This is a genomic window from Saccharothrix longispora, assembly GCF_030852425.1.
GTDB lineage: Bacteria > Actinomycetota > Actinomycetes > Mycobacteriales > Pseudonocardiaceae > Actinosynnema > Actinosynnema longispora.
Genome location: NZ_NSDM01000007.1, coordinates 224,906 through 278,982 on the forward strand (window position 1 = coordinate 224,906; position 54,077 = coordinate 278,982).

Below are 54,077 nucleotides of genomic sequence, written 5' to 3' on the forward strand. Positions count from 1 at the left end.
CCGCCCGCTCGGCCAGTGGCTCGGCCACCACTACCCGCTGACCCACCACGAGGTCGACGACGAGGCGGTCACCGCCTACACCGGGCGCGCGCTGAAGATCGTCGCCGACGTCGAGCGGATCATCGAGGACGTGCACGACCGCGGCGTGGTGTTCTGCGACCTGCACCCCCTCAACGTCCTGGTGGACGACGACGACCGGGTGTCCCTGATCGACTTCGAGCTGGCGTTCGGCGTCGAGGAGGACGGCAAGCCCACGCTCGGCTCGCCCGGCTTCCAGGCGCCGCCGGACCGCAGCGGCTTCGAGATCGACGAGCACGCCCTGGCCGCGCTGCGCCTGTACCTGTTCCTGCCGCTCAACGCCGTCATCGAGCTCGCGCCGGTGAAGCTGCGCTCCCACGTCGACTTCATCCGGCGGCGGTTCGGCCTGCCCGACGAGTACTGCGCGAAGGTCCTCGCCGGCCTGGAGCGCCGCGTCGACCCGCCGACCGGGCCGACCACGACCGTGCTGGACGGGCCGGGGCCGGACCTGCCGGTGGTGCTCAAGACGGTGGCCGAGGCGATCCTGGCCAGCGCCACCCCCCGGCGCACCGACCGGTTGTTCCCCGGCGACGTGGAGCAGTTCGAGACCGGCGGCGCGACCTTCGGCCACGGCGCGGCGGGCGTGCTGCACGCGCTGGACGTCGCCGGTCAGGGCAGGTTCCCCGACCACGAGCGGTGGCTGCTGGACGCCGTGCGCCGCGACCCGCCGAAGGAACCCGGCTTCCTCACCGGCGCCCACGGCATCGCGCACGTGCTGGAGAACTTCGGCCACCACGACCTGGCGGGCGAGCTGGTCCACTCCTACGCCGCGATGGTGCCCGGCACCGAGGACCACGGCTTCGGCGCGGGCCTCGCGGGCATCGGGCTCAACCTGCTGCACTTCGCCGCCACGCGCGGCGACGAGACGTACGCCGGGCAGGCGGTGGAGCTGGGCGAGCGGCTGGGCACGGCGCTCGCGAACGCCGCGCCGCCCGGTGACAAGGCCCGCGCGGGCTTGGAGCACGGTTGGTCCGGGCCCGCGCTGCTCTTCCTGCGCCTGTTCGAGCGCACCGGCGACCGGCGCTGGCTGGACGCGGGCGTCACGGCGCTGGAGCGCGACCTCGACGAGACGATGATCGCGCTGGACGGCTCCACGCAGGTCCGGGACGGCAACTTCCGCACCCTGCCCTACGTCGGCGTCGGCAGCGCGGGCATCGCCCTGGTGCTCAACGAGTTCCGCCTGGTCGAACCGGACCTGCCGGTGGTGGCGAAGCTGCCCGAGCTGGTCGGCGGCACGACCGGCGAGTTCGTCGTCCAGCCCGCGCTGATGCTGGGCCGGGCCGGTCTGCTCGCCACCCTCGTCCACACCGGCGGACCGCGGCACGCGATCGAGCGGCACGTGGCCGGGCTCGCCTGGCACGCCGTGCCCTACCAGGGCGGGCTGGCGTTCCCCGGCATCCAGCTCCGGCGGCTGTCGATGGACCTCGGCACCGGCGGCGCGGGCGTGCTCCTGGCGCTCGCCACCCTCGCGAACGGCACACCCGTGCTGCCGTTCCTCACAGCCCCGACCCTCCCGGGTCGGTAGCAGTAACCCTTTCCGAATCCCCCGAAAGAGGAGTCACGATGGACTTCATCCTCGACCTGCAGGACATGGAGACCCCCGAGGCCCAGTCCAACGCGATGGCGTCGGGCGGCAGCAGCGGCGGCGGCGGCAGCACGACCGCGTCCAACCTGTCCCTGCTGGGCGTCTGCAGCCACTCGACCCTGAGCGTCCTGGCCTGCTGACCAGGTCACACGACCGGAGCCGGTGAGCGGCGCAGGCGAAGTGCGCCGCTCACCGGGTCCTGCTCCTCCCGCGGGGGTCCGACGGTTCGCGCCGTCGGGCCCCCGCACACATGATGCGCCCCCGCTAGGAGACCGGATGCTGCTGTCCTCGGTCGTGCGCCGCGACCCCCGCTGGCTGCTGCTGGCGCTCAACGCGCTGCTGGCCACCACGGCGGGGCTGCTGCTGCCGACCGCCCTGGCCGCCGCGGTGGACGCGGCGCTGGGCGGCCGGCTCGACGCCGGCACCGTGCTGTGGCTGGTCGGGCTCGCGGGCGTGGAGCTGGTGGGCGACGCGATCGGCGTGGTGCTGGCGGCCTCGATCACCGCGCGCGGCGCGGCGTGGCTGCGCCGCCGGCTGACCGCGCACCTGCTGGCGATCGGGCACCCCGCGCGGTTCGAGGCCGGTGACGCGGTGAGCCGGGTGACCGGTGACAGCGCCATCGCGGGCGGGGTCGCGGTGCTCGCGGTGAACCTCGGCGTCTCCGTGCTCACGGCGGGCGGCGCGGTCGTCGCGCTGGCCCTGCTGGACTGGCGGCTGGCCGCGGTGTTCCTGCTGAGCGTGCCGCTGGCGGCGCTGCTGGTGCGCTCGCACCTGCGGCTGACCGCGGAGGACGTGGCGACCTACCAGGAGGTGTCCGGCGAGCTGTCCGCGCGGCTCGTGGACGCGGTGGGCGGGCTGCGCACGATCGCCGCCTCCGGTCGGGCCGACCAGGAGACCGAGCGGGTGCTGCGACCGCTGCCGAGGCTCTCGGGCGCCGGGGCCGGCATGTGGCGCACCCAGGCGCGGATGATCTGGCGGGCCGGGCTGCTGCTGCCCGCCGTGGAGCTGACCGTGCTGGTCGCCGCCGGGTTCGGCGTGGTCGCGGGCCGGTTGAGCGTCGGTGACGTGCTGGCCGCGCTGGGGTACGCGGCGCTGGGGATGGCGGTGGTCGGTCAGGCCACCGTGCTGACCGCGCTGCAACGCGCGCGGGCGTCGGCGGCGCGCCTGGCGGAGGTGCTCGACGCGCCGGTGCCGACCACCACGCCGCCGGGAGCCGCCCCGCCCGGTGAGGTGTCGCTGCGCGGGGTGTGCGTGCCGGACGCGCTGCACGACGTGGACCTGACCGTGCCGGCGGGCGCGTTCGTGGCCGTGGTGGGCAGGTCGGGCGCGGGCAAGTCGGCGCTGGCGGCGGTGATCGGCGGGTTGGCCGAGCCGTCCGCGGGCGAGGTGCGGCGCGGCGGGTCGGTCGGCTACGCGTTCGAGCGGCCCGCGCTGGTCGGCACGACGGTCGCCGACGCGGTCCGCTACGGCACGGACGCCGGCGACGGGGCGGTGGAGGCCGCGTGCCGCGCCGCCCAGGTGCACGACGTCGTGGTGCGGCTGCCGTCCGGTTACGCGACGCCGGTGCCGGACGCGCCGATGTCCGGTGGCGAGGCGCAGCGGCTGGGCCTGGCGCGCGCCTTCGTGCGCGACCCGGCGGTGCTCGTGCTCGACGACGCGACGGCGAGCCTGGACGTGGTGACGGAGAACGCGGTGGAGACGGCGGTGGAGACGGCCCTGCCCGGCCGGACGAGGGTCGTGGTGACGCACCGCGCGGCGACCGCGCGGCGCGCCGACCTGGTCGTGTGGCTCGACGAGGGCCGGGTGCGCGCGACGGGGGCCCACCACGAGCTGTGGGGCGACGACGGGTACCGGGCGGTGTTCGGGTGAGGCGCGCCGCCGTTCCGCGCACCGCCGCGCACCGGGCCCGGGACGAGACCACGAGGTGATCCGATGACCTACCTGCGGGCGTTGCGCGAACAGCGGCGCGGCATCGCGGTGCTGCTCGGCTGGTCGGTGCTGGAGGGCGTGCCGGCGCTGCTGTCCGGCCGGCTCGTCGGGCTCGCCGTGGACCGCGGGTTCGCGGCCGGGCGGCCGTGGGTCGGCGTGGCGTGGCTGCTGGCGTTCGCGGCGTGCGCGGTGCTCGGCGGGTTCGGGCTGCGGCAGGTGTTCGCGCGCCTGGGCGCGGTGGTGGAGCCGCTGCGGGACGCGCTGGTGCGGCAGGTCGTGCGCGGCGTCCTGCACGGCGGCACGCACGCGCGGCAACCCGACGCGAGTGCCGTCGCCCGGATCACCCGGCACGTCGAGGTGGTGCGCGACGCCACCGCCGGCGTGCTGGTGCAGGCCCGCGCGCTGCTGGTCACCACGGCGGCGGCGCTGGTCGGGCTGGCCGCGACGGTGTCGTCGCTGGCCTGGCTCGTGGTCCTGCCGGTGGTGGCGGCGCTGGTGCTGTTCGGCCTGCTGCTGCCGTCGCTGGCACGCGGGCAGCGGCGGCTGGTGATGGCCGACGAGGGCACGGCCACCGCGGCCGGCGCGGTGTTCCTGGGCGTGCGGGACGTGGTCGCGGTCGACGGCGCGGGGCACGCGCTGGCCGACGTGGTGGCGCAGGTGGACCGGCAGGCGGCGGCGACCGTGCGGATGGCGTGGTCCACGGCGCTGCGCGGCGTGGTGATCGCGCTGGGCGGGTTCGCGCCGCTGGTGCTGCTGCTGGTCGTCGCGCCCGGCATGGTGCGCTCGGGCGAGCTGACCGCGGGCGGCGTGCTGGGCGCGGTCGTGTACCTGAGCACGAGCGTGCAGCCCGCGCTGCGGCGGCTGGCGGACACGACGAGCACGGTGGTGCTGCGGCTGGTGGTGGCGCTGCGGCGGCTGGCCGAGGCCGCCCCGGAACCCGTCGTGGTGGGCGGTGGTGCCGAACCGGCCGGGCACGCCGTGGAGCTGCGCGGGGTGACGTTCGGCTGGAGCCCCACCGCGGAACCCGTCGTGCGCTCGCTGGACCTGGTGCTGCCGGAGGGCTCCCACCTGGCGGTCGTCGGCCCGAGCGGCATCGGCAAGTCGACGTTGGCGGGCCTGGTCACCGGGCTCGTCGAACCGCAGGGGGGCGAGGTCCTCTTCGGCGGCGCGCCCGTGCGGTCGGTGGTCGCGGAGGTGCGGCACCGGAGGATCGCCCTGGTGCCGCAGGAGACGTACCTGTTCACCGGGACGGTGCGGGAGAACCTCGCGCTGCTCGCCCCGGACGCGTCGGACGCCGCGCTGCTGGAGGCGGTGGCGGCGGTCGGCGCGGCCGACGTGCTGGCCCGCCTGGGCGGGCTGGCCGGGCAGGTGGGGCACGCGGGCGGCGGGCTGTCGACCGGCGAGGCGCAGCTGCTGGCCGCCGCGCGGGTCTACGCCTCGGCGGCCGACGTGGTGATCCTGGACGAGGCGACGTCGTCGCTGGACCCGGCGGCCGAGGCCGTGGTGGAGCGGGCCTTCGCGGCGCGCGGCGGCACGCTGGTGGTGATCGCGCACCGGTTGTCCTCGGCGCTGCGGGCGGAGCGGGTGCTGGTGATGGACGGCGGACCGCCGCTGCTGGGCGGCCACGACGAGCTGATGGCCGGCTCGGTCCTGTACCGGGACCTCATGGCGGCCTGGCAACCCGCGCCCGCGGCGGGCTGACCCGGGCGCGTTCCGTCCACACAGGACGAAGGGGTGCGCCGGCCGGAGCAGCCGATCACCCTCCCGGGTGAACCGGGCGGACCGGCCGGCCCCGCGGCACCGGACGTGCGGTGCCGCGGACCGGCGGATCAACCGACGCGGTGCAGCCAGGTCACCGGTGCGCCGTCGCCGGCACGCCGGAAGGGCTCCAGCGCGTCGTCCCACGCGGCGCCGAGGATCTCGTCCACGCCGTGCGCGAACGACTCCCCGCCGCGGCTGCGCGCGGCCAGGGCGCGCAGCTGGTCCTCGGACACGACGATGTCGCCGTTGGCGCTCGTGCGGGCGTGCCACAGGCCCAGCACGGGCACGAAGCAGTACCGCACGCCGTCCACACCCGGACTCGGGTCCTCCGTCACCTCGAACCTGAGCATCGGCCACGCCCTGAGCGCGGACACGAGTCTGGCCCCGGTGCCGGCGTCGCCGGACCAGTTGCATTCGGCGCGCAACTGCCCTGGCGCCGCGGGCTGCGCCGCCCACTTGAGGTCCGCTCGCTCACCGAGGGTGCCCGAGATAGCCCACTCGACGTGCGGACAGACCGCAGACGGCGACGAGTGGACGTAGACCACGCCACTGGTGCTGCCACGGGTGCTCACAGCTGACCTCCGCTACTCGACGAGGGACGTCTTCCCCTACGACCTCTCGAGAACAGTGGACGATCTTGTGAATTCCCGACCCGGCCATTCTGCCCGGTGCGGCGGCGGTCCGCCAGAAGAACCAGCCCGTTCCTCGCCGGGGCGGTGCGGATACAGGACTTTCGACCCTAAATCGCGGACTTCCCGCCCCTCGCGCGCACCGGGACGTCACCTTCCGGGGTCGTTCCGACACGCCGACGTGATCAGCGCGGGACCGGTGACGGCTGTCACGGATGGCCGACACCCGGCACGGGCGCCGCCGGCGGGCCCCCGGCGGCGCTACCGTGTCCGCCCGTGAGGAACGGTGGGGTCTTGTGCGGCTGATCCGGCTCGGGAGCGAACCCTCGACGATCGGCGCGGACGTGCGCGCCGCCCTCAGCACGTGGGGCGCGGGCGACGCGGTGCTCGGCGGCGTCGCGCTGCTCGGCGTTCGCCCGCCGGACTGCCCGCGCGAGCTGGACGCCGTCATCGTGCTGCCGCGCGGGGTGCTCGTGGTGGTCGGGGTCGACCTGCCCGACCCGGCGGTGCGCCTGGAGGCGCCGCTGAACGGCCGGTGGACCATCGACGGCTGGCCGCTCACCCGCACGGACGGCGTGCTCAGCCCGGCCGGCGAGGCGCTGGAGGCCACCAAGGCCGTCGCCAGGCGCATCCAGGACATGCGCGGCGAGCCGCTGCCGGTGACCACCGTGGTGGCCGTCGGCCCGTACGTCGGCCACGTCGTGCAGCCGTCGGCGGACCTCAACCGGGGCGTGCGGGTGCTGCACCCCAAGCCCACCACGCTGCTGGCCGCCGCCCGCGAGCTGGCCACCAGCGACCGGCCCTGCTCGGCCGACCACGCGGCCAAGCTCGTCGCCGTGCTCGCGCCGACCGGCGTGCCGCCCGCGCGGCCGGAGCTGGTCGCCGAGGGCTTCTCCGACGCGGCGGCCGACCTCGCCTCCGCGAGCACCGTGCTGCTGCCGAAGGTCGTGCCCTCCTCGCCCCGCCCCCGGTGGCTGCCGTACGCGGCCGCCGCCGCGGTGGTCGTGCTGGTCGTGGTCGCCCTGGTCCTCCTGCTGTCGCCGGGCGACGCCGCCGAGAACGCGGGACCGGCCGACCGGACGCCCCAGCCGACCACCGTCGTCGTCGACGGCCGCAGCTTCTCGCCGCGCGGGGCGGACCGCACCGACGACTGCGCCGGGCACGCGTTCGGCGACGTCCGGGCGTGGCTGGCCGGGCACCTGTGCATGCAGTTGCGGCGGGCCCAGTACGAGACCTCCGCGGACGGCCGCAAGCTCGGCGTGGCGCTGGCCGAGCTGAGCCTGCCCGACGCCACGCGGGCGGGCGAGCTGCACGCGGTGGCGTCGGCGGTGGGCGCGGGCGGCGTCACCGCGCTGGTCAAGGAGGGCAGGGGGTGGTCCGGCGGCCCGGCGTCGTTCGACCGCTCCGCGATCCGCGTGGTGGTCAAGGGCGCGCAGGTGCGCATCGCGCAGGCGGTGTGGGTCGAGGGCGACTCGGACCCAGGGGACGCCGAGCTGGGCCGGCTCGCCGAGCAGGCGCTGCGGTTGCCCGTCACCCAGCAGTAGCGCCCGGGGTCAGCGACCGGTGCGGGCCATGCCGACGGCGATCAGCCCGAACGCCACGTGCAGCACGATCACCAGGCCCGCCACCGCGTTCAGCGACTCCGTGCCCGGTTTGCCCACCACCGCGCCCAGGGAGACCAGCCACCCGCCGACCGCCACCGCGAACCCGGCGAGCAGCACCGGCTGCGGCACGTGGGCGAGGCACAGCAGCGCGTGCGACCGCGCGCGGAGCAGCGTGTGCAGCACGACCGGAACGACGAGGAAACCCGGCACGTGGACCGCGATCGGCGGCCACGACGGCCCGCCGGGCAGGAAGGTCGTGACGATCACGAAGGCGCACCACAGCACCGCGCCGATCGCGAGAGCCACGGTTCCTCGGGTCACCAGGGCAGTGTAATGACGCTGAGTGGCTCTTTCGGCATAGAGACGCAGGATGGCGGCAGCAAGGGTAGAGCAGTCGGAGCAGCATGAACCCGATCTAGTGACGGGCGGTATACCAGGGGTGGCCGTTCGGGTGAATATGCGCGCTGCCCGCCCGCCGTCCGGGAAATCCGGCTAGAGGCCGTACGCCTCCAGCAGGCGCAGCCACACCTCGCTGATCGTCGGGTAGGCGGGCACCGCGTGCCACAGCCGGTCGACGGTCACCTCGCCGACGATCGCGACGGTCGCCGCGTGCAGCATCTCGGCCACGTCCGGACCGGCGAACGTGACGCCGACCAGCGTCCGCTTCCGCTCGTCCACCACCATCCGCGCCTTGCCGCGGTAGCCGTCGGCGTGCAGCGAGGACCCCGCCACGGCGATGTCCAGGTCGATCACCCGGACGTCGAGGCCGGCTTCGCGCGCCTGCGCCTCGGTGCGGCCGACGAACGCGACCTCGGGGTCGGTGAACACCACCTGCGGCACGGCGGTGTGGTCGGCGGTGGCGACCGGGGTCGTCCACGGCCCGGGGTCGACCGCGCCGGTCACGATCGCCGTGCCGACCGCGCGGGCGGCGTACTTGCCCTGGTGCGTGAGCGGCGCGCGGCCCGTGACGTCGCCCGCCGCGTACAGCCAGTCCACTCCGGACACCCGGCCGGTGTCGTCGACCGGGAGCGCCTCGCCGGCCCGGAAGCCGAACTCCTCCACGCCCAGGTCGAACGTCGCGGGCTGCCGCCCGGTCGCGATGAGCAGGTGCGCGCCGGACACCGTCTCGCCGGTGGACAGCTCCAGCGCGGTGCCGCCGTCCGTCGTGGACACGCCGACCGCGCGGGCGCCGGTGACGACGCGCACGCCGTCCTCGCGCAGCCCCTCGACGACCAGGTCGCCCGCGAACGCCTCGAACTTCGGCAGTGGCCGCTCGCCGGACACCACCAGGGTCACCGAGGACCCCAGGCGCGCCCAGGCCTGCGCCATCTCCACGCCGACGACGCCGCCGCCGAGCACGACCAGCGAGGTGGGCACCCGCCGCGCCGCGGTCGCCTCCCGCGACGTCCAGTACTCGCCCAGGCCGGGCAGGTCCGGGATGCGCGGCACGCTGCCCGTGCACACGACGACCGCGCGCGACGCGGTCAGGACCCGGCCGTCGACGGAGACCCGCCGTTCACCGGCCAGGCGGCCGCGGCCGCGCACGACGGTCAGCCCGGCGCCCTCGGCCCACTCGACCTGCCCGGAGTCGTCCCAGTCGGAGGTGAAGCCGTTGCGCCGCGCGAGCACCGCGGCGGCGTCGAGCGCGTCGCCCACCGGGACGCCCGGCACGCGGCGGGCGGCCGCGAGCGCGTGACCGGGGCGCAGCAGCGCCTTGCTGGGCATGCACGCCCAGTAGGAGCACTCGCCGCCGACCAGTTCCGCCTCGACCAGCGCGGTGCGCAGGCCACCGGCAGCGGTCCGGGCCGCGGCGTTCTCGCCCACCGGGCCGCCGCCGATCACGATCACGTCGAAGTCGTCGTCACTCACCGCCCCACCCCACACCACCCCGGTCGGAGCGGCAAGTCACTCCGGTTCGAAGACCTCCGCGAGCATCCCGAGGATCACGCCGTCGGCGGTGCGGAGGACCACCGCCCGCTCGTCGGGCTCCACCCGTTCGGCGAGCTTGTACAGGGCGTCCGCGGTCTGCGCCGCCATGCGGAACATCAGGGTGACCGGCGCGCTCCCGCGCACCGCGAACCGGCCGAGGAACAGGTCGCGGAGCCGTTCGGCCATCAGCTCGTACTGGTCCACCGACGAGTCGAGCCGGTGCCCGTCGAGCAGGTCGCTGAACCGCACCCGCCCGAACCCCGGCAGCTCGACCAGCATGCGCATGTAGACGGCGACGACCTGCTGCACCGCTTCCCGCCAGGTCGGGGCCAGTCGCCCCTCGGTGAACAGGGTCTGCACCCGCCCGAGGTACTCCTCCATGCCGCGCAGCGCCAGGGCGTGCACGACGGAACGCTTGTCCGGGAAGTATTGGTAGAACGATCCGATTGGCACGCCTGCCAGCTCGACGATCCGGGCGGTGGTGATGTCGTCGTAGTCGTAGTCGTTGAGCAGGGTCGCGCAGGCATCGACGATCGCGGTCACCGTGGCGGCCCCGCGCTGCTGAACGGGCTGACGCCGCATCACCTTGGCTAAGCGGTTTTCGGCGGGGTTTTCATGCACGCGCTCATCTTGATGGATACGGACCGGTAAGCCCAAACAGACGATTCCGGAATGTGATGTGAGCACTACTCGCATTCGTTCGCGACAAGCCGTCCCGAACGCGATTCTTGCGGAAAGCGGGGGAATTGTTGGAGTGCAGAACTATTTCTCGACAACGTTGGCCGACCCGCCGGTCGGCACGGTCCTCAGCTCCCCGCGCGCGGCACTGGGAGCGGTTCCGGCAGGTCACCGGGTGTGCCGACCGGACGCGTCCGTTCAGCGGAGGTCGGGCGCGCGATCGGCGTGCGCGCGGGACGCGGCGGTCGGGTGAGGTAGGGCGCGACCAAACGGGCGAGCGCGAGCCCCGGGGCGACCAGCGGCACGACCGCGGACAGCGCCACCGCCGTCGCGCCCGCCCGGGCCACGTCCTTCGGCATCACCACCACCCGGTCCACCACGAACGCCCGCCGGCCGGGGATCGACACCAGGCCCATGACCGCCAGGAAGACCGCGAGCACCAGCAGCGCCCACTTCACCGCGTCGTAGCCGACGTCCTGCGCGGCGGCCATCACGGCGAGCCAGCCGAGCGGCGCCGACGCCTGCCGCCGCGGGCTCGTCATCGCCCACAGCAGACCGCCCGCCACCGCGAGCGGACCCGTGCGCCCGGCGCACCACCCGGCCGCGGCGTCGAGCCACCCCGTGGGCAGCCCGGCCCAGCGCGCCGGCAGCACGTCCAGCGGGCTCGGCGCGCCGGACACCTGGCCCACCACCCAGGCCAGCGACCACACCGACACGACGACCGTGAACGCGAGCTGCCACCTCGGCCGGTCCACCGCGACGCGGGCGAGCCCGGCCAGCTCCTGGCGCTGTTCCCTCACACCTCCACAGCGTGCCGGGTGATCGCCGGACCGGTGTCCGATTTCACCCGCGTGCCCGCGCGGACCCCTCGACGGGCGGCACGGCCCCTCACCCGCCGTGCCGATGCCGGGCCCTCGTGCGGCCGCACCGCGTCCACCGGCCGGACAATGGGTGGTTCATATGATTGGTCCATGAGCGCGGAGCGGTTGAGACGGCACCCCAGTTACCTCATGCTCCAGCTCACCAAGCGGGCGAGGCGCATCTCGGCCGACCTCGTCGACGACGGCCTGCGCCACGGCCACGTGGCCGTGCTCGTGCAACTCGTGGACGGCGGCCCCACGTCCCAGCGGCGGATCAGCGACCGGCTCGGCGTGGACCCGAGCGACCTCGTGACGCTCGTCGACGACCTGGAGCGGCTCGGCTACGCCGCCCGGCTGCGCGACGCGCGGGACCGGCGGCGGTACTCGGTGCACGTCACGGCCGCCGGGGAGGCCGCGCTGCGGCACCGGCTGGAGGTGGCGGAGGAGGTGGAGGACCGGCTGTTCGCCGCGCTGGACGCGGCCGAGCGGGAGCACCTGGCCGATCTGCTGGTGAAGTCGTTCCTGCACCACGAGCAGGGGCGGGACGTGTAGTAGATTAGACGTTCTGCGCGCGCGACCAGCGCAGGAAACTGTCAGCTGCAATACGACACAGCCTGATAAACCACGCTATCCAGAAATGAGGCACGTTGTCAAGCCCCGCCGATGACCTCCGGCTCGCGGAAAGCGAGTCGGAGCAGGAATACGTGTCGATGCTGTACGGCAGGCTGGACGACCTCCGCGAGCAGAGCTCGAAGCGCCTGGCGGGCGCCCTCCGGCAAACCGGTGGCACCCACCAGATGCGCTCCGAGCGGGACACCTCGGTGGCCATGTACTCCGACCAGCTGGCCCAGTACAGCGCGGTGGAGAACGGGCTGTGCTTCGGCCGGCTCGACTTCCACACCGACGACCGCTTCTACATCGGTCGGATCGGCTTGTTCGACGAGGACAAGGAGTACGAGCCGCTGCTGATGGACTGGCGCGCGCCCGCCGCCCGCCCGTTCTACCTGGCCACGGCCGCCGCCCCGGACGGCGTGCGCCGGCGGCGGCACCTGCGGACCAAGCAGCGCAAGGTCGTCGGCTTCGACGACGAACTGCTGGACATCAACTCGGTCGACCCCGGCCGGCCGTCGGAGGGCCTGACCGGCGAGGCGACCCTGCTGGCCGCGGTCAACGCGAGCCGCACCGGGCAGATGGGCGACATCGTCGCCACCATCCAGGCCGAGCAGGACCGCATCATCCGCACCGAGCTGAACGGCGTCGTCGTCGTGCAGGGCGGTCCGGGCACCGGCAAGACCGCGGTCGCCCTGCACCGCGCCGCCTACCTCCTCTACACGCACCGCCGCCAGCTGGCGAAGCGCGGCGTGCTGGTGGTCGGCCCGAACGCCACGTTCCTGCGCTACATCGGGCAGGTGCTGCCGTCGCTGGGCGAGACGGGCGTGCTGCTGTCGACGGTGGGCGAGCTGTTCCCCGGCCTCACGGCGGTCGGCCGCGAACCCGCCGAGGTGGCCGCGCTCAAGGGCCGCATCGGGATGGCGGACGTGGTGGCGCGCGCGATCAAGGACCGGCAGGAGGCGCCGAGCCTGGTCGAGGTGCCGTTCGACCAGGACGTGCTGCGACTGGACCGGCGCACGATCTCCGAGGCCCGCGGCCGGGCCCGGCGCACCCGCCGCCCGCACAACGAGGCGCGGCGGACGTTCCTGCGGGAGGTCATCTCCGCGCTGGCGTCGCAGGCGGTCGCCCGGCTGGGTCGGCACCTGCTCGACCAGGCCGACGTGGACGACATCCGGCGCGAGCTGCGCGAGGACCCGGCCGTGCAGGCCGCCGTGGCGAAGCTGTGGCCGACCCTGACGCCGCAGCAGCTGCTGGAGGACCTGTTCGCGTCGCCGAAGCGGATCGCCAAGGCCACGCCGAAGCTGTCCCCCGCCGAGCGCGCCCTGCTGCACCGCCCGCGCGGCACCGAGTGGACGCCCGCCGACGTGCCGCTGCTCGACGAGGCGGCGGAACTGCTCGGCGAGGACGACACCGAGGCCAAGGCGCGGGCGGAGCGCCGGCGTCGGCAGGCCATCGACTACGCGCAGGGCGTGCTCGACATCCTCGACCTGGAGGACGACGCCGACCCGGACATCCTGATGGCCACCGACCTGGTCGACGCCTACCGGCTGGCCGAGCGGCACGGCGCGGAGCGCTACGAGACGGCGGCCGAGCGCGCGGCGGCCGACCGGACGTGGACGTTCGGCCACGTCATCGTGGACGAGGCGCAGGAGCTGTCGGCGATGGCGTGGCGCACGCTGATGCGGCGCTGCCCGTCGAAGTCGATGACCGTGGTCGGCGACATCGCGCAGACCGGCGACATCGCGGGCGCGTCGTCGTGGGACGACGTGCTCTCGCCGTACGTGATGGACCGGTGGAAGCTCACCGAGCTGACCGTGAACTACCGGACGCCGTCGGAGATCATGGCGGTGGCGGCCGACGTGCTGGCCTCGGTGGACCCCGACCTGGCACCGCCGACCTCGGTGCGCGACAGCGGTTTCCCGCCGTGGAGCCTGCGCGTGCCGTCGCCCGCCGACGTCCTGCCCGAACTGGTGGAGAAGGAGGTCGCGTCGATCGGCGACGGCAAGCTGGCCGTGATCGTCCCCGCCGCGTCGGTCGAGGAGCTGCGGGCCGCCGTGCCGGGCGCCTCGGACGACCTGGACGCGCAGGTCGTCGTGCTCGGGGTGGTGGACGCGAAGGGCCTGGAGTTCGACTCGGTGCTCGTGGTGGACCCGTCGGGCATCCTCGCCGAGTCGCCGCGCGGGGCGAGCGACCTGTACGTGGCGCTGACCCGGGCCACCCAGCGGTTGGGCGTCGTGCACGCCGACGAGCTGCCCGACGTGCTGGGGCGGCTCGCGCCCACCGGCTGACCCAGGACCGCCGGAGGCCGCCGCCGACGGGGTCGGCGGCCAGGGCGGTCCCACCGGTGCTCCGGTGGCGGGGTCGGGGCGGTGGCCGGATCAGGGGCGGTGGCCGAGGACGTGGCCCAGTGCCGCCGCCGACACGCCCAGCACCAGGTTGGCGGCGACGTTGGCGAGTGCTTTCCGGTGCTCGCCCCGCTCGACGAGGGTCACCGTGTCGTGGCTGAACGTGCTGTAGGTGGTGAGCCCCCCGCACAGGCCGGTGCCGACCAGCGCGGTCAGCGCCGGGGACGAGCCGGCCACCCAGCCCAGGGCGAACGAGCCCACCACGTTGACCAGCAGGACCGCCCGCGGGGAGTCGCCGCGCAGCAGCCTGGTGGTCAGGTACCTCAGGACCGCCCCGGTCGCGGCTCCCGCGAACACCAGCAGCGCGGTCACCGGAGCGCCCGCCGGGTGAGCTCCGCGGCCAGGCCGGTGGCGGCCAGGGCGAGCAGGACGGTGCCGAGCGCGTAGGCGAGGGCCGGGACGCCGCCCAGGCGGACCGCGTCCAACGCGTAGGCGGAGAACGTGGTGAAGCCGCCGAGCACGCCGACGCCGAGGAACGGCCGGGCAAGCGGGTGCAGGCGCGGCACGAGGACCATCAGCACGCCGATCAGGGCGCAGCCGACGACGTTGACGACCAGCGTCCCGACGGGACCGGGCAGCACCAGGGACGCGCCGTGGCGGGCCAGGCCGCCCAGGCCGCCACCGAGGGCGACGGCCGCGAGCACGTGTCGTTCAGTTGGCACGCAGGTGGTCCACCAGGTGGTCGAGCGCGGCGAGGGCGCGCACCACGTCGTCGCGCTCGCCCGGCTCCAGCCGGTCCAGCGCGGACCCGATGCGCTTCTCGTGCGCGGCCTGCCAGACGGCGAGCTGCTCGTGCCCCTGGGGCGTGACCGACAGCAGCGCCACCCGGCGATCGGCCGGGTCGCCGCCGCGCTCGACGAGACCGCCCTCGATGAGCTGGCCGACGAGGCCGCTGACCGTGTTGGGGGCCAGGCGCAGCTCGGCGGCCAGGTCGCCCACGCGCATGGGCGGGCGTTCGGCGAGCGTTTGGAGGAGCTCGATCTGCGCCATCGGCAGGGAATCCCACGGCCATTCCGAACGGATGCTGGTGCGCAGGGCGCGACGCAGCCTCGTGACCACGTCCGTGAGTGAGCGTGCCTCGTCCGACATGCGCGAATGGTACTGGGAGGCGGTGATCCGGAAGCCGCACAAACCGTAGCCGGGTGTCCGCGTGGTGTCCGAACCCGAGTCCGTCCTGTCGGGCGAACCAGGAACGAGAGTCCAACGCTCAGGTCGCGAGAGTCCGACGTCCGGGTCCGGTGAGTTCTACGCCCAGACCGAACCTCGGGCGTTCCTGGACGTAGAACTCGGGAGTCCTGGGCGTTGGACTCTCGCGACCCGGAAGTCGGGCTCCCGGGGTCAGACGTGTTTCACGGCGGCCAGGAGCTTGGTCAGCGAGTCCTTCGCGTCGCCGAACAGGAGGGTGGTCTTGGGGTTGTAGAGGAGGGCGTTGTCGACGCCCGCGAAGCCCGGCCGCATCGAGCGCTTCATGAACACCACGGCCTTCGCCCGGTCCACGTCGAAGATCGGCATGCCGTAGATCGGGCTGGACGGCTCGTCGCGCGCACCGGGGTTGACCACGTCGTTCGCACCCACCACGAGCACCACGTCGACGCTGCCGATGCCGGGGTTGACGTCGTCCAGCTCCTTCAGGTGCTCGTACGGCACGTCGGCCTCCGCGAGCAGCACGTTCATGTGCCCCGGCATCCGCCCGGCGACCGGGTGGATGCCGTAGTCCACGGTGATGCCGCGCTGTTCGAGCACCTGGGCGAGCTCCCGCGCCGCGTGCTGGGCCTGCGCCACGGCCAGCCCGTACCCCGGCACGACCAGCACCGAGTGGGCGTAACCGAGCAGGATCGCGACGTCCTCGACGGTCCCGGAGCGCACGGTGCGCTGCTCGCCGGACGCGGCGGTCACGTCGCGCGCCTTGAACGCGCCGAACAGGATGTTGGTCAGCGGGCGGCCCATCGCCTGCGCCATCAGCCTGGTCAGGATCGTGCCGGACGCGCCGACGAGCGTGCCGGACACGATCAGCAGCGTGTTGGCCAGCACGTAACCGGAGGCCGCCACGGCCAGGCCGGTGAACGCGTTGAGCAGCGAGATCGCGATCGGCACGTCCGCGCCGCCCACGGGCAGCACGAACAGCACGCCCAGCGCGAGGCCGGCCGCGGCCAGCAGCACGAGCAGCGCCCCGCTGCCGGTGACCACCACCAGGACCGCGAGCAGCGCACTGGCCGCCGCCACGCCGATGCCGAGCACCCGGCCGGCGGGCAGCAGCACGGGCCGGGTCGTCATGACCTCCTGGAGCTTGAGGAACGTGACGACGCTGCCGGAGAAGCTGACCGAGCCGATCAGCACGGTGAGCGCGGTGGCGACCTGGAACAGCACCGAGCCGTCGGCGACCTCCAGGAACTCGGTCAGCGCGACCAGCGCCGCCGCCGCGCCGCCGACGCCGTTGAACAGCGCCACCATCTGGGGGATGGCGGTCATCCGCACCGAGCGCGCCGCCGGGATGCCGACGACCACGCCCGCCGCGACGGCCAGCACGATGAGCAGTCCGTTGTGGACCGCGCCGTGGACGAACGCCACGACCACCGCCAGCGCCATGCCCGCCGCGCCGATCAGGTTGCCCGCGCGGGCGTGCTTGGGCGTGCTCAGGCCCTTGAGCGCCAGCACGAAGCACAGCGCGGCGACGAGGTAGGCCAACTGCACCCAGGTGGGGCTCACCGCTTGTGCCCCTTGAACATCTCCAGCATCCGGTCGGTGACCACGAACCCGCCGACCACGTTGACCGTGGCGAGGAAGACCGCCGCCAGGCCCAGCGCGACCTCCAGCGCGCCCTCGGCGCGCCCGGTGATCAGGATGGCCCCGACCAGGATCACGCCGTGGATCGCGTTCGCGCCCGACATCAGCGGTGTGTGCAGGATGGTGGACACCTTCGACACGACCTCGAAGCCCACGAACACGGCGAGCACGAAGATCGTCAGCAGGTCGATCACGGCAGCTCCCTCCTCAGCTCGCCCGCGTGGGTCAGGCAGCAGCCGCCCAGCACCTCGTCGTCGAGGTCGGGCCGCACCTCGCCGTCCGAGGTCATCATCAGCAGCAGGTTGGCCACGTTGCGCGCGTACAGCTTGCTGGCGTGCGCGGGCATGCTGCTCGGCATGTTCCGCGCGCCGTGCACGAGGACGTCGCCCACCCACGTGTCCTCGCCCGCGACGCTCGCGGTGACGTTGCCGCCGGACTCGGCGGCCAGGTCGACGACGACCGAGCCGGGCGCCATGGCCTTGAGCATGTCCGCGGTGACGAGCACCGGCGCCGTGCGGCCGGGCACGGCGGCCGTGGTGATCACGACGTCGGAGGCGGCGACGCGCTCGGCGATCAGCTCCCGCTGCCGCTCCAGGAACGTCTCGGACTGCGCCTGCGCGTACACGCCGTCCTGGGTCTCCAGGTCGAGTTCGACGAACTTCGCGCCGAGGCTGCGGACCTCCTCCTTGGCGGCGGCGCGCACGTCGTACGCCTCGACGACGGCGCCGAGCCGGCGGGCCGTGGCGATGGCCTGGAGGCCGGCCACGCCCGCGCCGAGGACCAGCACCTTCGCCGGCGGGACGGTGCCCGCCGCGGTGGTGAACATCGGCAGGAACTTCGGCAGGCGGTGCACGGCCTCCACGACCGCGCGGTAGCCCGCGACGAGGGCCTGCGAGGACAGCGCGTCCGCCGCCTGCGCCCTGGTCACCCTGGGTAGCAGGTCGAGGCTGAACGAGGTGACGCCGCGGTCCCGCAGCACCTCGACCAGCTCCCGTTCCAGGTTCGGCTGGAGGAAGCTGATCGTGATGTCGCCCTCGCGCAGCCGCGCCGCCTCCGCCGGGGTCGGCGGTTGCACGGAGATGACGACCTCGGTCCGCCCCGCGGGGTGGTCGGGCGTGGTGTTCGCGCCGGCCGCGCGGTAGGCGGCATCCGGGGCGTGGGCGTGTGCGCCCGCTCCGGCCTGCACGTCCACCGCGAGACCGGCACCGATCAGCGTGGTCACCGTTTCCGGTAGACCGGCTACGCGGCGCTCGGCGGGCCGCGACTCTGCGGGTATGCCGACTCTCACGGAGAGTCACCCTAGCCGCACGAAGGTGATCTATGCCACACTTCCGCCGTATTTCAACCGTATGTACGTCTTGCTGTGACCCGAGGGCTCAGTGGATGACCGGGCAGACGCCCTCGGTGTCGCCGGGGAAGAAGTTGGGCAGCAGCTCCCGCTTGTCGTAGTACCGGTGGAAGACGCTCGTGACGCCGCTGGACATCGGCGGCACGATCCACGTCCAGTCGGCCGGGCAGGTGCGGCCCGCGGCCTCCTCCTTCTCGATGTGCGCGAGGAAGCGGTCGGACTCGGTGTGGTGGTCGGTGATGGTCACGCCCGCCTCGGCGAACGAGTGCAGCACCGCGCGGTTCAGCTCGACCAGCACGCGGTCCTTCCACAGCGACCGCACGGTCGAGGTGTCCAGGCCCATCCGGCGGCCCAGGTAGGGCAGCAGGTCGTACCGGTCGGCGTCGGCGAAGTTGCGGGCGCCGATCTCGGTGCCCATGTACCAGCCGTTGAACGGGGCGGCCGGGTAGTCGACGCCGCCGATGCGCAGCCGCATGTTGCTGATGGCGGGCACGGCGTGCCAGCGCAGGCCCAGCTCGGCCAGCCACGGCAGCTCGGGGTGGGTGATGGGCACCTCCATCACCGCGTCGCGCGGGATCTCGACCAGGCAGGGCTCGGCGTCCTCCCGCTCGACGACGAGCGGCAGGACGTCGAACGGCCCGCGCCGGCGCGGCGGGCGCCAGCCCAGGTCGAGCGCCTTCCCGGTGAGCTCCAGGTTGCGGCGGTCGCCGAGCACGCCGCCGTCGGCGCCCTCGTAGCCCGCGTAGCGGATCAGCTGCTCGTTGACGACGCGGGGACCGGGCCGGCCGGGCTCGTCGGGCGCGAACACGGTGATCACGGGGCGGACCCGGCCGCCGTTGCCGGCGAGCCTGAGGTGCTCGACGCACTCGTCGGCGACCTCCTTGGGGTCGCGCAGGTCGCGCAGGTCGCGCACCTTGAGGCTGCGCCAGTACAGGCGGCCGATGCAGCGCGCGCTGTTGCGCCACGCGACCCGCGCGCCGAAGACCAGCTCGGCGGCCGTGTGGCGGTACGTGCCGGTGGCCGCGATCTCGGCGTGCACCTCGGCCAGGCGGTGTTCCACCGGGCCGAGGTCGGGGTGCTCGGAGTGGTGCAGGCGGATGAAGTCGTCGGCCTCCGCGAGGTCGACGGCGGTCTCGCGCAGGGGGATGGCTTCAGCCGGACACGAGGGGACGGGGGCCATGACGGGACACCGTAGATGCACTTTCGGGGGTGGTGCACCGCCGTGCCGGGCACCCGGGAGGAGCACAACGCGGAGTCAGGACCACACCGTGAGTGCTTAATCCCGCGAAAGGGTGAGCCACCCTGCGAAAACGAGTGGTATTTGATTGTTGTCCGCTCGAATCACCATGACTATTTGTGACTTATGTCACCGGGCATATTTCCCCTGTCGGGTGACAGCTCCGGAGCCGTCCAGCGGAGGAACCGGGTCATCCCGCGCAGGGCCACCGCGGTCGGCACCGCCCGCACGGCCGCGTCGCGCACGGCCACCGCGACCGGGTTGCGCAGCCGGTGCCCCACGTGCCCCATCACCCGGGACGCCCGCGCGACCGCCTGCGTGCGGGGGCGGCGCGCCCGGTCGTACTCGGCCAGGGCGGTCGGCACGTCGTGGCGCGCGCACAGCGACGCGAGCACCACGCCGTCCTCGATCGCCATGCACGCGCCCTGCCCCAGGTACGGCGTCATCGCGTGCGCGGCGTCGCCGAGCAGCGCCACCCGACCGCGCACGTAGGTCGGCAACGGCGTGCCCAGCTCGTGGACGTCGTGCCGCAGCACCACCCCGGGCGGGGTCGCGGCGAGCACCGCCGGGATGGGGTCGTGCCAGTCGCCGACCAGCCGCCGCACCTCCCCCAGCTCGTCGTCGGCACGTCCCCCGGCGGGCGCGACCGTGGCCGCGTACCAGCACACCCGGCCGTCGCCGAGCGGCAGCACGCCCGCTTCCACGCCCGGTCCGAGCGTCTGGCTGATCGCCAGGTCGGCCGGGAACCGCGCCTCGCTCACCCCGCGCCACGCCGTCGTGCCCGCGTACACCGGACCGGGGTGGTCGGGGAACAGCGCCCGCCGGATGCCGCTGCGGATGCCGTCGGCGGCCACCACGAGGTCCGCGTCGAGGTCGTCCGCCGAGCGCACCTCGGCGTCCGTGACCAGGCACCCGTCGGGCAGCGCCGAGCGCAGCACCCGGTGCAGGTCCGCCCGGTGCACGGCCACCACGTGCTCCAGCCGCCCCGCGTCCACGTGCGTCAGCGGGCGGCCCCGCCGGTCGAGCACCCCGCCCGCCACGCGGGGCGTGCCGATCCGCCGCACCTCGTCGTCCAGCCCCAGCGCGGCCAGCGCGCGCAGGGCGTTCGGCATCACGCCCACGCCCGCGCCGACCTCGCCGAACGCGGGCGCCCGTTCGAGGACCACCACCTCCCAGCCGACCCGCCGCAACGCCACCGCCGCGGTGACCCCGCCGAGGCCGCCGCCCACCACCGCTGCCTTCACACCCTCACCCCTTCTACACCTGTAGAGGTCGCTACTCTACAGGTGTAGAAGGAGGACGCAGCTGTGACGGAGCGCATGGCCGCACTGGCCGACGCCGCCATCCACCTCGTGGCCGCGCGGGGCATGCGCGGGCTGACCCACCGGGCCGTGGACGCCGAGGCGGGCGTGCCCACCGGCTCCACGTCGGCCTACTTCCGCACCCGCAAGGCGCTCGTCGAGGGCGTGGTGCGGCGGCTCGCCGAGCTGGACGCGGCGGAGGTGGCCGAGGCGGGCGCCACCCGGTCGCTCGACCCCGACGAGCTGGCCGAGGGCGTCGCGCGGGTCCTGGACACCTGGATGACCGTCGGCCGCGAACGCACCCTGGCCCGCTACGCGTGCCTGCTGGAGGCCACCCACCACCCGGAGCTGCGCGGCGTCCTGGTGCACGGCGAACGCCTGCGCGAGCAGGCGCGGGAACTGCTCACCGCGCTCGGCGCGCCCGCGCCGGAGCGGCAGAGCCGCGAGCTGGTGGCGTTCATCGACGGCCTGCTGTTCGACCGGCTGGTCGGGACCGGCGCGCTCGGAGCGCCCGCCCCCGGCACCCCGGAGAGCCGCGCCGAGCTGGCCCTGGCCCTGCGGGCGGCGCTGCGGGGCGTGCTGGGCCGGTAACACCGCCGGCCCGGGAACGGGTGGCGCGGCCGGCCGGAGTGGTTCCCGTGCCGGGATTCCAGGTCTTCCCCACGTGGAGACACCCGTGGCACGCATCGCCTTCTCCACCATCCCCGGCTCCGGCCACGTCAACCCGACGCCGCCCGTCGTGCCGGGCCGGTCCGTCGCGGCCACCGGGTCGCCTGCGCCGTCGACCCGGGTCCGTCACCACCGTCGGCGTCGGGCGGCACGACCGCCGCGGCCGACGTGATCGAGTCGCTGCCGGCCTGACCCGGCCGGGTGACGTGATCCGGGGGCGGTCCCGGTGGGGACCGCCCCCGGCGCGCCTACGCGGACCGCTCCGAGCCCCGGCTGCCCAGCCGCGGGAACGGGTCGGTCGAGAACACGACCTCCACCGGCACCTCGAAGTACTGCGCGATGCGCAGCGCCAGGTACAGGCTCGGGCTGTACTCGCCCCGCTCCAGGTAGCCCACGGTCTGGTAGTGGATGCCCAGGGCCTCGGAGAGCTGCCTGCGCGACACCCCCCGTTCGGCGCGCAGCATCGCGATCCGGTTGTAGACGCTCTCGCTCACACCCCGCCCCTCTGGAGCGCCGCCTGCCGGCGCCGCTCCATGTCGGCCCCCGACTCCCGGCGGGCCATCCGACGCAGGATCGTAGGCGCGAGCAGGAAACCGACCACCGCCCAGGTCGCCAGGACCGCGATCACGGCGGGTGTCCGCCACGTCCCGCCGATCTCCGCCGCCGCCGCCGCGTCGGGCAGCAGCGCCGAGCGGGCGCCGAGCCCGATCCAGTACACCGGGAACACCTGGCCGAGCGCCTGGAGCCAGCCGGGCAGCGCGGTGATCGGGTAGAAGATGCCGGAGATCGCCGCGATGCCCATCATCGGCAGCATCGTGATGCCCATGGCACCGCCGGGGCTCTTGGTGATCGACCCGGCGACCGCGCCCCACGGCAGGGTCGCCAGCGCGCCCAGCACCAGCACGGCGAGCAGGCCCAGCACGCCGCCGACGCCCGTGTGGCCGAACACGTCCACCAGCAGCGCCGCCGGGACCAGCAGGACGACGAGGCTGAACCCGCCGTCCAGGGCCAGCTGCACGAGCCGGGCGACGAGGTAGCCGACCATGCCGTTCGGCACGGCCTTGGCGCGCAGCAGCGTGCCGTCCTCGCGGTTGGTGCTGAGCTGGCCCGCCGGCCCCACGAGGCCGCTGAAGGCCACGCCCATGCCGAGCATGCTCGGCAGCGTGAAGGCGGCGAGCGCGAGCCCGGTGCCCTCGACCGCCGTGTCGCGCTGGAACCACAGCACGAGCATGAAGCCGATCGTGGTGAAGAGGTTGAACAGCTGGTCGGGGCTGCCCAGCGCGTGCCGGAACTCGCGCAGCCCCCGGTCCACGCCGAGTCGCACCGCGAACATCCTGCCGCCGGCTCCGCTCTCCCGGGTGCTCACAGGGCCGCCACCTCCTCCTGCTCGACCCGGCCGTCCTCGTGCCGCTGGACCAGTGCCATGTAGGTGTCCTCCAGCGTGCTGCGGCGCACCTCCAGCTCCGAGACGCCCGTCGGGTGCTGCCGGAACAGGTCGCGCACGAACCCCGCGGCGTCCTCGGCGGTGTGCACGTGCCGCTGCCCGTCGTGCGTCCAGCGCACCTCGGACTTGCCCGCGACCTGGCGGCTGAGCTGGTCGGGGCTGCCGTCGGCGATGATCCGCCCGCCCGCCAGCACCAGGATGCGGTCGGCCAGCTTCTCCGCCTCGGCCAGGTCGTGCGTGGTGAGCAGGATCGTCATGCCCTCCAGGTCCGACAACCGGTGCACCAGGTCGTGGAAGTCGCGGCGGGCGTGCGGGTCGAACCCGGCCGTCGGCTCGTCCAGGAACAGCAGTTCGGGCTTGCCGACGATGCCGATGGCGACGTCGAGCCGCCGCCGCTGGCCGCCGGAGAGCGTGGAGACCTTCTTGTCGGCGTGCTCGGCCAGCCCCACCGCCTCGATCAGCTCGTCGGTGTCGACCGGCCGGGAGCGGTCGGGCGTGGCGTACGGCCGGTAGTAGCGCCCGAGGTGGTGCAGCAGCTCGCGCACGCGCCAGCGGCCGTGGTCGCGCCAGGACTGGAGCACCACGCCGAGCTTCGCCCGCCACGCCTCGTCGCCCTTGGCCGGGTCCTGCCCCAGCACCCGGACGTGGCCCGCGGAGGGCAGCCGGAAACCCTCCAGGATTTCGATGGTCGTCGTCTTGCCCGCGCCGTTCGGCCCGAGCAGGGCCACCACCTCGCCCAGGCCCGCGGTGAAGTCGACGCCGCGCAGCACGTCCGTCGACCCGTAGCGCATCCGCAGGTCACGTACCTCGATGACCAAGGACCCTCACCTCCCCCATGTAGAAGTTCTCGGGCGATTTGTAGCACATCTGCTATCTCTCCTACTACGTGCGTTCCTGACGGCATATTTACTTCACGGGTTCGTGAATCTTCTGTAGCTTGCGAAGGAGGTCCCTGACGCACTGGGAGGTGTGCGAGATGACCGAGATGTTGATCCCGGAGCTGCCCACGACGCGCAGCACGGCTTTCGACCCGCCCGCGGAGCTGGGATCGCTCCGCGCGGCGGGGCCCATCCACAGGATGCGGTTCCCGGACGGGCACGAGGGGTGGCTCGTCACCGGCTACGAGCTCGCGCGGGAGGTGCACGCGGACCGGCGCTTCAGCAGCCGGTCCGAGCTGCACCACCCGTTGCGGCGGTTGGCCGGTCAGGCGGTGCCGCGCCAGGACCCGGCCAAGCCCGGCATGTTCATCGGCATGGACGCGCCGGACCACACCCGCTACCGCAGGCTGCTCACCGGCCAGTTCACCGTGCGGCGGATGAACGCGCTGATGCCGCGCATCGAGCAGATCGTGGCCGAGCACCTGGCGGGGCTGCGCGCGGCGGGCTCGCCGGCGGACCTGGTGGCGAACTTCGCGCTGCCGGTGCCGTCGATGGTGATCTGCGAGCTGCTGGGGGTGCCGTGGGACGAGCGCGAGGCGTTCCAGCGGGACACCGCCGAGGCGCTGCGCCTGGACCGCCCGTTCGAGGAGGTCATGGCGGCGTTCGGGCGGTTGGAGGAGTTCGTCGCCGACCTCGTGCGGCGCAAGCGCGCCGAACCCGGCGACGACATGCTGACCGGGTTGGTCGAGACCGGGGAGCTGACCGACGGCGAGGTGGCCAACATGGGGCTGCTGCTGCTCGTCGCCGGTCACGAGACCACGGCGAACATGCTCGGTCTCGGCACGCTCGCGCTGCTGCGGCACCCCGAGCAGCTGGCCGCGCTCAAGGCCGACCCCTCGTTGGTGGACAACACCGTCGAGGAGCTGATGCGGTACCTGTCGATCATCCAGTTCGGCACCATCCGCACCGCCCTGGAGGACGTCGGGATCGGCGGCGTGGTGATCCGCGCGGGCGACACCGTGTCGATCTCGGTGCCCGCCGCGAACCGCGACCCGGAGCGCTTCGAGCGGCCGGACGAGTTCGACGTCCGCCGATCCGCGACGGGGCACATCGCGTTCGGGCACGGTGTGCACCAGTGCCTGGGCCAGCAGTTGGCCCGGATCGAGATGAGGGTCGGGTACTCGGCGCTGTTCCGGGAGTTCCCGGACCTGCGCCTGGCCGTGCCCGCCTCGGAGGTGAGGTTGAGGACCGACATGGCGATCTACGGCGTGCACGAGCTGCCGGTGGCGTTCTCGTGAGGGTCGAGGTGGACCGGGACCGCTGCGCGGGAGCCGGCATGTGCGCGCTGACCGACCCGGACGTGTTCGACCAGGACGAGTCGGACGGGACGGTCGTGCTGCTGGAGCCCGAGCCGACGGGCGGGCACGAGCGGTCGGCCCGCGAGGCCGCCCAGCTGTGCCCGGCCGGGGCGATCCGGGTGGTCGACTGACCGCCGCCGCCGGGGTCTTCCGCGAGGGGACCCCGGCGGCGCGGCACCCTCTGCCACACTCGTCCCGTGACGTTGGAACTGGCGGACCAGGTGGCCTCCGTGACGTCGGCCGTCCTGGGGGCCGCCGGCCTCGTCTGCGCGCTGGTGGGCCTCGTCCTCCAGCGGCGGGACCGCGAACGCGCTCCCGCCGACCCGTACGCCGCACCCACCGCGCCCCCGCCACTCGCGGGTCCCGACGCGGGCGGCGGCGGCCTGTACGTCCCGGAGCGCGGCGAGTGGGTCCCCGACCCGAGCCACCTCCCCCCGTACGGGGGCACGTGGGGGAGCACGCCGGACCACCTGCAGCCCTCGGCGTCCGAGGACGTCCCCCCGACGACCGGGCGGACGTTGCTGGTGGTGGGCGCGTCCCTGCTGGGGCTGTGCGCGGTCGCCGCGCTCGTCGGCCTCGCGCTGTGAAGCCCGCGCTGTGAACCCCGCGGTGTCGAACCCCGGTCGGCCGCGCCTCAGAGGGCCAGGTGCATCCGCAGGGCTTCGTCGAGCTGCTTGAGCACCGCGGGCGGCAGTCCGCCGATGCGGGCGCGGAGCCTGGCCGCGGCGACCGTGCGCACCTGCTCGGCCTGCGCCTTCGAGTCCGCGCCGAGCCCGCAGTCCTTGGCGGGCAGCAGCACCTGGAACGGGTACACCCTGGTGGTGTTCGAGGTGATCGGCACGACCGTCACGACCCCTCGGCCGCCCCGTCCGGCGGCCCGGTTCGCCGCGTCGTTGCTCACGACCACGGCCGGGCGGACCTTGTTGGCCTCGGCGCCGCGCACCGGTTCCAGGTCCACCCAGTAGATGTCACCTCGTCGCATCGACCACACCGTCTGGCGCGGTCGGTTCCCACAACTCCGCTTCCCCGCCCGTCTCCCACTCGTCCCACGCGCCGGCGTAGGCGTTCTCCAGACCGGCCTCGCGCAACATGGCGATCGCCTGGTGGATCACCGACGAGCGCGACGGGCTGTGGTGCTGCCGCAGGTAGCGGTCGACGAACTCGACATCCTCCTCCGGGAGGCTCACACTGATTTTCATACCGTCGATGCTACCCGCGGTGCTACCGGGCGGCCACCTTCGCGAGGCCGCTGCGCCGTGCCGTCTGCCACGCCAGCGGCGTCCCGCTCAGGGCCGTGACCAGCGACTCGATCACCACGACGTAGGTGAGCTGCCGGTAGGCCACCTGCTGGAGCGGGAACACCCAGAGCGGGGCGAGCGACTCGCCGTCCAGCCTCAGCGCGTACCCGGCACCGGCCGTCTGCACGACCAGGAACACACCCCAGACGACCAGCGCCCACGGCGCGTCGGCCACGAACGCCCCGTAGAGCACGTAGACGTCCAGCGCGGGCGCCAGGGCGGGCAGCACGACGTGGAACAGCAGCAGGTACAGCAGCCCGAACCGGCCCATCCGGCCCCGCTCGCACAGCGCCGTCCGGTGCTTCCACATCGACTGGAACGTGCCGTACGACCACCGGTACCGCTGCTTGTAGAGGCCGGACGCGCCGGTCGGCACCTCGGTCCAGGCCCGCGCCGCCGGCTCGTACACCACCCTCCACCCGGCACGGGTGATCGCCATCGTCACGTCGGTGTCCTCGGCGAGGGTGTCCGCGCTGATGCCGCCGACCTCGTCCAGCGCCTCCCGGCGGAACGCCCCGATCGCGCCGGGGATCGTCGGGATGCACTCCAGCGCGTTGAGGATCTGCCGGTCCAGGTTCGAACCCGCCGTGTACTCCAGGTGCTGCCAGCGCCCCAGCAGACCGCCCCGGTTGGCGACCTTGACGTTGCCGGAGACCGCGCCGACGCCGGTGTCGCCGAGCGGGCGGACGACCTTCGACACGGTGTCGCGCTCGAACACGGTGTCGCCGTCCACCAGGACCAGCGCGTCGTGCCGGGCGAGCGCGATCCCCGTGTTGAGGGCGGCGAACCTGCCGCCGTTGGGCCGGCTGACCACCCGCACGTTCGCCAGCTCCAACTCCCGCACGACCTCCGCCGTGCCGTCGGTGGAACCGTCGTCGACGACCACCACCTCCACCTCGGCCGGGTGCTCGGAGGCGGCGACCGAGCGCACGGCCGCGGCGATGTTGGCGGACTCGTTGCAGGCCGGCACGACCACCGACACGGGCGGTGCGTGCGGCGTGACGGCGGTCTCGCGGTGCAGGCGGCGGGCCGTGTGCGCGAGACCCGGTTGCAGGACGGTGCGCAGCGTCGCCAGCACCGCCACCACCGCGCACACCAGGCCGAGGACGAGCGCCGGCACGTCGCCGTGGTGCTGCGACCAGCTCAGCGCGTGCCCGGTGACCTCCTCGGCCGGGCTCGCGTCGTCGAGCGCGGCCGGTCGCGTCGGTCAGCGTGGTGAAGCGCCGGTCGGGCAGCGCGTCGACGAGCAGGCCGACCACGGCGGGCGTCGCGCTGGACACGTGCAGCCGGATGACCCGGTCGGCGTCCGGCAGCACGTCCGCCACCACGTGCTGCGGGTCGTACCGGTGCAGGTCCGGCGTGTCGCAGTCCGGTTCGGACAGTCCACTGTGGACACCCGCGGCGGCGGCCAGGGCGATGCGGGCGAACGCCGTGCCCAGGCCGTCGTGCTCGCCCTCGCGGAAGGACGACACGCCCACCTCGTGCCCGTCGCGCACCATCCGCCGCACCGACTCCGGGTGCTCGTTGACGTGCGCTCCGACCAGGACGAACGTCGCCCTGACGCCCTCCGCGGCCAGCGCGTCCAGCAGCCGCGGCGTCCACCGCGGGTGCGGTCCACCGTGGAACACCAGCGCCGCCGTGCCGTCCGCGACCTCCTCGGCCCACCCGGCCCCGACGTGCGCCCGTTCCGGATCGGCGACCCTGGCCGTGGCGTAGGCGTGGAAGCTCAACGCCCCCATGAGGAACCCCAGCCCCACCACGAGCGAGACCCAGTGCGTCCTCACGGGACGTGCCCGGCCACGGTCGCCACGATGACCGCCGCCAAGCCCAGCAACGACGTCGCCAGCGCCAACCCTGCCGCGCGCATCACGCCACGGCGCCTCCCCGTCGGGTCGACGAAGACCTGCCCCTCCACCACGCTCCCCCCACCCGCACCGCCGCCACCACCAGCCCGGCGCCCACCGCCACCGCGAGGTGCGGGAACGCGCGCACGACCGGTGGTGCGACGAGAATCGCCAACTCCCCCGTGGACTTCCCCTTCAGCGCGGACACGGCCACCACCAGCCCCACGTACAACAGCGGGGGTGCCGGGACCGCGATCCACAACCCGACCGGCCGCACCATCGCGGACGCGAGCACCGCGCCGAACACCATGAAGACGCCGAGCACCGCCCCGGGTTGCCCGCCGTCGAGCCAGCTGCCCACACCGGTGAAGAGCGCCGTCACGGCGATCGACGCCACACTCGGCAGATGGGCCAAGCGGTCAACCACGACACGTCCCCCAACGTCGACTCCTCCGGGTTAGAGGACGCAGGGGGGCTGGAGCGGTGCACGGGGTTCTGCGAGTAGTGGTCCGGACCACATGGATCGCCCTGTCGGCGGTCGTGCTGGTCGCGGCCGGCGTGGCGTGGACGACGTACCGGGAGGTGGACGCGGGCATCCGCCGTTCGACGGCGATACCGACCGACGCGCCGCGTTCGTCGTCGGGCACCACCGTGCTGGTCATGGGCCTGACGACCAGGCGCGACCTCGACGGCGGAACCCCGCCCGACGACGTGCTGGACGCCCTGCACGCGGGCGACGTGGACCGCGGCGGGTACAACGCCAACGCGCTGATCGTGCTGCACCTCCCGGCGGGTGCGGGCGGGGCCAAGGCCCTGTCCCTGCCGCGGGACAACAACGCCCCGTTGCTGGGAATCCCCGGCGGACCGCAGCGGGGCAAGGTCAAAGAGGCGTACGGGAGGGCGAAGGCGGCGGTCGAGCGCACCCTGCCCACCACGCTGGACCCGGCCGAACAGGAGTGGCTCGGCCGGGAGGCCGGCCGACGCGCCCAGGTCGAGACGGTCCAGGCCCTGCTCGGCGTGCCGATCGACCACCTGGCCGAGGTGAGCATGGTGGGCTTCCACCACCTGACCGAGGCGCTGGGCGGGATCGACGTCTGCCTGAACCGGGCGACCGCGGACCCGCACTCGGGAGCCGACTTCCCCGCCGGGCCCCAGCACCTGACGCCGGCGCAGTCCCTGGCGTTCGTCCGGCAACGCCACGGCCTGCCGAACGGGGATCTGGACCGGACCCGCCGCCAGCAGGCGTTCCTGTCGGCCCTCCTGCACCGCCTGAGGTCCGAGGGCCCCGCCGCCCTGGGCCCGGTGGCGGAGGTGGCCAAGCACAACGTGGTCCTGTCGGAGGGCTGGGACGTCCTGGCGGCGGTCCAAGGCGTGCCCGGCGTGACGTTCACGACCCTGCCCCTGGTCCCGGAGGACGAACCGGACGCCGGTCCCGCCCTCCGAGCCGCCGTCACCGCGGCCCTGCGCCCCAGTGGTCCCTCGGGCCCCGGCGCAGCCCCGTCCCCGATCCCGTGCGTGGACTGAACGGTGACGGCAGCTTCGGCGTCATCCACGAGTACGAGCAGGTCGAGGGAAAGCGACGGATCGGCCAAACCACGACGCCCGACCGGTCGATGACGCACCAACGACCGGTCGGGCCACTTGCAAAACCGGAGCGCACTCAAGAACGTTTGAAATCAACGAATCGACACGGTGCCCCGATGACGAACAGCGACTCGGAAGGAGCTTGATTTTCCGATTCCCCGACCAGTCCGCCCCTGAGCAGCTCAGCAGAAGTACTGCGCCAGCACGTACCCCGAGTAAGGGGAATTGATCTGCCACCAGACACCGTCACGGTAGTCGACGACGTTGACGGTCTGCCCCCAGTAGACCAGCCGGCCCGTCGGGGAGCCACCCGGGGTCCACCGCACATCCACAGTGTCGGCACAGACGGTTCGAACCACCTGGACGCCGTGCGTCCCCGTCGTGGTCGCACCCGTGTTGGCCGCACCCGCCGTGGCCGTTCCACCAGCCAGCGCGGCCAGCGCCAACACACCGACCGCAAGTGCTTTCAGCCTGCTCATAGACCTATTTCCCCTTTTGATCGGATCACGTCTCGGGCGACACCCGTCCGCGAGTTGCCCGATATGGACAGTAGACACTCAAGAGGCCATCGATCATCCGCCGATCGAGTACCTCGTCCACCGCCTTCGACGATCCGAAGTCACACCGCACGATTGCGGCCTACTGCCCTATGGCACAGAACTCCCCACAACTGCCTCAACACGAGAATACGGATCACAAGTGAAGAACGCCGCCATTCGAGTGTCCGGCACATCACTCCGGAAACCCCGGTTGGGCGTTCCCGAACCACGCTCCGCGAGTGCCGCTTCCACGAGGATTACCCACTTGCGGGATGTACGCCCCCGCGCCCGCTCTCCGATCCCACCGCGACGCAGCCCTGCGGCACCCCTCGCCGCCGTCGCGATCGATACGCCCACGGCACACGGGCGTTCATGGACGACCACGCGGACGATTGATCTTGAAAGTGAGGTTCGACCAGGTCGGGGAGTGGGGCGGGTGGGGTTCGAACCCACGACCTGACGGATTATGAGTCCGCTGCTCTGACCGGCTGAGCTACCGCCCCCTGACGTGCGGTTCTGGAGGGTACAGATCACCGATCGCCACGTCTCGACAACCCGGCAGGGCGTGACCAAGCTGTGCGCTTGCCGCTACGGGGCTCCGAGGTCGGACGGCCGGTAGCCGGTCGGGTAAGCCGGGTACGTGCGGTTCGGGCGGTTGGTCAGCAGGGGGCGCTTGCGGGGGCCGGCGAGGAGCAGCGCCCGGGCCCTCAGGCGCAGCGCGCGGTGGCCGGCGGTGGTGAGCCAACGGGGTTGGGGGGTGAAGCCGAACGCGTCCAGCATGGGTTTGTCGAGCATCGCCAGGACCGCTCTCGACGTCACGGCCTTCGGCAGCGGGTACCAGGAGCAGAACAGGTCCAGGGTGTACTGGCCGATCCGCCGGTTCGTCTCGCTGTACGCGAAGTGCTCGGCCTCGTACGCCCGCTTGAAGGCCCGGAACGCCCCGTAGGTGTGCGGCACGCCCTTGATGCCCATCCTGGCGCCCACGGCCCGGTAGAAGTGGAACGCGGCCAGGCGCTCGTGGTCGGTCAGCGGCCGCCAGCCGAAGCGGTCCAGCCAGTCGACCGGGTCGTAGACGAACGTGGACAGCACGTACCGCATGTCGTCGTCGGAGATGTCGTGGCGGCCGTGCAGCCGGTTGACCACGCGCAACGCCTCCCGCCCCCTCGGCGAGTCGTAGCCGTGCTCCACGAGTTCGCCCATGAGCAGGGCGGTGTCGTCGTAGCGCTGCTGGGCGCGCCGCTCGAACTCGCCCGTCTTCGCCAGCAGCGCCGAGATGGACGGCACGCAGTACGTGCGGAACAGGGCGAACTCCAGCGCCCTGACGTAGTCCCACGGGAACTCGTACCCCGTCGAGAGCCGCATGATCTCCGCGTGGTCGGTCTCGGGGTCCAGCGACGTGATGCGGCGGCGCAGGGCGAAGCGGTCGGCCATGCCGGACAGCCTGCCGGAAGAAAGTGCCCCGTGCGGGTGACAAACGGGTGGTCCGTGGGTACCCCCGCCCCATGACAACGACGAAACCCCAGGTCGAAGGACCTGGGGCTGCCATCGCGCTCCCCCAACTGGATTCGAACCAGTAACCCTTCGATTAACAGTCGAATGCTCTGCCGTTGAGCTATGGGGGAATGTTCTGTTGTGGGCCGGGCCTCGCGGCCTGACGCGCACAACTCTAGCGCATGCGCGGCAGTGCCTGCGCACACCCCCCTGGTTTCCCGGTAGGAAGGGACGTGACCAGGCACGATGGGAGGAGAGGACACCGCATGAAGGGCATCCTGATCGGCGCGGCCGTCGGCTACGTGCTGGGGGCGCGTGCAGGCCGCCGGCGCTACGACCAGATCGTGCGCGCCTACCGCTCGCTGACCGACCACCCGGCGGTCCAGGGCGCGGCCGGGATCGTGCGCGCCAAGGTGAGCGAGAAGACCGGTTTCGGACGCCACCAGGGCCACCAGGGCACGACCGCCGCCTCGAACGCGAACGGGCACCGGCGCGACCCGGTCATCCCGCGCACCAACTAGGCGATCGCCGTGGCCGTCCCGGGCGAGGGGCGGCCACGGCACGGCGGTGACGACGCCCGAGGTCAGGGCACCCGGGCGACCGCGAAGACCCGCCGGAACGGGAACCACGTGGTGCCGTCCGCCCGGCGCGGGTAGGCCGCGCGCAGGCGTGGCGCGAGCCGCGCCCGGAACTCCTCCCACGAGGCGTCGTCCAGGGCCGCGCGGATCGGTCGCAGCGCCGTCCCGCTGATCCACTCCAGCACGGCGTCCTCCCCCTCCAGTCGCTGCACGTACGTGGTCTCCCAGGCGTCCACGGCGGCCTCGGACAGCACTTCCGCGTACCCGACGGGGTCCAGCACCGGCGATGACCGCACGAGCCCCGCGAGGGCCGGCCACGACTCGTCGACCAGTTCGCGCACCAGCGCGTGCGACGGCCCCGAGAAGTTGCCCGGCACCTGCACCGCCAGCCACGCCCCGGACGGCAGCCTCCGCACCCAGGCGCGCAGCAGGTCCTCGTGGCCGGGCACCCACTGGAGCACGGCGTTGGTCACCACGACGTCGACGTCCTCGGCGGGCTCCCACGCGGCCACGTCGGCCACCCGCGCGTCGACGCCCCGCTCCCGCGCCGCCGCGACCATCTCGGGCGAGGAGTCGACGGCCTCCACGACCGCCGACGGCCAGCGCTCGGCCAGGGCGAGGGTGAGGTTGCCGGGGCCGCAGCCCAGGTCGACGACGCGGCGCGGCGACGTGGCGCCGACGCGGGCCACCAACTCGTGGAACGGTCGTGACCGGTGGTCGGCGAACGCGAGGTACTTGCCCGGGTCCCACATGCGCGACTCCAATACAGTACGAACGTACTGATACCGTACGCCCGTACTGGCAAGGGTCAGTCGACGGGCTTGGCCGCCGCGATCCTCGCCGCCACCGACGCCGCGATGTCGCGCACCGCCGCCACGTCCGCGTCCGGGTCGGGCCGCACCTGGAGCACCACGCCGTCCCTGCCCGGCACCTTGCGCTGGAGGAACCACGCCCCCGGCGACTCGTGCCGGTGCCGCGACTTGATCGACGCGGTGACGCGCTCGTGCACCACCTGCGGGATCTTCCCCGGCGACTCCAGCGGGAACCGCGTCGCGGGCAGGTCGCGCAGCAGCACGGCCTGCCCGGCCTCGCCGTCCTCCACCGCCTCGACGACGGCCAGGGCGTTCCCCGTCCACGTGGCCTTGCTCACCAGGTGCCAGCCGACGCGGCGCGGTCCGGCCGGGTCCGGCAGCCACAGCCCGCGCGTGGTCGCGATCAGCCACCCGGCGCCGACTGCGGCCGAGGCCAGCACGTTCTCGTCGGCGTCCAGCGACCCGGCGAACCCCTCGGGCGCGCCCGAGCCGAAGATCCTCCGGAACAGTTCCCTCACAGCCCGCCCACCGCCTGTTCGCCCAGTGCCTTGTGGTACTCCTCCAGGGCGATCAGGTCGCCGAAGAGGTGGCGGTACTCGTCGGGCTCGTCGATCGGCGACACCCGCCGCAGCCGCGACTTGATCTCCGCGATCTGCCGGGACACCAGCATCTTCTGCACCCCGGCCAGCACGCCCTGCACGTAGCGGTACTCGTCCGCCTTCACCTGGAGCGGCTCCACGGACAGCTCGCGCAGCACCGTCCGCACGGACTGCTGCGCGCACGCCTGCGACACCGACTCCAGGAACGTCGGCCCGGACAACCCGGACGACGTGCCGCCCGCCTCCCGGATCGCCCGGTGCAGCGCCTGGTAGGCGGGGTGCGTGAACGCGTCGTCCGGCAGCGAGTCGTAGTACGGCCCGGCCATCTCGGGCAGCTGGAGCGCCGCCTTGAGCGCCTCCCGCTCGGTGCGCAGCGCCGGGTCGCGCGGGTCGGGGCGCGGCGGGCCGCTCACGTCCACCGCCGGCGCGCCCTGGTTCGGGTCCACGGCCACCCGCCGCGTGGGGGCCGCCGCCGGGGCGCGCCCGTTGGCCGTCTCCCGCACCCGGCGCACGACCGCGGCCTCGTCCTCCCAGCCCACCCACCACGCCAGGCGCGTGGCGTACCCGTCGCGCTTGGCCCGGTCCTTGATCTGGGCGACGAACGGCACCATCTTCTTCAGCGCCTCGACGCGGCCGTCCACCGAGTCCAGGTCGTAGTCGCGCAGCTGCGCCTTGATGGCGAACTCGACCAGCGGCGTGCGCCGGGCCACGAGGTCGCGCACCGCCACGTCACCCTTCTCCTGCCGCAGCTCGCACGGGTCCATGCCGTCGGGCGCGACCGCGATGTAGGTCTGCGCGGAGAACTGCTGCTCGCCCTCGAACGCCTTGAGCGCCGCCTTCTGCCCGGCCGCGTCGCCGTCGAAGGTGAAGATCACCTCACCGCTGAGGGAGTCGTCGATCAGCAGCCGCCGCAGCACGTTCATGTGGTCCGGGCCGAACGCCGTGCCGCACGACGCGACGGCCGTGGGCACGCCCGCGAGGTGCATGGCCATCACGTCGGTGTAGCCCTCGACGACGACGGCCTGCCGGCGCTTGGCGATCTCCTTCTTGGCCAGGTCCAGCCCGAACAGCACCTGGGACTTCTTGTAGATCGGGCTCTCGGAGGTGTTCAGGTACTTGGCCTGGATCGGGTCGTCGTCGAAGATCCGGCGCGCGCCGAACCCGACGACCTCCCCGCCCATGTCCCGGATGGGCCACAGCAGCCGCCGGTGGAACCGGTCGATCGGGCCCTGCCTGCCCTCCTTGGTCAGCTGGGCCTTGAGCAGCTCGGTCAGCTCGAACCCGCGCCCGAGCAGGTGCTTGGTCAGCTTGTCCCAGCCGCCGGGCGCGAAGCCGCAGCCGAACTGGCGGGCGGCGGCCTCGTCGAAGCCGCGCTGCGCCAGGAACTCGCGCGCCGGCATGGCGTCGGGCGTGGCGAGCTGCTCGGCGTAGAACTCGGCGGCGGCGCGGTGCGCCTCGATGAGCCTGCTGCGGGTGCCGCGGTCGCGCTGGACCGTGGCGCCGCCGCCCTCGTAGACCAGCTGGATGCCCGCCCGGTCGGCGAGCCGCTCCACCGCCTCCACGAACCCGAGGTGCTCGATCTTCATCACGAACGCGATGACGTCGCCGCCCTCGCCGCAGCCGAAGCAGTGGAACGTGCCGTGCGAGGGGCGCACGTTGAACGACGGCGACTTCTCGTCGTGGAACGGGCAGAGCCCCTTCAGCGCGCCGGAGCCGGCACCGCGCAGCGAGACGTGGTCCCCCACGACGTCGTCGATCCGGCTCCGGTCACGCACCAACGCGATGTCGCTCTCCCGGATGCGTCCTGCCACGTCGACCGAGTCTAGTGCTGGCAGACTGGTGCCCGTGACCGCAGCCGAGCAGACCCTGGTCGCGACCTTCACCGGCCTGCGCTCCCACCTCGTCGGGGTGGCCTACCGGCTCACCGGCAGCGTCGCGGACGCCGAGGACGCCGTGCAGGAGGCGTGGCTGCGGCTGTCCGGGCTGTCGGCGGAGGGCCGCGCGGCGATCCGCGACCCGAAGGGCTGGCTGACGACCGTCGTGGGGCGGATCTGCCTGGACCGGCTGCGGTCGGCGGCGGTGCGGCGCGAGCGGTACGTCGGGCAGTGGCTGCCCGAGCCGCTGGTGACCTCCGGCGAGGACGACCCGCTGGACGCGGTGGTGCGCGACGACGGCGTGCGGATGGCGGCGCTGGTGGTGCTCGACCGGCTCACGCCCGAGCAGCGGGTGGCGTTCGTGCTGCACGACGCGTTCGGCGTGCCGTTCGACGAGATCGCGGACGTGCTGGGCGTGACGACGGCCACGGCGCGCCAGCACGCGTCGCGGGGCCGCCGCGCCGCCGCCGACGCCGACCCGCCGCCCAGGATCGCCCTGGAGGAGCAGCGCGAGGTGCTGGAGCGGTTCCTCGCGGCGCTCGCGGCGGGTGACGTGGGCGCCGTGGTCGGGCTGCTGCACCCGGACGTCGTGGTGGTGGGCGACGGCGGCGGCAAGGCGAAGACCGCGATCAACGTGGTGTCCGGCGCGGACAAGGTGGCCCGCTTCCTGTTCGGCCTGGTGCGCAAGTACGGCGGGCTGAGCACCGGGCGCCCGGCGCTGGTCAACGGCGACCTGGGGGTGCTGATCCCGGCGACCGACGACGTGACCGAGCGGGTCAGCGCGTTCGCGGTGCGCGACGGCCTGGTGGTGGCCGTCTACGACGTGTCGAACCCGGACAAGCTCGCCCACGTCGACTTCGCGGCGGGCGGTGTCACGGCATCGGCACCCGGCACGCCTCCCCCGACGTGAAGCCCTGGTCGGTGATGCCCAGCGCCGAGTTGAACCGGGCCCGCTGGTTCTCCAGCGCGATCAGGTAGGTCAGCTCGACCAGCCCCCGGTGGCCGAGCCGCGCGTCCAGCTCGGCGACCTGCTCGTCGGTGACGGCGGTCGGGGTGGCGGTCATCGCCTCGACGTAGGCCAGCGCCAGCTTCTCCAGCCCGGTGTACCGGTCGGAGCGCGCGTAGTCGCGGACCTCCTGGAGCCGGTCGACGTCCAGGCCCTCGTGCTTGATCAGCATGGTGCCGAAGTCGACGCACCACGAGCAGCCCGCGGTGACGGCGGTCGCGTACACCACCAGCTCGCGCAGCGACACCGGCAGCGTCGTCGCGGCCTTCTCCACGCCCAGCTCGTGGCGGGCGCCCGCGACCAGCAGCTTCCGGTGGTGCGCCGACACGGCCACCGGCTCGGGCACCGCGCCGAACCGGCGCTTCGCGAACCGGTAGGCGAGCCTGACCAGCGGGCCGGCCTCGCGGGTGGTGACAACGGGAATCCTGGGCATGTCCCCTCCTCGTCCTCGGTCTTCGAGGAGGGGACGGCGGGGAGCGCCGGAACGTGACGACTAGGGCTCGACCACCTGGGCGAGGAAGAACACCACGCCCGTCTCGGCGTGCCGGACGAGGAACAGGAACGGCCGGTCCACGCGCACCTCGCGGCCGGGTTCGGCGGGGATGAACGACGTCATGCGCATCACCACGGCGGTCGCCGCCGCGCCCTCGAAGCCCTGCTCGTCGACCCGCAGCACGGCCTCGTGCACCACGTCGTCCACGTACAGGCGCGGGTCGGGGCTGAGCCCGCTGAGGTCGGCCTCGCGGGTGAACAGGGTGGTCACGCCGATCTGCCGGAGCGCCGGGGCCAGCGAGGTGTTGAGGCCGATGTCGAGCTTCGGCAGGTACAGGTCGACGCGCTCCCAGTCGAGCGCGTCGAGCACCTCGGGCACGCCGTCGGTGGGGCCCAGCTCGTCCTCGGGCAGCAGCACGACCGCCTCGACGCCGCCGTTCGCGGCCAGCGCCACGGCCTCCCAGCCGGCGGCGCGCGCGTAGCGGGCGTTGTCCTCGCGGCGCATGGTCGGCACGTCGCCCGCGCCCCGGAACGGCCGGTCGGCCGTGTCGTGCTCGGGGAACTCCGCGTTCCACGCGCACTTCAGGTACAGGGCGTTGACCAGGGTGGCGACCGTGTCGGTGGTGATCGAACCGCGGCCGAGCAGCTCGGGGACCAGCCCGCGCGTGGTGTCGGCGACGTCGGCGTTGATCATGCCCCGCGCGCCCTCGGGGTCGGTGGCGAACGGCGCCGACCGCGCGCCCGCGCCGGGCCAGCCCGCCAGGTCGGCGAGGAAGCCGTCCTCCAGCGGCAGCGCGTCGGACGCCCACAGCGTGTTGGCCACGGCGAACTCGGCGTCGTCACCGACCGCGGTGGCCTTGAGCAGCTTGGCGTTGTCCTCGCCCAGCAGCGCCACCAGCTCGGCCGCGGTGTCGCCGCGCGCCGCCTCGGCGGTCGTGCCCAGGGCACTGGCCACCGAGTACGGGGACCAGCAGGCGTTGCGCGTGCGGTCGGGTGCGACGGCGTCGTGCAGGGCGAGGGCGAACGTCAGGGGCGCTCGGTCAGGCACTGGGTTTCCTCCACCACTGTCGGGTCGTCCGGGATGGGCCGTTCGCCGGTGCCGCCCGCCGGACCGGGTGGCACGGGGTGTCGTGGTTCGCGGACGCCGGCGGAACCGTCGTCGGTGTCGCCGTCGGTGTCGCCGTCACGGTGCCGGTCCGGGTGCTTCCGCCGGTACCGGCGGGCCCCCGTGCTCGCGCGGGTCCGCGCCACGGTCAGGACCCGCCGGGCGGTCGGTCGTCATCGGTCATGCCTCCGAGTGTGCCACCGGTCACACGCCGCGCGCGGGTGTCGCGGTCAGTGCCCGGTGCCAGGCGACGGCCTGGGCGTCGGTGAGCGAGGCGACCTGGTCGACCACGACCCGCAGCCGCGCCGCGTCGTCGCCCGCCGCGTGCCAGGCCGGGTGGAACGCCGGGTCGAGGCCCTCGGGCGCGCCGGTGAGCAGGGCGTGCACCAGTTCGGCGATCAGCTCGCGCTGCCCGACCTGCATGCGCAGCCGGTCCGGGTCGCTCATCACGTACCGGACGGCGACCGCCTTGAGCAGCGCCACCTCGGCCTGCGCCCGCGCGGGCACCACCAGGTCGGCCTCGTAGCGGGTGAGCGGGCCGTCGCCGTGCACCTCGCGCGTCGCGCCGACCGCGGCGGAGGCGAAGCGGCCGACCAGCTCGCTGGTGAGGCGCTTGAGCGCGACCTGCGCGCGCCGCGACCCGTCGTACTCGGCGAGGTCGGCGATGACCGGCAGGGCGAGCAGTTCCGCCGCGGTGGCCTCCAGGACGTCCACGGGCTCGTCGCAGAAGTGCTTCGCGGCCAGCTCGGCGATGGCGGTGCGCTCGACCGGGTCGCCGAGGGCCGAGAGCCGGATGCGGTGCGCGAGGACGCCGTCCTCCACGTCGTGCACCGAGTAGGCGACGTCGTCGGCCCAGTCCATGACCTGGGCCTCCAGGCAGCGCCGGTGGTCGGGCGCGCCCTCGCGGACCCACCGGAACACGTCGAGGTCGTCGTCGTAGGCGCCGAACTTCGCCGTGCCGGGGCGCCGGGGCCACGGGTACTTGGTGGCCGCGTCGAGGCAGGCGCGGGTCAGGTTGAGGCCGCGTTCCGTCTTGGGCTCCAGCCTGGTCAGGATGCGCAGGGTCTGCGCGTTGCCCTCGAACCCGCCGCACGGCCCGGCCAGCTCGTCGAGCGCGCGCTCCCCGTTGTGCCCGAACGGCGGGTGCCCGATGTCGTGCGCCAGGCCGGCGGTGTCGACGACGTCGGGGTCGCAGCCCAGCTCCTCGCCGATGCCCCGGCCGATCTGGGCGACTTCGAGGGAGTGCGTGAGGCGGGTGCGCGGCACACCGGTCACCTCCGCGCCCTCGTTCGGCCCGACGACCTGCGTCTTGCCCGCCAGCCGGCGCAGGGCGGCCGAGTGCAGCACCCGTGCCCGGTCGCGCGAGAACGGCGTGCGCCGCTCCGCGCGCGCACCGGGCAGCACGGCGCCCTTGGGCCGCTCCCCCAGCAGCCGCGCGCAGTCGTGTTCGGTGTAGCCGCCGCTCATCGGACCAGCCTAGGTGAGCGGGCGGGGCGGGGTCGGTCCGCGCGCCGGGGCTGTGGACAACTCCCCCCGCCGGTGTCCGGGGCCGTGGTCGGGACTCGGCGGTCAGGACTCGGCGGTGCGCTCCCGGTCGTGCAGCGGGCCGAGTTCGCGCGCCCCGGACACGGTGCGCCGGGCGATCCGCCACCGGCCGTCGTGGTGGCGGTACTCGTCCAGGTAGGTGCCCACGCCGGTCGACCAGGTCCCGTCGTCGAAGTTCACGTGGAAGATGACGTCGCTGCGGCCGGTCGCGACGCCCTCGGCCAGGCCGGCGAGGTCCACGACGTGGCTGACCGTCCCGTGCCGCATGACGGGGAACGCCCGCCACTGCTCGCGGACGGCGGCGCAGATGGCGTCGATGCCGGTGAACACGTGGTCCGGGCCGGTGTCCCACACCGCGTCGGGCGTCCAGACCTCCCGCCAGAGGTCCGGGTCGCGGTGGTCGGCGGCCACGCAGTAGTTGTCGGCCAGCCGGTGGAGGGCCAGTTCGGCCTCGACCCGCTCCAGGCGGGCGACGACGTCGCGCAGTTCGGTCATGCCCCCACTGTGGCCGGTGCGCGCGTCCCGCGCGGGGGAACCGCGGACCGTCGGACGGGAAACCCGGTCAGAGCAGGATGCCGTCGAACGCCCCGGCCGGCGCCTTCATCAGGTGGTAGTACAGCAGCCCGCCGGTCTCGCGGCGGATGTAGAACAGCTGCGTCTGCCGCGTCTGCACGTTCGGCCCGCTGCGCGTCGGCGACGTCCAGGCCGACAGGCCCTCGTCCTCGGCCATCGTGCGCGCCCGCAGCGAGTGCCACGGGTCGCTGACGATCACCGCGGTGCGCAACGACTTCGCGCGGGCGGCGGCGGCCACGGCCCGGATGCTGCCCAGGGTGTCGTTGCCCTCGCCGACCTCCAGGATGCGGTCGGTGGGGACGTCGTTGTCCTCCAGCCAGATGCGGCCGGCCTCGCCCTCGGTGAAGTTGTCGCCGGGCTGCCTGCCGCCGGTGGTGGCGATGTACTCGACCACGCCCTGGTCGTAGAGGCGCTTCGCGTGCTGCAACCGCGCTTCGAGCACCTCGGAGGGCACGCCGTTGTACTGGGCGGCGCCGAGCACCACGGCCATGTCCGCGTGCGTGCGGTCGTCCTCGCGGGCGACCTGCCAGACGCGGAAAGCCGTGCCGCCGACGACGAGCAGGCCGATGACGAGGGCGCCGAGCACGAGGCGCGTCACGAGCCGGCGGAGCCTCGGCAGGAACGTCACGCACCCGATGATTCCACACCTCGGCACTGGGAAGATCGAGCCCATGCCAGCAGAGCAGCCGACGATCGTCGCGACCTCCGGCGGTTTCCGCGCCGGCCACCGGACCAACCTGGAGTTCCACCGGCTCGTCCACCACGCCGTGGACCTGTCCGGCGTGCACGGGCGCGCGCCGCGGCTCTGCCACGTCGGCACGGCCAACGGCGACCAGCGGTGGTTCAACGCGGACGTCTCCGAGGCGGGCCGGCTCGTCGGGTGGGAGGTGTCGCACCTCAACCTGTTCACCATGCCGCCCACCGAGGACCTGGCCGGGTTCGTGCGCGAGCACGACGTGGTGTGGGTGGGCGGCGGCTCGGTGGCGAACCTGCTGGCCGTGTGGGAGGTGCACGGCCTCGGTCCCGTGCTGCGCGACGCGTGGCGGGACGGCGTCGTGCTCGGCGGGGTGTCGGCCGGGTCGATCTGCTGGTACCTCGGCGGGTCCACGGACTCGTTCGGACCGGACCTGCGCGTGGTGACCAACGGGCTCGGGTTCCTGCCCTACGGCAACGGCGTGCACTACGACAGCGAGCCGATGCGCCGGCCGACGATCCACGCGGCCGTCGCGGCCGGGACGCTGCCGGTCACGCACTGCACCGACGACGGCGCCGGGCTGGTCTACCGCGGCACCGAACTGGTCGAGGCGGTCTCCGAACGGCCCACGGGCGGCGCCTACCTGGTGCGACGCGACGAAGCTTCAGGAATCGCACAGGAGGAAACGCTCGACACCAGGCGGTTGTGAACGGACCGTGGAGGGGTGGCAGGACGCCGGCGGCTCGTGGTGCCCGCGCCGGTCGTCGGCGTGGACGCGGTGCTGCTCCCGGGGCCACCCGGGACCGCCGGCGTCGCCGAGACCCCGCACGCCGCCGCGCCCCGGACGGCCGGGAACCCGCCCCGGACCTCCCGGCGGCCGTGGCGCGGGCGGTCGGGGCCGCCGCCGGTGTCGAACCGGGGGGTGACCCCGGTGGACCTCGACACCGGCGCCGCGGCGTCCGCGTCGGATCATCGCCACCAACACCGTCGCCCGGGGCGACACCCGCGAGGTCGGGCTCGACCAGGCCACCGAGCACGGGTAGCGGCGACGTTGTCGACCACCTGGCGGGGGTCGCCCCTCCACGGCATCGGGATGGGCTTGCCGTCGATGCGCGCGACAGCGAGCTGCGGTGACCGCATCACGAGCCGACCTTGCCGGCGACGTGCGATCACCCGCACCCGTACCGGACGCGGAACGCGCTGCGCCCCTGCGACCACCCCGCGGCCGGCACTCGGCGCGTCAACCCCTCGGTGGCCGGATGACGCACCGCCGCCCGATGAACCCGGCGGCCAGTCGCCGCTCGGCGTCCGTGGCGACCGACGGCACGCCTGACATCGCGGGATGCCCGGGTGCGGTCAGGACGACGCGGTAACCCCGGGCGCGGCCCGCGTGGAGCAGCACGACCACGTCGGCGAGGCCGAGGCCGCGCCACCGGAAGACGGCCGCGATCGCCCCGGGCGACTCCCGGTCCGGCACGCGGTGGAACGTCCAACGCCGCCGGACCAGTTCGGCCGGCCACTCGTCCAGCAGCGCCGAGTCCGCCGGGGCGGCGCTCACCGCACCCCCGGGCTCGGGGGCGGGGCGTTCACGACACCGGGTCGGCGTCGACCCAGACCAGTCGCGCCGAGACGTCCTCACCGCGGCCGAACACCCGCAACGCCCGTTCCGGCGACTCCGACCGCATCCGCACCCTGCCGTTCGGCGAGACCAGTTCGGCACGGTCGGGCCAGGCCATCCCCCACGCCGCGACCTCCGCGTCCTGGTGCGTGCCGAATTCGCGCAACACCGCGAACAGGCGCGGCCTCTCGTCGGCGAGCAATTCGGTCACGAACTCCTCGTACTGCTGCTGTCCGGTCGTGGGCGACATGCCAACCGCCTCCGTGTCGTAACCGATTGACCACTTGGTGTAGCGATACTGTGCTACGAGAAACCGGTACCAGAACCGGGAACCCGTTTTATTCACCTTTTCGGAGGACAACAGTGCGTCAGGACAACGGTGGCGCGATCAACGCGACAGTGCGGCGGTGGCAGCTCACCGAAACGTTGCGAGCGTTGCGTGAAAGCAGCGGATTGAGCATCGAACAGGCCGCCGAACGTCTCCGGAAAGGTACGGGCAAGTGGTCGCGCTCGAAACTCGGCCGGATCGAGACGCGCGAACAAGGCGTCAAGCGGCACGACGTGGAGCAATTGCTGGACCTGTACGGGGTGGACGACCAGGGCATGCGCAACTGGATGCTCGGCCTGGCGTCCACCGTGAACGAACGCGGCTACTGGCTGGCGCTCCGCAAGGACCTGCCGGGCGACTTCCACGAGTTCCTGAGCGTCGAAGCGGCACTCGTGGCGTTGCGCGAGTTCGAGACGATGGTGGTGCCGGGCCTGCTCCAGACCGCCGACTACACGCGGGCGCTGATCTACGGCGCCAACCCCGGCATGGGGTACGAGGTGGTGGACCGCCGCGTGATCGCCCGGCTGGCGCGGCAACAGGTGCTCGCGCGCCCGAACCCGTTGCGGTTCCACGTGATCCTCGACGAGGCGATCCTGGAACGCCCGGTCGGCACACCGCTGGTGATGCGCAACCAACTCCAACGCCTGCTCGACACGTCGGAGGCCGACCACATCACGGTCCAGGTGCTCCCCAAGTCGGCAGGTGCGACCCCGGCGCTCGACGGACCGTTCTCCATCTTGACCTTGCCCGAGCCGATTCCCGATTTCGGCTACGCCGAAGGACCAGGGGGTGCGGTCTACATCGAGGACCGCGCCCAGGTACGCGTCTGCACCGAACGCTGGGGCATCCTCACTCAACGATCACTGTCCCCCTCCGATTCGCTGGACGCGATCAGTGAGGCGGTGAAGACTTACACCCAACCGGCTACGGCAAGGGACGCGGAATGATCAATTGGCGCAAGAGCAGCTACTCGGGCAGCGGCGGCACCGGAGGTGGCAACTGCGTCGAGGTCGCCCCGCACGGCCGGCGGTACGCGGTGCGGGACAGCAAGAACCCGGACGCGGGCACGGTCGTCGTCACCCGCGCCTGGCTCGACGCGATCAAGTCCGGTGCGCTCGACTAGTGCCGCGTCTCGGAGCGTCGACCCGTTGACCGGTCCGATGGGCTGACGGTCCGGGGTGGCACTCCCCCGTCGGGCGGGAGGTGGTCGCGGTCATCGTCCGGAGGTGTTCGTCCGGACGACGGCGCATCGCTGACGTCGTGCCCCTGCGGGTGGCGGTCACCTCCGAGGAGGTCGCCACCGCACACGGACACGACGTCCTTCGCGAGCGCCGCCTTCCTCAGTTGACGCGGTCCGCCGCCGGGTGGATCAGCTCCACCCCCTCGCGCTGCTCCGCCCACTGCTCGATGGCCTGGCCGCACGCCTGGTCGAGGTGGCGGACGCGGCTGAGGTCCACGCGCACGCGGCTGTCGTGCGGGAGGGCCTCCAGGGTTTCCAGCAGCCTCGGCAGGCGCAGGAACGTCGCGTTGCCGCGCACCGCCACGTGGTGGTGGTCCTCCCCGTGCGCGGTGACCGCGATGGTGAGCCTGGAGACGTCCCACGCGGTCTTCACCACGGCCGCGAGCAGGCCGACGACGGTGCCGGTGAGCAGGTCGGTCAACACGATCGTGGTCGCGGTGAGGACGAGCACGCCCGCCTCGGCGCGGTCGGTGCGGAACAGCGCCCGCACGCCGGACGGGTCGAGCAGCTTCCACCCGGCCTGCACGAGCAGCGCCGCCAGCACGGCGAGCGGCACGTAGGACAGCACGCCGGGCAGCAGCACGACGAACAGCAGCAGCCAGGCGCCGTGCAGCACGCGGGACAGTCGGGTGCGGGCGCCCGCGTCGACGTTGGTCGCGCTGCGCACGATCACCGCCGTCATCGGCAGCGCGCCGAGGACGCCGCACACGGTGTTGCCGACGCCTTGCGCGACCAGCTCGGTGTCGTACCGGGTGCGCGGGCCGCTGTGCATGCGGTCGACGGCGGCGGCGCTGAACAGGCTCTCGGCGGACGCCACGAGGGCGAACGTCAGCATCGCGCCCAGCACGCCCACGTCGAACAGGCCGAGGTCGACCAGGGTCACGACCTCGGTCAGCGGGCCGACCGAGATGCGCGGCAGCGGCAGCAGCAGGGCCACGGCGCTGGCCACGACGACGGCGACGAGCATGCCGGGCACGGCGCGCAGCGGCGTCCGCTTCCACAGCGCCGCCACGGACAGGGTCAGCACGCCGACCGCCACGCCGCTCAGCCCCGCGGCGGTGGTGGACGCGGACGCGGCCAGGCCGGCCAGGCCGGCGAACTTCTCGTCGGTGGTCGCGGGCTGGGCCTGCCCGGCGAACGGGTAGAGCTGGCCGAGGACCAGCACGAGGCCGATGCCCGCCAGCATGCCCTGCACGACGGCGGGCGAGATGGCGCGGAACCAGCGGCCCAGGCGCAGCAGGCCCATGGCGACCTGGAGCAGGCCGGCGCCCAGGACGATGAGGCCGAGCGCGCCGAGTCCGTGGTCGGCGACCGCGTCGGCCACCAGCACGGTGAGCCCGGCGGCGGGACCGCTGACCTGCATGGTGCTGCCGGGCAGCAGGCCGACGACGAGACCGCCGACCACTCCGGTGATGACGCCCAGTTCCGCGGGCACGCCCGAGGCGACGGCGATGCCCACGCAGAGCGGGAGCGCCACCAGGAACACCACGAGGGACGCGCCCACGTCGGGCCAGAACGATGCCGCCCGCCCCGGTGGGGCGGACGAAGGTGCGATGTACGTGCTCACTCGACGACTCCGGAAGCTCGGGCAGCCGCTGGAGCGGCTGGATGAGGTCGGTCCGGTGGGCGAGGACCTCACCGGACTCGATGTCGCGGGACCGGCCGCGCACCCGCGAGGTGATCACGGTGCGTGAGTCCGCGCGGGGGTGGACACGTGGTCGGCGACTGCCCGCGGGCGAGGCGACGGCCCGTTTCCGGGACCTCCTCGCGAATGCGCGGGCGCGCCGACCCGACTGCGGGAATCCCACGTGCTTTCCCGCCCGTCGGCGGTCGGACGGTGCGTTGACGGCGGCGGTGGGGCGTCCGTCAGTGCCGGAACACCTGCAACGCGGATGGCGTGCACCATTCGCGGAGGTGGTCGGTCCGCCCCCGGCAGAGGAACGCGGGAGTGCTCGTGCGCACCCACCGGCGCGGCGGGCCGGCGAGCGGGCGCGAAGCCGGTTTCACGTTCCTGGCCGGTGAATACCCGGCCGACCAGGAACGGTGCTCGGGGGTGCCGCGACCCTCGCGCGGCGGTTCCTCCTCCGCCGCGCCGACCGCCGCGTGCGTCGCGGGCACGACCCGCGCCACGCGGGCGTGATCCAACGGTGATGGGCTGAGGACGGCGACGAGCGCCAATGCGATCACCGCGACAACGGCACGCGCCATGACACCCCCTGATGAGCTGCGTCTGCATCAAGTGTCACAAAACGGGGTGACGTGACGGTTAATGATGAGCCGCTTTTGCCCACTTCGGGAAATGTTCACTCGATCGTTCGCGATAAATCCCATCAAACCGGTGAAGCATTACCCAGAGTGGTCACCGGTGGAGTGCGGCCAGCGCGAACGAAGCACTCGCGGCGAGCGACGCGACGGCGCGCACGTGGTTGGCGGGCACCCACTGGCGCAGGTAGGTCGCCCAGTACCCGGGCCGGCGCTCCAGCTCGCCGTTGCGCGGGACGTGGAACGCCGCGGTGAGCCCGAGCCCGCCGAGCAGGTACAGCGCCGCGCCCGCCCACGCCCACGGGTCGCCCTCGAACGCGGCGAGGGCGGACACCGCCGCGGTGGCGAGGAACAGGCCGAGGAACGCCGGGTTGAGCAGCGCGGTGTTGATCGACCGCATCGCGGCGGCGCCCTCCTCGGGCGCGAGCCGGCGCAACCCCGGCACCACCATCGCGGAGAACGCGAAGAAGACGCCCGCCATCATCCCGCAGCACAGGGCCGCGATCACCGTCACCGTGGGGAACACCGCCCCAGTGAACCGGGCGGGGAGGCCCGCTTCCATGGTCGAAGCGCCCGAACGCATGCGCGTTCGTCTCTAGGCTGGTCCCGTGGACGCACTCGCCGGTTTGCTGGACGGTCCGCGGGCGCGCGGCGCGTTCCTGCTGCGCACCGTCCTGGAGCCGCCGTGGTCGCTGCGCGTCCAGGACCGCGCCCCGCTGTCGGTGGTGGCCGTGGTGCGCGGGGACGGCTGGCTGATGCCCGACGGCGCGCCGCCCGTGCGGCTGCGCACCGGGGACGTCGCCGTGCTGCGCGGCCCCGAGGCGTACGGGCTGGCCGACGACCCCGCCACCCCCGTGCAGGCCGTCGTGCACCCCGGCGAGACCAGCACCACGCCCGACGGCGTCGAGCTGTGCGACCAGTGGTGCCGGGGCGTGCGCACGTGGGGGTCGGCCCCGGACGGGCCGGTCGTGCTGCTCAGCGGCACCTACCAGGTCGACGGCGAGGTGAGCCGGCGGCTGCTGTCGGCGCTGCCCCAGTGGCTGGTGGTGCCGCGCTCCGACCTGCCCGTCGTGCCGCTGCTGGCCGAGGAGGTCACCCGCGACCTGCCCGGTCAGGAGGCCGTCCTGGACCGCCTGCTGGACCTGCTGCTCATCTCCGTGCTGCGGGCCTGGTTCTGCCGCCCCGAGGCCAACCCGCCCGCCTGGTACTCGGCGCACGCCGATCCCGTCGTGGGGCGGGCGCTGCACCTGCTGCACGCCGACCCCGCGCACCCGTGGACGGTCGGTTCGCTGGCCGACGCGGTCGGCGCGTCCCGGGCCGCCCTGGCGCGGCGGTTCACCGAGCTGGTCGGCGAGCCGCCGATGGCCTACCTGACCGACTGGCGCCTGTCGCTGGCCGCCGACCTGCTGCGCGAGCCGTCCGCGACCGTGGCGTCCGTCGCCCGACAGGTCGGCTACAGCACGGCGTTCGCGCTGTCGACGGCGTTCAAGCGGGAACGCGGCGTCAGCCCCTCCGAGCACCGGGCCCGGTAGCGACCGGCGCGCCTCGGCCACGACGCGAAGGTCTTCCAGTGGATGGTCGCCGACCACGGTGCCGTGGACGCCGCCCGTCGCCTGGTGCCCGACCCCGGCCGTCCTGCGGCCCGTGGCGGCCGGAGGAGCCGCGCGGGCTCGACAGCAGCGTCGAGGTGTGGGTGCTGCCGCCCCGGTGCGAACCGCTGTTCGCCGACGTGGTCCGCGAGGCGGCGGAGCGCGAGCTGCGGCTGCTCGACGTCGACGTGGCCGCCGAGCCGGCACGCCTGGTCCCGGTCTGTCGCCCGCTCAGGCGCGGCGCGCGAAGAGGATCGCCCCGGGGAACTCCCGGTCCGGGTCGAGCAGGGTCCGCACCTCCACCTCGAAGCCCGCGTCGCGCAGCCACACCTCCACCCGCTCGGGCGGGCGGTGGTGGACGTGGACGCGCATGGGGTGCCCGCCGTAGCCCTCGGTCTTGAGGTACGTCCTGTCGCCGACGTAGAAGCCGAGCAGCAGCGGACCGCCGGGGCGCAGCACCCGCCGGAAGTGCGCCAGCACGCCCGGGACCTCGTCGTCCGGCACGTGGATGAGCGAGAACCAGGCGAGCAGGCCCGCCACCGAGCCGTCGGGCAGGTCGAGGTCGGTCATCGAGCCGACGTCGAACCGCAGCCGGGGGTGGTCGCGCCGGGCCACGGCGACCATCGCGGGCGACAGGTCGACCCCGAAGGCGTCCAGGCCCAGGCCGTGCAGGTGGGCGGTGAGCCGGCCCGGTCCGCAGCCCACGTCCGCGACCGGTCCGCCACCCGCCGCGCGCACCAGGTCGGCGAACGCGGCCAGCGCGGCGCGCTGGTGCGGCGCGTCGGCGAGGGCATCGCGCAGCAGGTCGGCGTAGCCGTCCGCGACGGTGTCGTAGGAGGCGCGGGTGTCGTCCACCCAGTCAGGTGACGTCATGGTCGCGGATTCCGGTGGTCGTGGATGCCCGACGGTCGCGGGAACGGGTCAGGCGCCGACCAGCCGGGCCGCCAGGTAGCCCTCCAGCTGGTCCATCGACACCCGTTCCTGCGACATCGTGTCCCGCTCCCGCACGGTGACCGCGTGGTCGGTCAGCGAGTCGAAGTCGACCGTCACGCAGAACGGGGTGCCGATCTCGTCCTGCCGCCGGTAGCGGCGGCCGATGGCGCCCGCGTCGTCGAACTCGATGTTCCAGTTCCGGCGCAGGGCGTCGGCCAGGTCCCGGGCCTTGGGCGACAGGTCGGCGTTGCGCGACAGCGGCAGCACGGCGGCCTTCACCGGCGCGAGCCTGCGGTCCAGGCGCAGCACGACGCGCTTGTCCACGCCGCCCTTGGCGTTGGGCGCCTCGTCCTCGCCGTAGGCGTCCAGCAGGAACGCCATCATCGGCCGGCCCACGCCCGCCGCCGGCTCGATGACGAACGGGCGGTAGCGGGAGTTGGTCGCCTGGTCGAAGTACGACAGGTCCACGCCCGAGTGGTTCGAGTGCGTGGTCAGGTCGTAGTCGGCGCGGTTGGCGATGCCCTCCAGCTCGCCCCACTCCTGGCCGCCGAACCCGAAGCGGTACTCGATGTCGACGGTCCGCTTCGAGTAGTGCGACAGCTTCTCCCGCGGGTGCTCGTGGTGCCGCAGGTTCTCCTTCGAGATGCCCAGGTCGGTGTACCAGCGGGTGCGCTCGTCGATCCAGTACCGGTGCCACTCCTCGTCGGTGCCCGGCTCGACGAAGAACTCCAGCTCCATCTGCTCGAACTCGCGGGTGCGGAAGATGAAGTTGCCCGGCGTGATCTCGTTGCGGAAGCTCTTGCCGATCTGGCCGATGCCGAACGGCGGCTTGCGGCGCGACGTGGTCTGCACGTTGAGGAAGTTCGTGAAGATGCCCTGCGCGGTCTCCGGGCGCAGGTACCGCAGGCCCTCGTCGGTCTCGACCGGGCCGAGGTGGGTCTTGAGCAGGCCGTTGAACATCCTCGGGTCGGTGTAGCGGCCCACGACCCCGCAGTGCGGGCACGGCACGCCGGACAGGTCGGCCGCGGGCTCCCCGGTGCGCTCGGCGTGCTCCTCGACCAGGGTGTCCTGCCGGAACCGCCGGTGGCACGCGGTGCACTCGACCAGCGGGTCGGCGAACGCCTCGACGTGCCCCGACGCCACCCACACCTCGCGCGGCAGGATCACCGACGAGTCCAGGCCCACGACGTCCTCGCGGCCCCGGACGACCTGGTTCCACCACTGCCGCTTGACGTTGTCCTTCAGCTCCACGCCCAGCGGGCCGTAGTCCCAAGCCGACCGCGTGCCCCCGTAGATCTCGCCACACGGGTAGACGAACCCCCGGCGCTTGCAGAGGCTGACGACGGTCTCGATGCGATCGGCTGCCACGGACTCTCCATCGGGAGACGCTGAACGGGGACGCCAGGGTAGTACCGCCTAGCGCGGGGTCGCCGGGCCGCCCGCCTCACCCAGCCGCACGGTGAACGCGTCCTGCGCGACCAGGCTCACCTCGCGCCGCACCTCGCCGCCCGAGGCGACCAGCAGCGGTTCGTAGGCAGCCGGTTCGTCGGCGTTGGCCTCCGACAGCAGCGGCACGACGTGCTCCCGCACCTCGAACGGCGACATCGCCCGCCGGTAGGCGACCACCGAGTCGAACTCGACGGTCAGCACGAAGCGGTCGGCCTCGTCGGTGGACCGGGACAGCTGCGCCCGCCGGCAGCCGGGCTGGGCGGTGAGCAGCGACAGCGCGCGGTCGACCCGCCCGGTGAAGTCCGCGACGGAGGCTTCGGGGACGGTGAAGCGGCACACGAGCAGCACGGTGCAAGGATGCCACGGTGGCTGGTGACTCCAAGCGGACCCTGATCCCCGGCGCCGGACCCCTCGCGCGGGTGCCCGCGCCGGCGGCGTTCCTGCTGGTCCTCGTGCTGTTCGGGCTGGGCGTGTGGCTCCGGGGCGTGGTGGGGGCCGCGCTGCTGGGCGTGCTGGCGGCCGGCGTGGCGGTGCTGCTGGCCGTGACGTGGCCGCTGCTGGCGCCCTCCGGGCGCGTCCTGCGGGTGCTCGTGCTGGCCGTGCTGGTGCTGATCGCCGTTTCGGTGCTCTAGCGCCGTAGTATTGGTGCTGAAAATCCATACCACCGTGGAGGCGACGTGACGGTCGGGGTCAGGGGCGAGCACGTCCACTCGGCTGAGCGCGTCGTGCCCGAGCCCGCGCCGCCCAAACCGGCGCGCACCCTGTCCGCCGCGGGCGAGCTGCTCAGGGCGCTCGCCGCGCCGGTGCGGATCGCCATCGTGCTCCAGCTGCGCGAGGCGGACCGGTGCGTGCACGAGCTGGTCGAGGCGCTGGGGGTGGCGCAGCCGCTGATCAGCCAGCACCTGCGCGTGCTCAAGGCCGCGGGCGTGGTGCACGGCGAGCGGCACGGCCGTGAGGTCGTCTACCGGCTCGTCGACGAGCACCTCGCGCACATCGTGGTCGACGCGGTGACCCACGTCGACGAGGGTCCGCGTGGTATCAACGAGGCCGACCGGACCACCCGGACGGAGGAGATGTGACCACTAGCGAGCGCCCGACCACCGCGGTACCCGGGTTGCGTTCGACGAAGCAGCGGACCGCGGTGTCCAAGCTGCTCGACTCGCTCGGCGAGTTCCGCTCAGCCCAGGAGCTGCACGAGGAACTGCGCAAGCGCGGCGAGGGCATCGGCCTGACCACCGTCTACCGCACCCTCCAGTCGCTGGCCGACGCCGGCGAGGTCGACGTGCTGCGCACCGACACCGGCGAGGCCATCTACCGCCGCTGCTCCGCCCATCACCACCACCACCTGGTGTGCCGGGGGTGCGGCCGCACGGTCGAGGTCGAGGGCCCCGCGGTGGAGAAGTGGGCCGACCGCGTCGCCGCCGAGAACGGGTTCGTCGAGGTCAGCCACACCGTGGAGATCTTCGGCACGTGCCGGGAGTGCTGCGACAAGGCGTCGTCCTAGCTCAGCCCTCGTAGGTGTCCTCCGGCTGCGGCACCGGCACGACCTGCGAGACGCTGAACGTCGGCACCCACTTCGTCTCCTTGGTCGCCGAGCCCGGCACGACGCGCCCGGTGACCTCGACCCACTGGTCGTCGGCCAGCGCCGCGAAGTCCCGGCCGACCAGCTTCGCCTTCACCGGTGAGGCGTCGGCGGCGCAGCAGGAGATGGTCAGGCGCGCCACGAACACGTCGCCGTCCTTGCGCACCACGAACCCGGTGAGCCGCACCGTGCGGTCGTCGAGGGAGCCCGAGTCGTCCCACGCGGTGCGGGTGACGAACTCGCCGATGGTCAGCGGCACCACCTCGTCCGGGGGCAGCGGCGCGAACCCGCTCGACGCCTGCCCCTCCTGGACGGTGTTGCGGTCGGACCGGTTGACCACGTCCGCGCCGAGCGCCGGCGGGCTGATCAGGAACACCGCGAGCACCGGCAGCAGCAGCATCCAGGGGCTGCGCGACGACCCGTGCTCGTGGTCGTCGTGGGCCGGCTCGTGCCCCTGCTCCTCCTCCTGCCGCTGCCCGGCCCGGACGTCGCGGACGATCGCGACGAGCGCCAGCACGACCATGACCGCGCCGGTGACGACGAGCCAGGGTTGCAGCGACTCCTTCACGTAGCGCAGGTAGGTGCCGCTGAACGCCAGCTTGAGCAGGGCGCCGCCGAGCAGCACCAGCAGGATGTTCTGCGTCTCACGCCTCATGGCTCTCGCCCCTCACGGGTCACACGCCTCACGGGCCGCACCCCTCACAGGAACACCGCTCCGGCCGCCAGGGCGGACGCGATCGCCACCACGAACGTGGCCGGGGCGAAGCGCGCCGCGAAGGCCTTGCCGAACGCGCCCGACTGGAGCGCGATGAGCTTGACGTCGACCGCCGGGCCGACCACCAGGAACACCAGGCGCGGCAGCAGCGGCAGCGCCGACATGGAGACCGCGACGAACGCGTCGGCCTCGCTGCACAGCGCCAGCACCACCGCCAGCACCGCCATCACCAGCACCGCCAGCACCAGCTGACCGCCGAGGGTCTCCAGCCACGAGGCGGGCACCAGCACGTTGAACGCCGCCGCGAACACGCCGCCGAGCACGAGGAACCCGCCCGCGTCGACCAGGTCGTGCCGCGCGGTCTCGGCGAACACCAGCCAGCGGTTGCGGCCGTCGTGGTCGGGCAGCCGGCGCAGGGCCCGCTCGGCGATCCAGTCGGCCTTGCCGAACCGCGTCCACAGCCACCCCATGACCATCGCCGTGAGCAGCGACCCGGCGAACCGCGCCGGGACCATCATCGGCGCGTCCCGGAACGCCACGGCCGTGGACACCAGCACGATCGGGTTCACCGCGGGCGCGGCGAGCAGGAACGACAACGCCACCGCCGGCGCCACGCCCTGCTGCATCAACCGGCGCGCGACGGGCACGGACGCGCACTCGCAGCCCGGCAGCGCGACCCCCGCGACCCCGGCCACCGGCACGGCCAGCGCGGTGCGGCGCGGCAGCGCCCGGCGCAGGGCGCTCGCCGGGACGAACGCCGCGATGGCGCCGCTGATCAGCACGCCGAGGACGAGGAACGGCAGGGCCTGCACGCACACGGCGACGAAGACCGTGGACGCGGTGCGCAGCACCGGCACGTCCAGCACCCCGACCAGCCAGTCCTGGAGCAGCAGCGCGAGCACGAGCACCCCGCACAGCACTTCCAGCGACGTGATCCTCCACCGCGGCGGCCCGGACCGCGGGCGCGACCCTCGGATTTCGCCAGTGATTGTCACTTTCGACATGATGCCAGAGCCACGTCGCCGGTCGGTGGTCACCACATCATCGGTTCACGTCGCCCAGCACGGTCTTCGGAGGGGCGAGGGCCAGGTCGAAGGCTGCCAGCAACGTCTCCAGCGCTCGGGGCGACTCCCCCAGCTTGTGCAACTCGAAGTCCGGGTGCTTCCTCACCAGCACATCGTCCGGGTACAGCAGGGCCGCGTCCAGAGTCGGCTCACCGCGCAGCACTTCGAGCATGC

General features: G+C 73.4%; 63 protein-coding genes, 2 tRNA genes and 1 pseudogene (2 of these 66 running past the window's edge). 21 read left to right on the forward strand and 45 right to left on the reverse strand.

The genetic code is table 11. The features are described from left to right. From lanKC to CKY47_RS18210, 4 genes are all read left to right on the forward strand, one after another. Positions 1 to 1,603, forward strand: partial view of a class III lanthionine synthetase LanKC gene (gene lanKC, locus CKY47_RS18195; protein WP_306747040.1) — the 3' portion only. The gene continues 932 nt to the left of window position 1, outside the view; the window shows 1,603 of its 2,535 coding nt (coding positions 933-2,535); its start codon lies off the left edge, out of view; its stop codon occupies positions 1,601 to 1,603. A gap of 38 nt (positions 1,604 to 1,641) precedes the next feature. After that, on the forward strand, positions 1,642 to 1,803 hold the full coding sequence (locus tag CKY47_RS18200) for a SapB/AmfS family lanthipeptide (RefSeq protein WP_306747041.1): 162 nt from the start codon (positions 1,642 to 1,644) through the stop codon (positions 1,801 to 1,803). Between the two features lie 136 nt (positions 1,804 to 1,939). Further along, positions 1,940 to 3,532 (forward strand): ABC transporter ATP-binding protein, encoded by a 1,593-nt coding sequence (locus tag CKY47_RS18205; RefSeq protein WP_306747042.1) that lies wholly within the window; start codon positions 1,940 to 1,942, stop codon positions 3,530 to 3,532. A 63-nt stretch (positions 3,533 to 3,595) separates the two neighbouring features. Further along, positions 3,596 to 5,293 carry an ABC transporter ATP-binding protein gene (locus CKY47_RS18210; RefSeq protein ID WP_306747043.1) on the forward strand — a complete coding sequence of 566 codons (1,698 nt, stop codon included), beginning with the start codon at positions 3,596 to 3,598 and terminating at the stop codon, positions 5,291 to 5,293. 128 nt (positions 5,294 to 5,421) lie between these two features. Here the strand turns inward: CKY47_RS18210 and CKY47_RS18215 are convergent, their stop codons facing one another. Further along, on the reverse strand, positions 5,422 to 5,925 hold the full coding sequence (locus CKY47_RS18215; protein ID WP_306747044.1) for a DUF3145 domain-containing protein: 504 nt from the start codon (positions 5,923 to 5,925) through the stop codon (positions 5,422 to 5,424). Positions 5,926 to 6,278: 353 nt separating this feature from the next. On the opposite strand from CKY47_RS18215, the gene CKY47_RS18220 reads away from it, so the two are divergent. Beyond that, positions 6,279 to 7,526: a hypothetical protein gene (locus tag CKY47_RS18220; RefSeq protein WP_306747045.1), complete on the forward strand. Its 1,248-nt coding sequence runs from the start codon at positions 6,279 to 6,281 to the stop codon at positions 7,524 to 7,526. 9 nt (positions 7,527 to 7,535) lie between these two features. On the opposite strand, the gene CKY47_RS18225 is transcribed toward CKY47_RS18220, so the two are convergent. From CKY47_RS18225 to CKY47_RS18240, 4 genes are all read right to left on the reverse strand, one after another. Further along, positions 7,536 to 7,907 carry a hypothetical protein gene (locus tag CKY47_RS18225; protein ID WP_306747046.1) on the reverse strand — a complete coding sequence of 124 codons (372 nt, stop codon included), beginning with the start codon at positions 7,905 to 7,907 and terminating at the stop codon, positions 7,536 to 7,538. Positions 7,908 to 8,078: 171 nt separating this feature from the next. Then, positions 8,079 to 9,455, reverse strand: a complete 1,377-nt coding sequence (locus tag CKY47_RS18230; protein ID WP_306747047.1) for a dihydrolipoyl dehydrogenase family protein — start codon at positions 9,453 to 9,455, stop codon at positions 8,079 to 8,081. A 36-nt stretch (positions 9,456 to 9,491) separates the two neighbouring features. Beyond that, the gene (locus CKY47_RS18235) at positions 9,492 to 10,097 is read right to left on the reverse strand and encodes a TetR/AcrR family transcriptional regulator (RefSeq protein ID WP_306747048.1); all 606 of its coding nucleotides are present in this window, start codon (positions 10,095 to 10,097) and stop codon (positions 9,492 to 9,494) included. A 224-nt stretch (positions 10,098 to 10,321) separates the two neighbouring features. Further along, entirely contained in the window at positions 10,322 to 10,993 is a 672-nt protein-coding gene (locus CKY47_RS18240; RefSeq protein WP_306747049.1) for a hypothetical protein, read from the reverse strand. A 171-nt stretch (positions 10,994 to 11,164) separates the two neighbouring features. On the opposite strand from CKY47_RS18240, the gene CKY47_RS18245 reads away from it, so the two are divergent. Both CKY47_RS18245 and CKY47_RS18250 read left to right on the forward strand, forming a co-directional pair. Next, positions 11,165 to 11,605, forward strand: a complete 441-nt coding sequence (locus CKY47_RS18245; protein ID WP_306747050.1) for a MarR family winged helix-turn-helix transcriptional regulator — start codon at positions 11,165 to 11,167, stop codon at positions 11,603 to 11,605. A gap of 95 nt (positions 11,606 to 11,700) precedes the next feature. Beyond that, positions 11,701 to 13,953, forward strand: coding sequence for a HelD family protein (locus CKY47_RS18250; RefSeq protein WP_371320692.1), 2,253 nt, complete (start codon positions 11,701 to 11,703; stop codon positions 13,951 to 13,953). 90 nt (positions 13,954 to 14,043) lie between these two features. Here the strand turns inward: CKY47_RS18250 and CKY47_RS18255 are convergent, their stop codons facing one another. From CKY47_RS18255 to CKY47_RS18290, 8 genes are all read right to left on the reverse strand, one after another. Next, on the reverse strand, positions 14,044 to 14,382 hold the full coding sequence (locus CKY47_RS18255) for a fluoride efflux transporter FluC (protein ID WP_306747051.1): 339 nt from the start codon (positions 14,380 to 14,382) through the stop codon (positions 14,044 to 14,046). Further along, entirely contained in the window at positions 14,379 to 14,732 is a 354-nt protein-coding gene (locus tag CKY47_RS18260) for a fluoride efflux transporter FluC (RefSeq protein WP_306747052.1), read from the reverse strand. The genes CKY47_RS18255 and CKY47_RS18260 overlap by 4 nt, the downstream gene beginning before the upstream one ends. Next, positions 14,722 to 15,159, reverse strand: a complete 438-nt coding sequence (locus CKY47_RS18265; RefSeq protein ID WP_306747053.1) for a MarR family winged helix-turn-helix transcriptional regulator — start codon at positions 15,157 to 15,159, stop codon at positions 14,722 to 14,724. Before CKY47_RS18265 ends, CKY47_RS18260 begins: the two co-directional genes overlap by 11 nt. Before the next feature lie 249 nt (positions 15,160 to 15,408). Next, positions 15,409 to 16,776, reverse strand: a complete 1,368-nt coding sequence (locus CKY47_RS18270) for an NAD(P)(+) transhydrogenase (Re/Si-specific) subunit beta (RefSeq protein ID WP_306747054.1) — start codon at positions 16,774 to 16,776, stop codon at positions 15,409 to 15,411. Further along, on the reverse strand, positions 16,773 to 17,048 hold the full coding sequence (locus CKY47_RS18275; RefSeq protein WP_306747055.1) for an NAD(P) transhydrogenase subunit alpha part 2: 276 nt from the start codon (positions 17,046 to 17,048) through the stop codon (positions 16,773 to 16,775). Before CKY47_RS18275 ends, CKY47_RS18270 begins: the two co-directional genes overlap by 4 nt. Next, positions 17,045 to 18,142 carry a Re/Si-specific NAD(P)(+) transhydrogenase subunit alpha gene (locus CKY47_RS18280; RefSeq protein WP_306747056.1) on the reverse strand — a complete coding sequence of 366 codons (1,098 nt, stop codon included), beginning with the start codon at positions 18,140 to 18,142 and terminating at the stop codon, positions 17,045 to 17,047. Before CKY47_RS18280 ends, CKY47_RS18275 begins: the two co-directional genes overlap by 4 nt. Before the next feature lie 88 nt (positions 18,143 to 18,230). After that, complete coding sequence (locus CKY47_RS18285) at positions 18,231 to 19,382, reverse strand: nitric oxide synthase oxygenase (protein WP_306747057.1); 1,152 nt, start codon at positions 19,380 to 19,382, stop codon at positions 18,231 to 18,233. A 170-nt stretch (positions 19,383 to 19,552) separates the two neighbouring features. Then, entirely contained in the window at positions 19,553 to 20,683 is a 1,131-nt protein-coding gene (locus CKY47_RS18290; RefSeq protein WP_306747058.1) for an FAD-dependent monooxygenase, read from the reverse strand. Positions 20,684 to 20,746: 63 nt separating this feature from the next. Between CKY47_RS18290 and CKY47_RS18295 the strand changes: the two genes are divergently transcribed. Next, positions 20,747 to 21,331, forward strand: a complete 585-nt coding sequence (locus CKY47_RS18295) for a TetR/AcrR family transcriptional regulator (RefSeq protein ID WP_306747059.1) — start codon at positions 20,747 to 20,749, stop codon at positions 21,329 to 21,331. 326 nt (positions 21,332 to 21,657) lie between these two features. On the opposite strand, the gene CKY47_RS18300 is transcribed toward CKY47_RS18295, so the two are convergent. Genes CKY47_RS18300 through CKY47_RS18310 form a run of 3 tightly spaced genes read right to left on the reverse strand, consistent with a single transcriptional unit; the run spans position 21,658 to position 23,644 of the window. Next, positions 21,658 to 21,903, reverse strand: a complete 246-nt coding sequence (locus CKY47_RS18300) for a helix-turn-helix transcriptional regulator (RefSeq protein ID WP_306747060.1) — start codon at positions 21,901 to 21,903, stop codon at positions 21,658 to 21,660. Then, positions 21,900 to 22,775: an ABC transporter permease gene (locus tag CKY47_RS18305; RefSeq protein WP_306747061.1), complete on the reverse strand. Its 876-nt coding sequence runs from the start codon at positions 22,773 to 22,775 to the stop codon at positions 21,900 to 21,902. Before CKY47_RS18305 ends, CKY47_RS18300 begins: the two co-directional genes overlap by 4 nt. Further along, on the reverse strand, positions 22,772 to 23,644 hold the full coding sequence (locus tag CKY47_RS18310) for an ABC transporter ATP-binding protein (RefSeq protein ID WP_306747226.1): 873 nt from the start codon (positions 23,642 to 23,644) through the stop codon (positions 22,772 to 22,774). Before CKY47_RS18310 ends, CKY47_RS18305 begins: the two co-directional genes overlap by 4 nt. A 185-nt stretch (positions 23,645 to 23,829) precedes the next feature. Between CKY47_RS18310 and CKY47_RS18315 the strand changes: the two genes are divergently transcribed. The 3 genes from CKY47_RS18315 to CKY47_RS18325 all read left to right on the forward strand — a co-directional run bounded on the left by CKY47_RS18315 (position 23,830) and on the right by CKY47_RS18325 (position 25,676). Further along, complete coding sequence (locus CKY47_RS18315) at positions 23,830 to 25,029, forward strand: cytochrome P450 (protein ID WP_306747062.1); 1,200 nt, start codon at positions 23,830 to 23,832, stop codon at positions 25,027 to 25,029. Continuing rightward, positions 25,026 to 25,220, forward strand: coding sequence for a ferredoxin (locus tag CKY47_RS18320; protein ID WP_306747063.1), 195 nt, complete (start codon positions 25,026 to 25,028; stop codon positions 25,218 to 25,220). The genes CKY47_RS18315 and CKY47_RS18320 overlap by 4 nt, the downstream gene beginning before the upstream one ends. Positions 25,221 to 25,286: 66 nt before the next feature. Further along, positions 25,287 to 25,676, forward strand: a complete 390-nt coding sequence (locus tag CKY47_RS18325; RefSeq protein ID WP_306747064.1) for a hypothetical protein — start codon at positions 25,287 to 25,289, stop codon at positions 25,674 to 25,676. 47 nt (positions 25,677 to 25,723) lie between these two features. Here CKY47_RS18325 and CKY47_RS18330 read toward each other — a convergent pair whose 3' ends face one another. From CKY47_RS18330 to CKY47_RS18350, 5 genes and pseudogenes are all read right to left on the reverse strand, one after another. Continuing rightward, complete coding sequence (locus CKY47_RS18330; RefSeq protein WP_306747065.1) at positions 25,724 to 26,071, reverse strand: type II toxin-antitoxin system PemK/MazF family toxin; 348 nt, start codon at positions 26,069 to 26,071, stop codon at positions 25,724 to 25,726. Continuing rightward, positions 26,058 to 26,288 carry a ribbon-helix-helix domain-containing protein gene (locus CKY47_RS18335; RefSeq protein WP_306747066.1) on the reverse strand — a complete coding sequence of 77 codons (231 nt, stop codon included), beginning with the start codon at positions 26,286 to 26,288 and terminating at the stop codon, positions 26,058 to 26,060. Before CKY47_RS18335 ends, CKY47_RS18330 begins: the two co-directional genes overlap by 14 nt. Before the next feature lie 22 nt (positions 26,289 to 26,310). Further along, positions 26,311 to 27,507 carry a glycosyltransferase family 2 protein gene (locus CKY47_RS18340; protein WP_306747067.1) on the reverse strand — a complete coding sequence of 399 codons (1,197 nt, stop codon included), beginning with the start codon at positions 27,505 to 27,507 and terminating at the stop codon, positions 26,311 to 26,313. A 403-nt stretch (positions 27,508 to 27,910) separates the two neighbouring features. After that, a pseudogene (locus CKY47_RS18345) lies at positions 27,911 to 28,126 on the reverse strand (polysaccharide deacetylase family protein); the annotation flags it as partial. A gap of 127 nt (positions 28,127 to 28,253) precedes the next feature. Continuing rightward, positions 28,254 to 28,658, reverse strand: a complete 405-nt coding sequence (locus CKY47_RS18350; protein ID WP_306747068.1) for a DUF6542 domain-containing protein — start codon at positions 28,656 to 28,658, stop codon at positions 28,254 to 28,256. Positions 28,659 to 28,735: 77 nt separating this feature from the next. Between CKY47_RS18350 and CKY47_RS18355 the strand changes: the two genes are divergently transcribed. Further along, on the forward strand, positions 28,736 to 29,755 hold the full coding sequence (locus CKY47_RS18355) for an LCP family protein (RefSeq protein WP_306747069.1): 1,020 nt from the start codon (positions 28,736 to 28,738) through the stop codon (positions 29,753 to 29,755). A gap of 242 nt (positions 29,756 to 29,997) precedes the next feature. On the opposite strand, the gene CKY47_RS18360 is transcribed toward CKY47_RS18355, so the two are convergent. From CKY47_RS18360 to CKY47_RS18375, 4 genes are all read right to left on the reverse strand, one after another. Then, positions 29,998 to 30,294, reverse strand: a complete 297-nt coding sequence (locus tag CKY47_RS18360; RefSeq protein ID WP_306747070.1) for an SH3 domain-containing protein — start codon at positions 30,292 to 30,294, stop codon at positions 29,998 to 30,000. A gap of 488 nt (positions 30,295 to 30,782) precedes the next feature. Continuing rightward, positions 30,783 to 30,857 (reverse strand) — tRNA-Ile (locus CKY47_RS18365). A gap of 85 nt (positions 30,858 to 30,942) precedes the next feature. Further along, positions 30,943 to 31,785 carry an oxygenase MpaB family protein gene (locus tag CKY47_RS18370; RefSeq protein ID WP_306747071.1) on the reverse strand — a complete coding sequence of 281 codons (843 nt, stop codon included), beginning with the start codon at positions 31,783 to 31,785 and terminating at the stop codon, positions 30,943 to 30,945. 119 nt (positions 31,786 to 31,904) lie between these two features. Then, a tRNA-Asn gene (locus tag CKY47_RS18375) sits at positions 31,905 to 31,976 on the reverse strand. A 135-nt stretch (positions 31,977 to 32,111) separates the two neighbouring features. On the opposite strand from CKY47_RS18375, the gene CKY47_RS18380 reads away from it, so the two are divergent. Further along, positions 32,112 to 32,366, forward strand: coding sequence for a hypothetical protein (locus tag CKY47_RS18380; RefSeq protein WP_306747072.1), 255 nt, complete (start codon positions 32,112 to 32,114; stop codon positions 32,364 to 32,366). A 62-nt stretch (positions 32,367 to 32,428) separates the two neighbouring features. On the opposite strand, the gene CKY47_RS18385 is transcribed toward CKY47_RS18380, so the two are convergent. From CKY47_RS18385 to dnaG, 3 genes are read right to left on the reverse strand one after another with little or no spacing between them, the layout of a single operon-like run. Further along, positions 32,429 to 33,175 (reverse strand): trans-aconitate 2-methyltransferase, encoded by a 747-nt coding sequence (locus CKY47_RS18385; RefSeq protein ID WP_306747073.1) that lies wholly within the window; start codon positions 33,173 to 33,175, stop codon positions 32,429 to 32,431. Positions 33,176 to 33,231: 56 nt separating this feature from the next. Next, the gene (locus tag CKY47_RS18390) at positions 33,232 to 33,753 is read right to left on the reverse strand and encodes a hypothetical protein (protein ID WP_306747074.1); all 522 of its coding nucleotides are present in this window, start codon (positions 33,751 to 33,753) and stop codon (positions 33,232 to 33,234) included. Continuing rightward, positions 33,750 to 35,645 (reverse strand): DNA primase, encoded by a 1,896-nt coding sequence (gene dnaG, locus CKY47_RS18395; RefSeq protein ID WP_306747075.1) that lies wholly within the window; start codon positions 35,643 to 35,645, stop codon positions 33,750 to 33,752. Before dnaG ends, CKY47_RS18390 begins: the two co-directional genes overlap by 4 nt. A gap of 34 nt (positions 35,646 to 35,679) precedes the next feature. On the opposite strand from dnaG, the gene CKY47_RS18400 reads away from it, so the two are divergent. Then, positions 35,680 to 36,618, forward strand: a complete 939-nt coding sequence (locus CKY47_RS18400) for a sigma-70 family RNA polymerase sigma factor (RefSeq protein WP_306747076.1) — start codon at positions 35,680 to 35,682, stop codon at positions 36,616 to 36,618. On the opposite strand, the gene CKY47_RS18405 is transcribed toward CKY47_RS18400, so the two are convergent. The 6 genes from CKY47_RS18405 to CKY47_RS18430 form a co-directional block, all read right to left on the reverse strand. Continuing rightward, a complete protein-coding gene (locus tag CKY47_RS18405; RefSeq protein WP_306747077.1) occupies positions 36,581 to 37,147 on the reverse strand; it encodes a carboxymuconolactone decarboxylase family protein in 567 nt (188 codons plus the stop codon). The two genes, CKY47_RS18400 and CKY47_RS18405, sit on opposite strands and share 38 nt — an antisense overlap. A 60-nt stretch (positions 37,148 to 37,207) precedes the next feature. After that, positions 37,208 to 38,254, reverse strand: a complete 1,047-nt coding sequence (locus tag CKY47_RS18410) for a serpin family protein (RefSeq protein WP_306747078.1) — start codon at positions 38,252 to 38,254, stop codon at positions 37,208 to 37,210. Then, positions 38,233 to 38,457: a hypothetical protein gene (locus CKY47_RS18415; protein ID WP_306747080.1), complete on the reverse strand. Its 225-nt coding sequence runs from the start codon at positions 38,455 to 38,457 to the stop codon at positions 38,233 to 38,235. The genes CKY47_RS18410 and CKY47_RS18415 overlap by 22 nt, the downstream gene beginning before the upstream one ends. A 58-nt stretch (positions 38,458 to 38,515) precedes the next feature. Then, a complete protein-coding gene (locus CKY47_RS18420) occupies positions 38,516 to 39,778 on the reverse strand; it encodes a deoxyguanosinetriphosphate triphosphohydrolase (protein ID WP_306747081.1) in 1,263 nt (420 codons plus the stop codon). A 102-nt stretch (positions 39,779 to 39,880) separates the two neighbouring features. Further along, the gene (locus CKY47_RS18425; RefSeq protein ID WP_306747082.1) at positions 39,881 to 40,351 is read right to left on the reverse strand and encodes a nuclear transport factor 2 family protein; all 471 of its coding nucleotides are present in this window, start codon (positions 40,349 to 40,351) and stop codon (positions 39,881 to 39,883) included. A 67-nt stretch (positions 40,352 to 40,418) separates the two neighbouring features. Beyond that, complete coding sequence (locus tag CKY47_RS18430; protein ID WP_306747083.1) at positions 40,419 to 41,057, reverse strand: YdcF family protein; 639 nt, start codon at positions 41,055 to 41,057, stop codon at positions 40,419 to 40,421. A gap of 43 nt (positions 41,058 to 41,100) precedes the next feature. Between CKY47_RS18430 and CKY47_RS18435 the strand changes: the two genes are divergently transcribed. Beyond that, on the forward strand, positions 41,101 to 41,832 hold the full coding sequence (locus CKY47_RS18435; protein ID WP_306747084.1) for a Type 1 glutamine amidotransferase-like domain-containing protein: 732 nt from the start codon (positions 41,101 to 41,103) through the stop codon (positions 41,830 to 41,832). Positions 41,833 to 42,363: 531 nt separating this feature from the next. Here the strand turns inward: CKY47_RS18435 and CKY47_RS18440 are convergent. Both CKY47_RS18440 and CKY47_RS18445 read right to left on the reverse strand, forming a co-directional pair. Beyond that, complete coding sequence (locus CKY47_RS18440; protein ID WP_306747085.1) at positions 42,364 to 42,681, reverse strand: hypothetical protein; 318 nt, start codon at positions 42,679 to 42,681, stop codon at positions 42,364 to 42,366. A gap of 28 nt (positions 42,682 to 42,709) precedes the next feature. After that, a complete protein-coding gene (locus CKY47_RS18445) occupies positions 42,710 to 42,991 on the reverse strand; it encodes a hypothetical protein (RefSeq protein WP_306747086.1) in 282 nt (93 codons plus the stop codon). A gap of 113 nt (positions 42,992 to 43,104) precedes the next feature. Between CKY47_RS18445 and CKY47_RS18450 the strand changes: the two genes are divergently transcribed. Then, positions 43,105 to 44,016 (forward strand): helix-turn-helix domain-containing protein, encoded by a 912-nt coding sequence (locus CKY47_RS18450; protein WP_306747087.1) that lies wholly within the window; start codon positions 43,105 to 43,107, stop codon positions 44,014 to 44,016. Beyond that, on the forward strand, positions 44,013 to 44,192 hold the full coding sequence (locus CKY47_RS18455) for a DUF397 domain-containing protein (protein ID WP_306747088.1): 180 nt from the start codon (positions 44,013 to 44,015) through the stop codon (positions 44,190 to 44,192). Before CKY47_RS18450 ends, CKY47_RS18455 begins: the two co-directional genes overlap by 4 nt. 217 nt (positions 44,193 to 44,409) lie before the next feature. Here CKY47_RS18455 and CKY47_RS18460 read toward each other — a convergent pair whose 3' ends face one another. The 3 genes from CKY47_RS18460 to CKY47_RS18470 form a co-directional block, all read right to left on the reverse strand. Continuing rightward, positions 44,410 to 45,876: a SulP family inorganic anion transporter gene (locus CKY47_RS18460; protein WP_306747089.1), complete on the reverse strand. Its 1,467-nt coding sequence runs from the start codon at positions 45,874 to 45,876 to the stop codon at positions 44,410 to 44,412. A gap of 299 nt (positions 45,877 to 46,175) precedes the next feature. Continuing rightward, complete coding sequence (locus CKY47_RS18465; protein WP_306747090.1) at positions 46,176 to 46,496, reverse strand: hypothetical protein; 321 nt, start codon at positions 46,494 to 46,496, stop codon at positions 46,176 to 46,178. A 172-nt stretch (positions 46,497 to 46,668) separates the two neighbouring features. Beyond that, positions 46,669 to 47,097 (reverse strand): anthrone oxygenase family protein, encoded by a 429-nt coding sequence (locus CKY47_RS18470; protein ID WP_306747092.1) that lies wholly within the window; start codon positions 47,095 to 47,097, stop codon positions 46,669 to 46,671. A gap of 82 nt (positions 47,098 to 47,179) precedes the next feature. On the opposite strand from CKY47_RS18470, the gene CKY47_RS18475 reads away from it, so the two are divergent. After that, a complete protein-coding gene (locus CKY47_RS18475) occupies positions 47,180 to 48,103 on the forward strand; it encodes an AraC family transcriptional regulator (RefSeq protein WP_306747094.1) in 924 nt (307 codons plus the stop codon). 288 nt (positions 48,104 to 48,391) lie between these two features. Here the strand turns inward: CKY47_RS18475 and CKY47_RS18480 are convergent, their stop codons facing one another. The 3 genes from CKY47_RS18480 to CKY47_RS18490 are packed head-to-tail and all read right to left on the reverse strand — an operon-like array spanning position 48,392 to position 50,890. After that, positions 48,392 to 49,033 carry a class I SAM-dependent methyltransferase gene (locus tag CKY47_RS18480; RefSeq protein ID WP_306747095.1) on the reverse strand — a complete coding sequence of 214 codons (642 nt, stop codon included), beginning with the start codon at positions 49,031 to 49,033 and terminating at the stop codon, positions 48,392 to 48,394. A 48-nt stretch (positions 49,034 to 49,081) separates the two neighbouring features. Next, positions 49,082 to 50,461 carry a glycine--tRNA ligase gene (locus CKY47_RS18485; RefSeq protein ID WP_306747096.1) on the reverse strand — a complete coding sequence of 460 codons (1,380 nt, stop codon included), beginning with the start codon at positions 50,459 to 50,461 and terminating at the stop codon, positions 49,082 to 49,084. 48 nt (positions 50,462 to 50,509) lie between these two features. Continuing rightward, on the reverse strand, positions 50,510 to 50,890 hold the full coding sequence (locus CKY47_RS18490) for an antibiotic biosynthesis monooxygenase family protein (RefSeq protein WP_306747097.1): 381 nt from the start codon (positions 50,888 to 50,890) through the stop codon (positions 50,510 to 50,512). A 17-nt stretch (positions 50,891 to 50,907) separates the two neighbouring features. On the opposite strand from CKY47_RS18490, the gene CKY47_RS18495 reads away from it, so the two are divergent. Genes CKY47_RS18495 through CKY47_RS18505 form a run of 3 tightly spaced genes read left to right on the forward strand, consistent with a single transcriptional unit; the run spans position 50,908 to position 52,046 of the window. After that, entirely contained in the window at positions 50,908 to 51,174 is a 267-nt protein-coding gene (locus CKY47_RS18495) for a hypothetical protein (RefSeq protein ID WP_306747098.1), read from the forward strand. Positions 51,175 to 51,219: 45 nt separating this feature from the next. Next, entirely contained in the window at positions 51,220 to 51,621 is a 402-nt protein-coding gene (locus CKY47_RS18500) for an ArsR/SmtB family transcription factor (RefSeq protein WP_306747099.1), read from the forward strand. Beyond that, the gene (locus CKY47_RS18505; protein WP_306747100.1) at positions 51,618 to 52,046 is read left to right on the forward strand and encodes a Fur family transcriptional regulator; all 429 of its coding nucleotides are present in this window, start codon (positions 51,618 to 51,620) and stop codon (positions 52,044 to 52,046) included. The genes CKY47_RS18500 and CKY47_RS18505 overlap by 4 nt, the downstream gene beginning before the upstream one ends. A gap of 1 nt (position 52,047) precedes the next feature. On the opposite strand, the gene CKY47_RS18510 is transcribed toward CKY47_RS18505, so the two are convergent. The 3 genes in view from CKY47_RS18510 to CKY47_RS18520 are tightly spaced (at most 44 nt apart) and all read right to left on the reverse strand, a layout consistent with a single transcriptional unit that may run on beyond the window. Further along, positions 52,048 to 52,779 (reverse strand): TIGR03943 family putative permease subunit, encoded by a 732-nt coding sequence (locus CKY47_RS18510; protein WP_306747101.1) that lies wholly within the window; start codon positions 52,777 to 52,779, stop codon positions 52,048 to 52,050. 44 nt (positions 52,780 to 52,823) lie between these two features. Then, on the reverse strand, positions 52,824 to 53,843 hold the full coding sequence (locus CKY47_RS18515) for a permease (RefSeq protein ID WP_306747102.1): 1,020 nt from the start codon (positions 53,841 to 53,843) through the stop codon (positions 52,824 to 52,826). Positions 53,844 to 53,880: 37 nt separating this feature from the next. After that, positions 53,881 to 54,077, reverse strand: the end of a protein-coding gene (locus CKY47_RS18520) for a hypothetical protein (protein ID WP_306747103.1). Its footprint extends 901 nt past the window's final position; only the last 197 of its 1,098 coding nucleotides appear in the window; the start codon falls outside the window, past its right edge; the stop codon is at positions 53,881 to 53,883.

Excerpts from the sequence above, each read along its gene's own strand:
- CKY47_RS18310 (WP_306747226.1), bottom strand. The coding sequence starts at position 23,644 with ATGCGCTACGGGTCGACGGACGTGCTGCGCGGCGTCGACTTCACCGCG.
- CKY47_RS18235 (WP_306747048.1), bottom strand. The coding sequence starts at position 10,097 with ATGCGGCGTCAGCCCGTTCAGCAGCGCGGGGCCGCCACGGTGACCGCG.
- CKY47_RS18405 (WP_306747077.1), bottom strand. The coding sequence starts at position 37,147 with ATGCCCAGGATTCCCGTTGTCACCACCCGCGAGGCCGGCCCGCTGGTC.
- CKY47_RS18510 (WP_306747101.1), bottom strand. The coding sequence starts at position 52,779 with ATGAGGCGTGAGACGCAGAACATCCTGCTGGTGCTGCTCGGCGGCGCC.
- CKY47_RS18425 (WP_306747082.1), bottom strand. The coding sequence starts at position 40,351 with ATGACCGAACTGCGCGACGTCGTCGCCCGCCTGGAGCGGGTCGAGGCC.
- CKY47_RS18245 (WP_306747050.1), top strand. The coding sequence starts at position 11,165 with ATGAGCGCGGAGCGGTTGAGACGGCACCCCAGTTACCTCATGCTCCAG.
- CKY47_RS18210 (WP_306747043.1), top strand. The coding sequence starts at position 3,596 with ATGACCTACCTGCGGGCGTTGCGCGAACAGCGGCGCGGCATCGCGGTG.
- CKY47_RS18335 (WP_306747066.1), bottom strand. The coding sequence starts at position 26,288 with ATGAAAATCAGTGTGAGCCTCCCGGAGGAGGATGTCGAGTTCGTCGAC.
- CKY47_RS18205 (WP_306747042.1), top strand. The coding sequence starts at position 1,940 with ATGCTGCTGTCCTCGGTCGTGCGCCGCGACCCCCGCTGGCTGCTGCTG.
- CKY47_RS18380 (WP_306747072.1), top strand. The coding sequence starts at position 32,112 with ATGAAGGGCATCCTGATCGGCGCGGCCGTCGGCTACGTGCTGGGGGCG.
- CKY47_RS18385 (WP_306747073.1), bottom strand. The coding sequence starts at position 33,175 with ATGTGGGACCCGGGCAAGTACCTCGCGTTCGCCGACCACCGGTCACGA.
- CKY47_RS18455 (WP_306747088.1), top strand. The coding sequence starts at position 44,013 with ATGATCAATTGGCGCAAGAGCAGCTACTCGGGCAGCGGCGGCACCGGA.
- CKY47_RS18200 (WP_306747041.1), top strand. The coding sequence starts at position 1,642 with ATGGACTTCATCCTCGACCTGCAGGACATGGAGACCCCCGAGGCCCAG.
- CKY47_RS18285 (WP_306747057.1), bottom strand. The coding sequence starts at position 19,382 with ATGGCCCCCGTCCCCTCGTGTCCGGCTGAAGCCATCCCCCTGCGCGAG.
- CKY47_RS18515 (WP_306747102.1), bottom strand. The coding sequence starts at position 53,843 with ATGTCGAAAGTGACAATCACTGGCGAAATCCGAGGGTCGCGCCCGCGG.
- CKY47_RS18370 (WP_306747071.1), bottom strand. The coding sequence starts at position 31,785 with ATGGCCGACCGCTTCGCCCTGCGCCGCCGCATCACGTCGCTGGACCCC.
- CKY47_RS18315 (WP_306747062.1), top strand. The coding sequence starts at position 23,830 with ATGACCGAGATGTTGATCCCGGAGCTGCCCACGACGCGCAGCACGGCT.
- CKY47_RS18420 (WP_306747081.1), bottom strand. The coding sequence starts at position 39,778 with ATGAGCGGCGGCTACACCGAACACGACTGCGCGCGGCTGCTGGGGGAG.
- CKY47_RS18435 (WP_306747084.1), top strand. The coding sequence starts at position 41,101 with ATGCCAGCAGAGCAGCCGACGATCGTCGCGACCTCCGGCGGTTTCCGC.
- CKY47_RS18265 (WP_306747053.1), bottom strand. The coding sequence starts at position 15,159 with ATGTCGGACGAGGCACGCTCACTCACGGACGTGGTCACGAGGCTGCGT.
- CKY47_RS18330 (WP_306747065.1), bottom strand. The coding sequence starts at position 26,071 with ATGCGACGAGGTGACATCTACTGGGTGGACCTGGAACCGGTGCGCGGC.
- CKY47_RS18360 (WP_306747070.1), bottom strand. The coding sequence starts at position 30,294 with ATGAGCAGGCTGAAAGCACTTGCGGTCGGTGTGTTGGCGCTGGCCGCG.
- CKY47_RS18480 (WP_306747095.1), bottom strand. The coding sequence starts at position 49,033 with ATGACGTCACCTGACTGGGTGGACGACACCCGCGCCTCCTACGACACC.
- CKY47_RS18445 (WP_306747086.1), bottom strand. The coding sequence starts at position 42,991 with ATGTCGCCCACGACCGGACAGCAGCAGTACGAGGAGTTCGTGACCGAA.